Origin of the sequence: Streptomyces sp. NPDC057702 (genome assembly GCF_042799315.1) — a bacterium.
Classification (GTDB): Bacteria; Actinomycetota; Actinomycetes; order Streptomycetales; family Streptomycetaceae; genus Streptomyces.
Genome location: NZ_JBHVJC010000005.1, coordinates 55,826 through 113,496, shown reverse-complemented (window position 1 = coordinate 113,496; position 57,671 = coordinate 55,826). Strand labels below are relative to the sequence as shown.

The window sequence follows — 57,671 nt, the reverse complement described above, 5'->3', positions numbered from 1 at the left end:
TACCTCAACGACGACCTCAAGGTGGACGAGATGATGATCTCGCCCGCCTACGCCTACGAGAAGGCGCCGGACCAGGAGCACTTCCTGGGCGTCGGCCAGACCAGGGAGCTGTTCCGCAAGGCGTTCGCCGGCGGCAACCGCCGTCGCTGGCGGCTCAACCACAGCCCGCTCTTCCTGGACTTCCTGGAGGGCAAGACCGACTTCCCCTGCACGGCCTGGGGCATCCCCAACTACTCGCTCTTCGGCTGGCAGCGCCCGTGCTACCTGATGAGCGACGGGTACGTCACCACCTACCAGAAGCTCATCGAGGAAACCGACTGGGACAAGTACGGCCGGGGCAAGGACCCGCGCTGCGACAACTGCATGGCGCACTGCGGGTACGAGCCCACGGCCGTGCTCGCCACCATGGGTTCCCTCAAGGAGTCGCTGCGCGCGGCCAGGGAAACGGTGTCAGCCGACAAGTGAGGCCACCGGCGCGGGCGCCGACGTCCCCCGCGAGGGATGTCGGCGCCCCGCCCCGGGCCCGTGCCGCCGGCCCGCACCGTGGGCGGCGGGGCAGCACAGACGACGCACACACAAAGGGGCAGGGGCATGACGGTGGCAGGGGAACCGACCGATTTCGACCTCGGCAGACTCCTCGCCGAGCGCGGGGCCGAGCGCTACGAGCTGCACGCCCGGTACCTCAACCACCAACTGCCGCGCATGCTGCACACCATCGGCTTCGACAAGGTCTACGAGCGGGCCGAGGGCGCGTACTTCTGGGACGCGGAGGGCCGGGACTACCTCGACATGCTCGCCGGCTTCGGCGTGATGGGACTGGGCCGGCACCACCCCGTGGTCCGCAAGGCCCTGCACGACGTGCTGGACGCCGGCCTGGCCGACCTCACCCGCTTCGACTGCCAACCGCTTCCCGGGCTGCTGGCCGAGCGGCTGCTGGCGTACGCGCCGCACCTGGACCGGGTCTTCTTCGGCAACAGCGGCACCGAGGCGGTCGAGACGGCGCTCAAGTTCGCCCGCTACGCCACCCGCAGGCCCAGGGTGCTCTACTGCGACCACGCCTTCCACGGGCTGACCACCGGTTCGCTCTCGGTCAACGGCGAGGACGGCTTCCGCGCCGGGTTCGCGCCGCTGCTGCCCGACACGGCGGTGCCGCTGGGTGACCTGGCGGCCCTGGAGCGCGAGCTGCGCCGGGGCGACGTGGCCGCCCTGGTCGTCGAGCCGATCCAGGGCAAGGGCGTCCACGCGCCGCCGCCGGGCTACCTGCGGGCCGCGCAGGAGCTGCTGCGCCGGCACAAGGCGCTCCTGATCGCCGACGAGGTGCAGACCGGTATCGGCCGCACCGGTGACTTCTTCGCCTACCAGCACGAGGAGGGCGTCGAGCCCGACCTGGTGTGCGTGGCCAAGGCGCTGTCCGGTGGGTACGTGCCGGTGGGCGCGACCCTGGGCCGGGACTGGATCTTCAAGCGGGTCTACTCGTCGATGGACCGGGTGCTGGTGCACTCCGCGAGCTTCGGCTCCAACGCGCAGGCCATGGCGGCCGGCCTGGCCACCCTCGCGGTCATGGAGCGGGAGGACGTCGTGGCGCGGGCCCGGCGCACCGGGGACCTGCTGCGCGAACGCCTGGCCGCGCTCGTGCCGCGCTACGAGCTGCTGCACGAGGTCCGTGGTCGAGGGCTGATGATCGGTATCGAGTTCGGCCGGCCCACCTCGCTGAAGCTGCGCGGCCGGTGGACGATGCTTCAGGCGGCGCGCAAGGGGCTGTTCGCGCAGCTGGTGGTGGCGCCGCTGCTGCACCGGCACCGCATCCTGACCCAGGTGTCCGGCGACCACCTGGAAGTGATCAAACTGATCCCGCCGCTGATCATCGGTGAGCCCGAGGTGGAGCGCTTCGTGAGCGCCTTCACGGCCGTCATGGACGACGCGCACGACGGCGGCGGCCTGCTGTGGGAGTTCGGCAAGACCCTCGTCAAGCAGGCCGTCGCCACCCGGTGAGCGTGCTCGGGCGCGCCGGACGCGTACCAGGGCGCGGAGGCGACGTCGGCCGGCCGCCGCCCCGGGCCGGCACGTCCCGGCCGGCCCGGGGCACCGGGCGACGCGCGCCCCGCCCGTGCCCCGGGTCAGTCGGTCAGCAGCCGCTCACGCAGCCGCTCGCGCCGCTCGACGGTGAGGCCGAGGCCCTGGGCCAGATAGCGTTCCGCGTCGCCCCAGGTGTCCTCGATGGCCTCGAAGGCCGCCGCCAGATAGCTGGTGCGCGCGTCGAAGAGCGGGCCGATCAGCTCCAGCACCTCCGGCGACATGGCCTGCGCGGAGTCGCTGTGCCGGCGGACCTTGTAGCGGCGGTGGGCCGCGGCCGACTCCAGGTAGTCCGCCTCGATCGCCTCCGGCGTGACGCCGAGGGCCAGCAGCGTGATCGCGATCGACAGGCCCGCGCGGTCCTTGCCGGCCGCGCAGTGCATGAGCGCCGGGACGCTGTCCTCGGCCAGCGCCGCCAGCACCCGGGAGTGGTCGGCGGTGCGGGTGGTGATCATCGTGCGGTACGAGGCGATCATGCGGCCGGCGGCCCGGCCGTCGGAGAGTTCGGCGCGCAGTTGCTCGATGTCGCCGTGGAAGACCATGGCCCAGAACTCGGCGCCGTCAGCCGGGTCGGTGAGCGGGATGTTGAGGTTGCGCACCCCGGGGAGAGCGACGTCGGGGCCTTCGAGCTTGATGTCGGCGGAGTTACGGAAGTCGAAGATGGTGTGCAGGCCCAACGTGCTCAGGAACGCCGCGTCGGCTTCCGTCGCGTGGGCCAGGTGACCGCTGCGGAACAGGACGCCGGGTCGCACGCGCCGACCGTCGTGTGTCGGCAGGCCGCCCACGTCCCGGAAGTTCCGCACCCCGGACAACCGTGGCTCCGTGGCGTCCGGGGTGCTGGGGGAAGCGTGCGGGATCTGCTGGGTCACGGCTGCTCCTCGGTGCTGGGTGTGGCTGATGTGGCGGCTGAGCGGCGGTGGGCCGACCCTACGGGTACGGCCGCACCAGGCCATCATTTCGGCCGCGCCCGGCCCGTGTCATCGGTGGCGCAGATGCTTATTCCGGCTTTATCCAGGAGAACCAGTGGGATAGATCACCCCAGGTCAACCCCTGGTTACGGTGGCGTAGGTCACTTCAATCGGAGGAGGATGGGCAGACGTGGCAGCCGATTCGAAGACCAAAAACAGTGACGCGTTCGAGTCGTACGCAGCCGTCGGAGACAGCTTCACCGAAGGCGTCGGCGACCCCGGACCCGACGGGTCCTTCATAGGTTGGGCCGACCGTCTCGCCGTCCTGCTGTCGGACCAACGCGCCGAGCACGACTTCCGCTACGCCAACCTCGCCGTCCGTGGCCGACTCCTCGACCAGGTGGTCGCGGAGCAGGTGCCGCGCGTGCTGGAACTGAGCCCCGAGCTCGTGACGTTCTGCGCGGGCGGCAACGACATCCTGCGTCCGGGCAGCGATCCGGACGACGTCGCCCAGCGCTACGAGGCGGCGGTGGCCGACCTCACCCGGTCGGTGGGCACCGTGTTGGTGTGCACCGGCTTCGACACCCGTGACATCCCCGTACTGCGTCATCTGCGCGGCAAGATCGCGACGTACACCGCGCACGTGCGCTCCATCGCCGACCGCTACGACTGCCCGGTGCTCGACCTGTGGTCGCTGCGCTCCGTCCAGGACCGGCGAGCCTGGAGCGACGACCGCCTCCACCTGTCGCCCGACGGGCACACCCGGGTCGCCCTGCGCGCCGCGCAGGTCCTCGGCCTCGGGGTGTGCGCCGACCCCGACCAGCCCTGGCCGCCACTGGCCCAGCGCCCGGCGGCGGCCGTGCGGCGGGACAACATCCACTGGGCGCGCGAGCACCTGGTGCCCTGGATCGGCCGCCGACTGCGTGGCGAGTCCTCCGGCGACCACGTCGAGCCCAAGCGGCCCGACCTGCTGCCGCTGCCCTAGCCCACACCGGCGAGGCGGCCGGCCGCGCGCCCGTCCACACCGGCGGCGTGGCCGACTTTGGCCGTGCGCCCGGTCCTCGGGGGCAGTCGCGCGGGGCGTGTCACCGCGCCGGGCGGGGCGTACCGGCGTGTGCGCACGGGTGAGCAGGCGGCGCCGCGCGAGATGGGCGGATGCGCGTGCGCGTGTGCGCGGGGTGGGAGCGCGTCCTCGGCCGCTCGGCGCCGCTCCGGTCGGCGCCGGCCGGGCCGGGCGCCTACTCGGCGCGCCCGCCCGCGTCGTGGTCGTGGCCTGTCAGGCCCACATCGGTGAGCTGCCGGCGGCCCGCCCCGGTATCGCCGTGGACTGCGGAGGCAACACGGCCGCCGGCAGATACGCCCAGACCGCGCGACCCTGGCCGCCCTCGCGTGGACGCACGCCCCAGGAGTCGGAGAGCGCCTCCACGAGCATCAGCCCGCGACCACCCTCCTGCTCCCAGCCGCTGTCGCAGGGCCGCAACGTCGCCTGCTCGCGCCCCTGGTCCGCCACCTCGACCCGCAGCCGGTCGGCGAAGACGCGCAGTTCGCAACGGACCCGGTCGCTGTTGGTGTGCCGTACCGCGTTGGTGAACAACTCCGATACGACGAGTTGGGCGTCGTCCCGCAGCTCGTCGTGGGCACCCCACTCGGCCAGCCGGGCCAGAACCCGCTTGCGTGCCTCAGCGACGGAGGTGCTGAGCGCCGGCAGATGGAACGCGTCCTGAAGGCGTTGGGCGACGGCGCCGCCCGAGCGTCCTAACCAGAGACCGTCATATGAAGTGGCCACGCCGCAACTATGCGGCCCGTCAGTGACGGATGGCAAGCTTCAATCTGTAAATTGCAGAATCGTAAGAGCAGTCTGTTCGGTGAGCTGAGCGCATGACAGACTGCGGTCCTGTGACGGCGTTTGGAAGGGGAACGGCAGTGGCGGACGCACGGTCGGGCGGTGCTCCGACCGTCTTGCGGGTGGTGCTCGGCAGACGCCTGCAGGACCTGCGGGAGAAGGCCGGCCTCAGCTACGAGCAGGCCGGACGCGCGCTCGACGTTACCCACGCCACGGTCCGCAGGATGGAGAAGGCCGAGGTCGGCCTGAAGATCCCCTACGTCGAGAAGCTGCTCACCACCTACGGCGTGAGCGACCCCGAAGAGGTCGAAGGCTTCCTCGCACTGGCCCGCGAGGCGAACCAACCCGGCTGGTGGCACCGCTTCCGCGACGTGCTGCCCGACTGGTTCAGCGCGTTCGTCAGCCTGGAGGTCGAGGCCAACCTCATCCGCGCCTACGAGCCGCACTACATCCCCGGCCTGCTCCAGACCGAGGACTACACGCGTGCCGTGCTGCGCGCCGGCATGCCCCACGCGTCCGAGGCGGACATCGACCGCGGCGTCGCGCTGCGCAAGCAACGCCAGGCGCTGCTCACCCGCGAGAACCCGCCCCTGCTGTGGGCCGTGCTCGACGAGACGGTCCTGCGCCGGCCCATCGGCGGCCCCGGGGTGATGCGCGACCAGCTCACGCGCCTCATCGAGGCCACCGCCATGCCCAACGTCCGGCTCCAGGTCATGCCGTTCGACGCCGGGCCACATCCGGCGATGTACGGCCCCTTCCACATCTTCCGGTTCCCGATCCCGGAACTGCCCGACATCGCGTACTCGGAGAGCCTCGTCGGCGCCGTCTACTTCGACCAGCGCGATGACGTGTCGATGTTCCTGGAGGCCCTGGACCGGATGTGCGCGCAAGCCGCGCCAGCACAGAACACCGAGTCGATCCTCGGTGGCATTCGCAAGGAGATCTGAACCATGGATCGCATCTACAACGGCATGCCCGCCACTGACCTCGGTACCGAGGGCTGGCACAAGCCCTGGAGTGGTGGCAACGGGGGAAGCTGCGTCGAGGCCATGCGCCTGGGCGACGGCCGGATCGCGCTGCGCCAGTCCACCGACCCGGACGGGCCCGCCCTGATCTACACCCACCACGAGATAGCGCGGTTCATCCAGGGCGCGAAGGCCGGTGACGCCGACTTCCTCCTCGCCTGACACCCACGCCTCGCCGGCCGCGACCGGCGAGGCGGGGCAGGGGCGAGCGGGCACGGAGGCGACACAGGCACGGGCAGCGAGCGGAGCACGGCATGGTTGAGCAGGGCCCCTCGATCCAGGGGATCGACACCAGCAGGCCACACCCGGCCCGCATGTACGACTACTACCTCGGCGGCAAGGACAACTACGAGATCGACCGGGAGGCGGCCGAACGCGTCATCGCTATGGCCCCCGAGGCCCGGCCGAGCGCCCGCGCCAACCGACAGTTCCTGCGCCGCGCCCTCCAGCACGTGGTGGCGCGGGGCGTGCGCCAGGTCATCGACATCGGCACCGGCATCCCCACCTCGCCCAACACCCACGAGGTGGCGCGCGCGGTGGCTCCCGACGTGCGCGTGGTCTACGTCGACAACGACCCGATCGTGGCCACGCACGCCGAGGCCAAACTGACCAACACCCCCGGTACCGGCTTCCTGTTGGCCGACGCCCGGGCGCCGCGACACATCCTGGGCCACCCCACCGTCCGGGAACTGATCGACTTCGACCAGCCGGTGGCCGTGCTGCTGCTGGCCGTCCTGCACTTCGTACGGGACGAGGAGGACCCGGCCGCGCTCGTCGCCACGCTACGCGACGCGCTGCCCGCCGGCAGCTTCCTCGTCCTCAGCCACGGCACGAGCGACTTCCACCGCGCGGGCAACGACGCCAACGAGGTCTACCGGGCCGCCACCGCCTCCCTCCACCTGCGCTCCCGGCCCGCCGTCGAGGCCCTGTTCGCGGGGCTCGACCTGCTGGAGCCGGGCGTCGTCCAGGCGTCGCGCTGGCGCCCCGACCCGGCCGGCGACGGCGACGCGGCCGACGACCGCGTCGCCTTCTACGGGGGTGTGGGCCTCAAACGGTGAGCCTGGTCGGGCCGAGCCGCACCGGCACCGTGCCCGGGGCGCCGGCCGCCGGTATCCGCTCCAGCACGCCGCCGGCGAACACGTCGTACAGCGGCAGCGTCTCCAGGTGGACGTAGCCGATGTGACAGTCGCACACGGCCTGGGGGCACGGGCGCGGCCCCAGCGCCGCCCGGTAGGACCCGTCGTAGAGGTTGCCCAGCTCCTCCCGGACGAAGTGGCAGCGGCGCACCGTGCCCGCGCCGTCCACCGACAGTACCGAGGTGCCCGTACGACAGGGCATGCCGGCGCTGCGGTGCGGGTGGCGGCTGTAGCCGAACAGCGGGTCGATCTCGGCCCACAGCTCGGCCTCCGCGTCGGTGTACTCGCGCCCCTCGGCCGCGTTCACCCACAGGTAGACGTGCGCGGGCAGCGCGGACCGCAGCCGGTGCGCCGCCGCCAGGTGCTCGGGCAACCCCACGATGCCGACGCTGAACCGCACGCCCCGCTCGGCCAGTTCGCCGCACTTGGCCACGAACCGCTCGTACGGCGTCTGGCCCGGGTGGTACGTGCACCACAATGCCAGCGTGTCCAGGTCTGCCGCGCCGAGCCAGTCGGTGCGACAGCTCAGGTTGGTCTGGATCGCCACCCGTTCCACGTGCGGCAGGTGGCTCAGCTCGGTCAGCGCATGCCGGTACCAGGAGCGGACCAGCCCCTCGCCCCAGGGCGTGAACAGCAGCGACAACCGGCCCCCGGTGTGCCCGCCGGCCCAGCCGGTGAAGCGCTCCAACGCCGCCCGGTCGGCGCGCAACTGCTCGCGGGAGTCGCGGCGCTTGGCGAACGGGCAGTACGGACAGTCGTAGTCGCAGGAGGCCAGCGGCCCCCGGTACAGCAGGGTCAGGTCCGACGGCTCCTTCCGGCCGCCGTCGGCCGTGACCGGGCCTGGCTCCCGGCCGTGGGGTGCTTCCCGCACGTCGGCCCCCCTCACTTGGGCTCGTAGGCGGCCATGGCGGCGCGCACGGCGGGCGAGAACAGCAGCGGCCCGAGCGCGTCGGAGTGCGCCAGCCCCTCGGACGACAGCCGCAGCACCTCGGGCCCGGCCGACTCGTCCAGCCAGCCCAGCGCGGCGCACCGCTCCAGCTCGTCCGCGAAGTGCGCGCCGGGCTCGGCGCCGAACCGCTGCCGGTAGTCGGCCACCGGCATCCCCTCGGCCTGGAGCACCGACTGGAGCAGGTGGCGGCGCCGGCGCTCGTCCGTGTCCATCCACCGGCCGTAGTCGGCCCGCGCGAACGCCCCGGCGGGCCGCTCCACGTAGTCGTCGATGATGCCGCGGATGTTGCGCATGTCCACGGCGTAGTCGAAGGAGTAGTGCAGCCGCGAGGTGTACGAACGGGCGCCGCACCCCAGGCCCACCATGCCGTCGCGCTGGCAGGCGTACTCGTCGTCGCCGACGACCGGCGCGCCGCGCCGCCGGAACATGCGCATCGACGTCTGCTCGTACCCGCTGGCCAGCAGCGTGTCACGGCCGTGCCGGTAGAGCCGCAGGCGCTGGGCGTCCCAGGCCGGGTCGGGCCCGGTGCCGCCCCTGCCCAGGCCGGTGAGCGGTCGGACATAGAGCGGGTAGAGGTACAGCTCCTCGGGCCGCCAGGCGAGCGCGGCCTCCAGGGAGTGCTGCCAGGACCGCTCGGTCTGGCCCGTGATGCCGTAGATCAGGTCGATGTTGAGGACGGGAACGCCGGCCTCGCGGACCCGGCCCAGCGCCGCCTCCACGTCCGCGCGGCGCTGCGGCCGAACGGCCGCCCGCGCCTCGGCCTCCACGAACGTCTGCACCCCCAGGCTGAGCCGGGTCGTGCCGCGCTCGGCGAGCACCGCCAGCCGGTCCGCCGTCACCGTGGCCGGCGACGCCTCGACCGACAGCGGAACGGCCCGCAGGTCGGCCCCCAGTTCCCGCTCGACGATGTCGCACAGCCGGGTCAGCTCGGCGGCGGTCAGGAACGTCGGGGTGCCCCCGCCGAAGGCGGCGTTCGCGAAACGCGGCGGCTCCCCGCCCGCCAGCGCCTCGCGCACCGTACGCGCCTGCCGCTCCAGCGCGTCGAGGTAGGCGCCGGTGAGCCCGTCGGGCGCGCCGATGCGGGTGAACAAGTTGCAGAAGCCGCAGCGGACCTCGCAGAAGGGTATGTGCGCGTACAGCGACAGCGCCCCGCGCTCCTCGCCCGCCCACAGCTCGCGCAGCGCGGGGCGGGGCTCCAGCTTCTCGTACGCGGTCTTGTGCGGGTAGCCGTAGACGTAGCTCTGGTACGGCGAGCCGGCCGGCCCCGGGGTGGTGACGGGTGTGGCGGGTGCGGTGGTGACGGTCATGGGCCCTCAAGGAAGAAGTGGGTGTACGGCACGGTCCACACGACGTCGTGGGCGAGCCGGTGGCCGGTGTAGCCGCCGTCGCCGTAGGCCGTGCCGTGGTCGGAGCAGACGATGGCGAAGCAGCGCCGGCGGCTGCTCGCGGCGGTCAGCAGGCGGTCGATGTGCCGGTCCACGTACTCCAGCGCGGCGGCGTGGCTCTCCCACGTGTCGCCCGCCTCGCGCGTGGCGCCCGGCACGTGGAACCAGTTGGGCTGGTGCAGCGCGGAGACGTTGAGGAACAGGAACAGCGGCTGCTCGGCGGGGGTGCGGGCGACGATCTCCGTGGCCCGGTGCACCTGCGCCTCGAACGAGGTCGGCGAGGCCACGGAGAACTCCGGCTCCCAGTGGCTCTCCCGGAACAGCCCCGGGAGCACCGAGCCCAGCGCGCCGCCCTTGTTGAAGAAGCCCACGCCGCCGACGCAAGCCGTGTGGTAGCCCGCCGAGGCCAGGCCGGAGACCAGGTCGGGGGAGTCGAAGACGTACGTCCCGTCCGCGGTGGTCTCACTGCCCGCGAACCGCGCCGCGAACAGCCGCCGGTGCGGGCCCGGCGCGGCGGGAGTGGGCAGGAAGCCCGCGAAGATCGCCTGGTGCGAGGCGTAGGTGAAGCTGCCGGGGGCGTGCCGGCGCTCCCAGCGACCCCCCGGCAGGTACCGCGCGAGGTGCGGCAGCCGGCCACGGGCCAGCAGGTCGGCGGCGACGTCGTAGCGCAACGTGTCCAGCGTGACCAGCAGCAGATCGTGGCTGCCCACGACGGCGTTCATGTCCGGCTCGACGAGGTGCGGCGTCTCCTCGTACCGCCCGGGCTCGGACCAGCTCGGCCCGGGACAGCCGGGACTCGGCCGCTCCGGCGCCTCGGGACCGGCGAGCGGCCCGAGACCGGCGAGCGGGCCCGGGTCGGCGGGATCAGCGGGTGGCATGGCGGTGGTCCTCCTTGTTCAGCACGGCGGCGATCTGCGCCCCGTAGGTGTCCAGCCCCTCGAAGCCGCTGCCGGGCAGGCCCGTCAGCCGGGGCAACAGGTCGCCGAAGGCGTTGACCTCACCGACGGCGAAGCGCCGCCAGCCCGTGCCGGGCAGCACGTCCACGCCCACGCACAGGGTGCGCGGGAAGCAGCGGGCGGCGCGCTCGGCCAGGCCGAGCACCTCGGCCCAGGACGCGCCGTTGGCCTCGGTCGCGGCGCGGGCGGCGGCCAGGTCACCGCGCACGCCGCCCAGGTGCAGATTGGTCATCGGCGACCGGCTGGTGCGCACGACGGCGTGCGTGGCCCGCCCGTTGACGACCACGATCCGCAGGTCGGCGGCCCGACCGCGCTGCGCCGCCTTCGGCAGCCAGCGCTCGACGTGCAGCCCGTCCGGCGCCAGCGCGTCCACCAGCGCGGCCACCTCGGCCTCGGTGGCGTAACGCCGCACGCGCAGCGAGTTGAACAGCCGGCCGTCGGGGGCGCGCTCCACCGAGGTCCGGGCCGAGACCCGGCCGGGGCCCGCCAGCTCGACGGCCAGCACACCGGAGGCCGACGAGCCGTGTGCGAGCTTGACGAAGGCACGCCGCAGTCCGCCGGGGCCGGCCAGCAGCGCGCGCACGTCCTCCCAGCCCCGCACGGGCGCCCCACCCACCACGAGGCGGGCCGGGGGAGACGGGGCGGGCCCGCTCGCCGTGGTCCGGGGCGCCGGTACACCGGGCGGAGGCGGCGCGTCGGCCGGGTCGGGCCACACGCGGGGCAGCGCCGCCGGCGAGATGGACGTCGGCGACGGCGGCACCGGCACACCGGCCGCGTGGAGCAGCCCGTGGCAGCGCCGTTTGTCGAAGAGGACGGCCAACTCGTGCGGATCGTCCAACAGATCGGCGCCGGCCGCCCGCGCCGCGCCGGCCACCTCCGTCACAGCCGAGGTGAACCGCGCGTACCAGCGGGCCGTGCCCTCGACCCGGGTCGGGTCGTCGACGCCGCGCAACGCGCGCTCCGTGGCCGCGTCCTCTCCCGGCGAGTCCACGCGCACGGTCTCGCCCGGCTCGAACGCGGCCCCCGCGCGCAGCACGTCGGCCCAGTCCAGCACGCGTGGCGGAGCGAGCCCCGCGGCACCGGCCGCGTCCGCGAACAGCGCCGCCCGGCGGCTGTCGCGCACCCCGACGACCGCGAAGCGCACCTCACGTCCGTACGACGCGTACGACGCGGCGATGGCGGCTCACCTCCCTGCTCTCCGTCGCGTACCCGGGCGCCGTCCGCCCGGCTTCCCCCGCGCGCCGCCGGCCGGCGCCGGGTCCCGGGCGCCCGCCGCCCACCGGCCCACGCGGGGCCCGCCCGCGCCGATGGCCCGCCGGGCCGTGTCCGGTGGGAGCGGGCCCGCGCCCGTCGGGGGTCATCCGCCCGGCCGACCGACGCCGGAACGTCGGGACGCGCGCGTCACTCGGCGACCGCCGTGTAGCGGCGGATCTCGTCGCCGTCCTCCCACGAGTCGCCCGTCTCGGACAGGTCGACCTCGACCCCGGCCGCCTCCCACGTGGTGCGCAGCCGCTCGGCCACCTCCTCGGTGATGAAGTTGTGGTGCAGGTCGATCCACTTGAGGTGGGTGAGCGGCTGCCCGTCGAGCAGCGCGAGGGCGCCCGCGTCCGTGAGCACCCCGAGCGACAGGTCGAGCGAGGTGAGCTGGGCGACCACGGGCGCGGCGGCGACGGCCGTGGCGATCTCGTCCTGGATCTCGCTGTTCCGCAGCCCCAGGTGGCGCAGATGCGGGAAGCGGCCACCGGCGAGCAGCGGGGCCAGGTCGGCGACGGTGGCGTCGCCGCCGTACTCCTCCACGCCCAACCACATCTCCAGGTACTCCAGCGCGGGCAGCTCGCTCGCCACCACGCCGCGCACCACCTCACCGGGCAGCCCGCCCGCCTCGAAGCTCAGGGTGCGCAGCGACGCGTGGCGCACCGCCGGGAACCGCAGGTCCGTGCCGCCGCGCACGCCCAGCTCACGCAGCTTCGGGTACGCGTCCAGCACCGGCGTGATGTCGTCCTGCTCGATCCAGGAGATCTCCGCCTCCTCGGCCTCCAGGTCGCCGATGAACAGCGCCTCCAGGGAGGTCAGCCGGTCCTTCGCGGCCACCAGCAGCTCCACCACGGTGCCGGAGCTGTCCTCGTACGCCTCGCCCCACTGCCCGATGACCAGCGCCCGCACCCCGGCGGTGTCCACCTGCGTCAGGAACCGCTCGAAGGCCGCCGCGAAATCCTCCGAGTCGTCGTCGTAGGGCGAGACCCGGACCACCCAGGCGACGGTCTCCGCGGCGGGCAGCTCCGTCGACTCGTCCTTGGCCGGAAACTCGAACGTCGGGAGGCCGTGCAGCTCTTGCAGGTGCTCAACGTTGGACATGGGGTGGATCTCCTGGGGTTGGTACGACTCACACGACGTGCGAGGAACGTTGCGAGAGTTCTACCAAGCGGCACTGACAGCCGAGCCGGCGGGCGGCGACCAGCCCGCGCGCCCCGCCCCGCGAGGCCGCGAGCGACGGGCGGGGGCGGCGGTCAAAGGCCGGCGACGGCCGGTCGGGGACGTGGTGCACGGGGGCGGCGAGCGTGGTCGGGCCGATTGTCAGACCCCCCACCTAACGTCGTGACCGTCGCCGGAACACCCCGCGACCCACAGCCCGACGGAGGATGCGCATGTACCGACAGGGAGACGTCCTGATCGTGCCGACGGCCCGCGAGGCCCTGCCCCCGAGCGTCGACGCCCTGCCCCCGCAGTCGCGCGACGGGCGCGGCCGGCTGGTCCTGGCGCTCGGCGAGGTCACCGGGCACGCCCACGCGGTCGTCGGCCCCGGCACCCTGGTCCGCGAACCGGGGCTGGGCGGCGCCGGGTTCCTGCACCTCCCGGAAGGCGGCCGGGTCGTCCACGAGGAGCACGCGCCGATACCGCTGCCGAAGGGCTGGTACCGCGTGGTGCGCCAGCGGGAGTACGCGCCGGGCGCGGTCCGCGTCGTGGCCGACTGAGACCGGGCCGGCGCGACGCCACACCGCCGGCCCGCCACCGCGACACACACCAAACGATCGAGGGGGAGCGAGAGATGACGAAGACCGCCAAGGAGCGACAGGAACCGACCACGCCGAGCCGGGAGCCGGAGACGGACTGGCGTTCGGTCGCGGCGACCACCGGGGCGGCCGACCGCGCGGGTGCCGAAGCCGGCCTGCGCCTGGCCTACGCACAGGCGGGGCTGACCGCGCCCGACCGGGTGGTGTGGGCCGCGTCGCCGCTGGCGGCCACCGCCGTCGTGTTGCTCCTGACGGGGCGCGGCGCGACGCTGCCCCGCGCCGTCGCGGAGCGCGCCGCGCGAACACTGCGCGCGGCGGGCGTCGAGCCGGACACCGCGCGGGCGGGTCGCTCGGTCCGCGAGGCGGTGCGGACCGCGCCGTGGGAGGCCGAGCGGCGCCGCGCGCACGACGCGCTCGGCCCCGGCGGCTGGGCCTCCCGGTGGGCGCTGACCTCGGCGCCCCTGTGGGACCTGACGCGCGGTCTGACCGAGCGCGTGCGCGCGGGCATCACGACGAGCCTGACCGGGCCCGGTGAGGGGCGCGAGGCGGGCGTGGTGACCGGCGCGGACGACACGGTCGAGCCGGCGCGGCAGCCCGGGGGCGCCGCGGCTGAGCCGGCGGGCGAGAGCGCGGCGCGGCCGGCCGAGGCGGAGCGTCCCGCCCGGGAGACGGCGGTGCGTCTGGCCCTCGCGGAGGCCGTGCTCGGCCAGCACGACGCGGCCTGGCTGGCCGCCTTCGACGGAGCCGAGGCACTGGCCGGGGTGAGCGCGGTGGCCCGCGCGGCCGGCTGGTGGTGGCCCTACGAGAACGTCGCGGTGCTCAGCGAGCGCCCCACGCGGCTGCACCGGGACGAGGCGGGCCGCCTCGACCACGGCGACGGCCCCGCCCTCGCCTACCCCGACGGCTTCGCCCTGTACGCCTGGCGCGGCATGCCGGTGCCGGCGGACTTCCTGGAAGGGCTCGGCTCGCTGGACGTCCACCGCATCCGCACCGAGGAGAACGCGGAGCTGCGCCGCGTGATGCTGGAGCACTTCGGGTACGACCGCTACCTCGACGAGTCCGGGGCCCAGCCGGTGCACCGGGACGAGACGGGAGTGCTGTGGCGCGTCGAGCTGGAGGGCGACGAGCCGGTGGTGATGGTCGAGGTGGTCAACTCGACGCCGGAGCCCGACGGTTCCTCCCGTACGTACTGGCTGCGGGTGCCGCCGCGCACCAAGACCGCCCGGGAGGGCGTCGCCTGGACGTTCGGCCTCAGCGCCGAGGAGTACGTGCCGCAGCGGCAGACCTGAGTCGCCTCACACCGCCCCGACCGGCGCCGGGGCCGGGCGCGGGCCCGTCGCGCGGGGTCGCATAGGTTGGGAGGCGGCCTCGCCCGGCCCCACCGTCTCTTCCTAGGAGGTGCCTTGACCGGCCCCCACGACCGACGCAAGCCCATCACCGCGCTCCGACCGGCGGCCTTCGGGGCCGACCCGACGGGCGAGCGGCTGGCGCGCATGCGACGGTCACCGCAGTACGTCGACGGGCAGTTCCGCAACCCGCTGCCGACCCGCACCATGCTCCCGGGTTCCGCGAGTCGGCTGCTGCTCACCCAGCTCAGCAAGGTCGACCGGGCCCGTAGGGCACCTCGGGGCCACGTGCCGGTGCACCACCCGGTCGCGGCCGACTGGGCGAGGCCACCGGCCTCGGGACTGCGGCTCACCTGGATGGGGCACTCCAGCGTGCTGGCCGAGATCGACGGCCAACGGGTGCTCTTCGACCCGGTGTGGGGCCAGCGGGTCTCCCCCTTCCCGTTCGCCGGGCCGCGCCGCCTGCACCCGGTGCCACTGCCGCTGGTCGAACTGCCGCCGGTGGACGTCGTCGTCATCTCCCACGACCACTACGACCACCTCGACATGGAGACGGTCCGCACCCTGGCACGTACCGACACGGCCTTCGTGGTGCCCCTGGGCGTGGGCGCGGACCTGGAGCACTGGGGCGTGCCCGCCGCCCGGGTCACCGAACTGGACTGGCACGAGTCCGCGAAGGTCGCCGACCTGACGCTGACCGCGACCCCGGCCCGGCACTTCTGCGGGCGCGGCCTGCGCGGTGGGCAGCACACCCTGTGGGCCTCGTGGGTCGTGGCGGGCCCGCGCCACCGGGTCTTCCACAGCGGGGACACCGGGTACTTCGCCGGCTTCGCGGACATCGGCCGGCAGTACGGCCCGTTCGACGCGACGATGATCCAGGTGGGCGCCTACAGCGAGTTCTGGCCCGAGATCCATATGACCCCCGCCGAGGGGGTGCGTACCCATCGCGATCTCCAGGGCGGCACCGGTGGTGCGCTGTTGCCCATCCACTGGGGCACCTTCAACCTGGCTCCGCACCCGTGGGCCGAGCCGGCGGAGTGGATCAGGGACGTGGCCGAGGAGGAGGGCGTTTCCGTCGCGTTCCCCCGGCCCGGCGAGTCCTTCGAGCCGAGTGGGAAGTTGCCGGACACCCCCTGGTGGCGCGTGGCGTCCCGACCCGTCGAGCGCACGTGGCGACAGCCCAACGCCGGAGGAGATCTCCACCCAGGGGGTGAGTGACGGCCCCCGGCACCCCACTCGAAACAGGTAGCTCGCGTGTGGGACGGCCGGACGTGGAGGAGCGCGGGCGGGTGGTACGCGCTGGGGGCGGGCCTGCTCGGCCGGAGCCGCGTCGAGAGCTCCGTCCGCCGTCCATGACGGGCGAGGCGGCGTGGTTGACCGTTGGGGTGCGCACCGCTCGCCGATCCGACGGAGCCAACCCCGCCGCCGGTTCGGGGCGGGGGCGGGTGGGTGAGGGGATGGCGTGGGAGGAGGGCTCCGGGAGCTGGGCGAGCGGGCGGTTGATGAGTTCGCGGCGCCCTGATGACGACGGCCGTGGTGGTGGCCTCGGGAGATGCGGTCAGCAGGGCCGTGGGCGCGTCGCCCGTCGTGCGGGGGCGGGCCCCTGGGAGGGTTTACCCGGGGCCCGCCGTCCCCTTGTCAGGTCAGAGGTAGTTCCGCCAGGGCGTCCGTCAGCTGTTCGGCGGTGTCTCCGGCGGCCCACACGTGTCCGTCCGGGCGCATCAGCACGGCGGTTGTGGACCAGGGCAACTCGGTCTCGTACAGCCGGAGGTCCGCGTTCGCGGCCAGGTCCTTGAGCGCCGGGCTGGCTTCCTGGGCGAGCAGCACCGGGCGACCCTCGCGCAACAGGTGCAGTTGTTCGCGGGTGGCCGGCAGGCGCTGGCCTGCCAGGGGGTGGGTGCCCGGATAGCGTACGTCCAGCGCGGTCAGCGTGTTGGCCAGCGCGGTCGCCACGTCGGGGTGGGTGCGCAGCAGGTCCGCCATGAGGCGACGCAGGGACTGGCCCTCCTCGGTGGTGGCGGTGATCAGGGCGGTCTGGGCCTTGGTGTGTTCGCCCAGGGCCACACCGACGGGGTGGCGTTCCGCGTGGTAGGTGTCCAGCAGGGCCGCGTCCGCCTCACCTCGTCGCACCGCCGCCAGCTTCCACCCCAGGTTCATCGCGTCCTGGAGTCCCACGTTCAGTCCGACGCCGCCCGCCGGGAAGTGCATGTGCGCGGCGTCGCCCGCCAGAAACACCCGGCCCTTCCGGTACTCCGCAGCGAGCCGGGTGGCGTTGCCGAAGCGGGACAACCACACCGGGGAGTGCGGGCCGAAGTCCACCCCCGCGATGCGCCGCGCCGTCTCTCGCAGGGACTCCAGGGTGGTGGGAGCCGACGGCGCGTACCCGGTGACGCGGTAGCGCCCGCCGGGGATCGGGGCCACGATCAGCGCGCCGTGTTCGTTGTGCCAGAAGCTCGGCCGCTCTGGCGGGTCGGTCAGCTCGACGTCGCCGAGGAAGCCGAAGACGGTGGAGTCGGTGCCGGGGAAGGCGATGCCCGCCTCCCGGCGCACGGTGCTGCCCGCGCCGTCCGTCCCGACCACGTGGTCGGCGGTGATCTCGTACTCCCCGTCCGGCGCGCTGACCTGGAGCGTCACGCCCCGTTCGTCCTGGCTCAGCCCGGACACCTGGTGCCCGCGTCGGATCACCGCCCCGAGGGCCAGGGCGTGTTGTTCGAGCAGTTCCTCGGTGCGCAGCTGCGGGTGTGCGAGCACGAACGGGAAGGGTGTGGCCAGCCCGCGAAAGTCCAGGCGAGCGGGGAGCATGCCGAAGTGTCCGTCGGGCATGGTCAACCCACCGTCGAGGAAGGCCTGTTCCCGCCCGCGCATCGCCAGTACCTCGATCGTGCGCGGGTGTATCGCCAGCGCCTTCGAGTGCGGGCTGCGCCGCTCGGCCCGCTCCAGGACCAGCGGTCGCCCGCCGCCCAGGGCCAACTCCGCCGCGATCCACAGGCCGACCGGGCCCGCGCCGACCACGATGGTGTGATGCGCGTTCATGGTGATCACTCTCCGTTGAATCGAGGTGTGTGTGAGGTGTGTGGTGTGGGGTGACGCCGGCCGAGGCCGGGCGCGGGTGAGGCGGCCGGGGCGCGGTGGACGACTGCGCTGTCCCGCCGTTCGAGCAGGGGTGAGTGAACCGGTCGGAGAACCGGGGCCGCGCCGAGCGCGGAGGAGCCGCCGCCTGGCAGGTGCGACACGGGTGAGGTGGTCCGCCCCGTGGGCGTTACATACTGGTGGTGCGGTCGCACCCGGCTGAGAGGTAATCGAGATGGCGTCAGCGCGACAGATCAGCGGTCCGTGCCAGACATGGCCCAAGGACAGCGCCTTCATCCGGGAGGTGCTCGACCGTATCGGCGACAAGTGGACGATGTTGACCGTCAGCACCCTGAGCGGCGGCCCGCTGCGCTACTCCGACCTGCAGGCGAGCGTCCCGGGTATCTCCCAGCGGATGCTGACCCAGACGCTCAAGCACCTGGAGCGCGACGGCCTGCTCACCCGGACCGCGTACGCCGAGGTCCCGCCGCGAGTGGAGTACGAGCTGACGGACCTGGGTCGGTCACTGCTCAACGCGGTGACGGCGATGGCCAGTTGGGCCGTCGCCCATCACGGCGAGGTCGCCAGCAACCGGGCCGCCAGCGAGCTGACCGGAGTCGGCCGGGCCAGGGCCACGGTCAGCGCGCCAGCGGCCTGAGGTGTCGGGGGCGCCCATCGGTCCCTGGCGCGGGGTGCGTCGGGCACGGCAACCGCACGGTGAGCGTGGACCGATCCGTGTTCGGGCGCTGTGAAATCCCGCCCCCGACTCCGCCCCCGAACCCGAACGTAACCCGGAGCCCGGCCCCGACCCGGCGCCGTTCCGCCGTGGCGCCCGGGTCGGGTCGCCATCCCGGGGCGGCCCGCGCCGGGGTGGCGACCCGCGCCCCCGTGCACCGTGCCGTCCGCTCCACCATCTTCCTCACCTCACTAGTAGTGCGTAACGCCATCATGAGTGAGGCGGGGAGGGCTTACAAAAGGCACTTTCAGGTGCGTGGGCACCGCCCGACAGGCACGACAACGTCGCCCGCCACGAGGCTGTTTCCCCGGTTGAGGCCGTGGGGGTACGGGCACACGCGTGCGGCACCCGTGGGCGCGAGCCAGCAGGGGCGTGGCCGGTGGTGCCCGGCGACCGGAGGGGCCGGACAACCGGTGGGTGCCGGGCAGTCGGTGGGTGCCGGGCAGCCGGTGGGTGCCGGGCCGTCACCCCGTCAGGCGTCCGGCAGGGGCCAGGAGTACCCGCTGGGCGAGTCCAGCCACAGGGTGTGGTCGCCGGCCGGGCTCACGGTCAGGCCGTAGTGGCCGGGGGCCGGCCGGCCGTGGCTCACCCACCGGTTGATCAGTGGTTCGCGTTCGGCCCACAGGTCGCGGGGGCCGCCGTGATCGAGCCGGGCCGCGCGGACGTCGAGCAGGGTGATGCGGGCCCAGGACTCCGTCGCCGGGTCGTGGAGACAGTGCACCTGATGGCCGTCGGGATCGGTGAACGAGAAGCTCACCACGTCCGGTTGGACCAGGGAGCCCAGGAACCGCGGTCCCTCGCTGGCGAGGTTCGCCGTGACCTGGACGCTGCGGCGGTGGCCCCTGGCGGTGGCGAGCCGGCGCGTGAGCTGTCGCGCGGTGGCGGCGACGGCGTCGGGGGCGGCACGTGCCGCCGTGAACGCGCCGAGGTAGGGCCGGAAGCGGCCCGAGACGCTTCGGTCCTCGCCGACCACCAGCCGCGCGATACCCAGCCCGATGTTGACGACGATGACCCCGCCGGGGCGTAGTTGGGCACGCCACGCGGCGGTGACGCGCGCGATGCCGCAGGTGGCGAGGAGCCGGTCGTAGGGGGCGTGCGCGGGCAGTCCCTGCCGGCCGTCGCCGACCGCGACCGTCGGCGCGTAGCCCAGGTCGCGCAGTCGCCCGGCGGCGACCGTGACCAGGTCGGGGTCGATGTCGATGGAGAAGACGTTGACGTGGCCCAGTCGGTGGGTGAGCAGGGCGCAGTTGTAGCCGGTGCCGAGCCCGACCTCCAGGACTCTGTGGCCGGGCTCGACGTCCAGGTCCTCCAGCATGTGGGCCATGAGCCAGGGCTGCGTCGAGGAGCTGGTGGCGGTGCCCGAGGCGTCGAACTGGGTCAGGAGCGCGGCGTCCGAGTAGACCACCGGCAGCCAGGCCGGGTCGTTGGGCGTGTAGGAGTGCTTGTGACCGCCCGCGCCGACCGTGAACTGGTGGGGTACGAACCCCTCGCGCGGGACGTCGGCGAAGGCCGAACGCCACGCGTCGGAGCGCAGCGCGCCCTGCGAGGCGAGCCGCTCGGTCATCTGGTGCCGCAGCTCTGCGGACGAGGTCAGTTCGGTCTTCACGGGAGGCGTCCCTTCGAGGGTGAGCGGATGCCGGGGCGCTGACGCGCGGCGGGCACGGAGCGCGGCCGGGTGACCGGCGCGTGGGCGCGGGCCGGTGACCAACGCCCGCGCCCGTGCTAACGAGGCAGCCCGGCGCGGCGTGGCGCGGTTCGGCGCCGTTCCGCCGCCCGCGCGCCACCGCGCGCCTCCCCAGGCTCCGCCCGCCCCCGACGAGCGGCCCCACGCGAACCCGGGCCCCCGTGCTCGCGGCCTCGCCCCCGACTCCTCGCCCTCGCCCCCTCGCGAACCCGGGACCCGTCCCGCCCCGCGCTCGCGGGCCCACCTCGCCCGCGCGCCCGCGCGCTCACGGGCCCCGCGCCCAGGGCCGTGTCGGGAGTCCGTGCGGGGCCGGGTGCGAGCCCGTACGCGCGAGCTCCGGGCGCGACGGCGGCGGGCCCCGGTGGTCGGGGTGCCTACCGCCAGGCAGGTGGCAGGTGGGGCGGGTGGGTGTCGGAGGCGGTCAGGGGCGGGAAGGGCAGAAAGTGCCCGACGTGAAGGAGCCCGTAGCCGAACTCACCCGACGCAGCCGCCACCCCACCGTCGTGCAGGCGATGCGGTCCACCGCGGCGGCGACCATCGCCTACGTCGTCGCGCTCCAGATCAGCACCGAACCGGTGCCGCTCACCGCCCCGCTGACCGCTCTGCTCGTCGTGCAGGTCACCCTGTACGCCACGTTGACCACGGGCGTGCGGAGGGTCAACGCGGTGGTCTGCGGCGTGCTCATCGCCATCGCGTTCAGTTCCCTGGTGGGGCTGTCCTGGTGGAGCCTCGGCCTGATCATCCTGGCCTCGCTGGCCGCGGGACACCTCGTCAAGGTGCGGGAGTTCACCGTCGAGGTGGCGATCAGCGCCATGCTCGTCCTCGGTGTGACCCGGGTGGCCAACACGGCCTGGGACCGGGTGTTGGAGACGCTCATCGGGGCGTTGGTCGGGTTGCTGTTCAACTTCCTCTTCGCGCCGCCCGTCTGGGTGCAGACCGCGAGCGAGCACATCGAGGGCCTGGCCGGGCGGCTGCGGGAGCTGCTGCTGCACATGAGCGCCGGGCTGGGCGACCACACCCCCGTCGACCGCGCCGTCGCCCGTCTGTACGAGGCCCGCCGCCTGGACAACGACGTCGCCCGGGTGGACGCGGCCCTGCGGCAGGCCGAGGACAGCCTGCGCCTCAACCCACGGGTCAAGGAGGGGCTGTTGCACCGGGTGGTGCTGCGCACGGGCCTGGACACGTTGGAGATCTGCACCGTGGTCGTGCGGGTGCTGACCCGCACGCTCACCGACCTGGCCAGGCACCGGCGGAGCGAGCCGCTGTTCGCGCCGGAGGTGGCCGACGCGCTGGCGGACCTCCTGGGCCACGTCGCCCGCGCCGTCGAGAGCTTCGCGGTTCTGGTCACCACGCAGGTCAGCGCCGACGCACAGCAGGCCGAGGCGCGGCTGACGGAGGTGCTTGAGGTGGCGGCGGCCAGCCGGGACCGTGTCGCGCGGCTGCTGCTGGAGTCGGTGCGGGCCGACTCCCGGCAGTGGCACCTGCGCGGCGCGGTGCTCTCCGAGGTGGACCGGATGCTGGACGAGATGGACATGGAGCACCGCACCACCCGGCTCATGGAGGAGCTCGACCGCAACGCCCGCGAGGCCCACCGGCGCTTCCCGCGCCTGCGACGCCTCGTCCGGCTGTGAGCCCCGAGCGGTACGTCACACCCTCGCGCGACGCCGTCCGCCCTCACCCGCCGCCGACCCTGGCCGGTTCGCCCGCGCGACGGCGTACGCCACGTCACCAGGCCGCCCGCCTGACAGAGGCGGTCACACCCGCGCCACCCACCTCGGACCCGCCGCCACCGGCTCCACCAGCGCCCCGCCCACCTACCCCGCCGCCCCGCCGACCCCGCCGCCCAGGCCGGCACATCGCCCCGTCGGCCGAGGCGTACCGCTAGGCGATCCAGTGCGCCCGGCGACCCGCCGGTGTGGTGGGGAGGCCGTCGGCGAGGGTGGTGGCCATGCGCTGTACCGCCTCGCGCAGGGTGTCGGCCGGCATTGTGAAGGGGATGCGGAGCCGCTGTTCGAAGATGCCGGGGTCGGCCGCGAAGGCGGCGCCGCTCTCGACGCGTACGCCGTTCGCCAGCGCCCGCTCGGCCAGCGCCGAGGCGACCGGCTCGCCCAGGTCGACCCAGAGTGACAGGCCGCCGGGCGGCAGCCGCCAGGTCCACTGGGGCAGGCGCGTGGCCAGGGCGTCGGCCAGCGCCGCGCGCTGGTCGCGCATCCGCTCCAGCCGAGGCGGCAACAGCCGCTCGCCACGGGCCAACAGGGCGACGGCCAGGAGCTGGTCGAGCACCGAGCCGCCCATGTCGGTGGCCACGCGCTGCCCGGCCAGCTCGGTGACCAACCGAGCGGGCGCGCGGAGCCAGCCGATGCGCAGCCCGCCCCAGTGGGTCTTGCTCATCGAGCCGATGGTGACGACCTGACCGGTGCCGCCCGGCGCGGCGTGGGAGGCGAACGGCGCCGGCGTCGGCACGTCGAGGGCCAGCTCGGTCAGGGTCTCGTCGACGACCAGCCAGGTGCCGGCCCGCGCGGCGGCGCGCAGCACCCGGCCACGGTCGTCGTCGGGCATCAGATGGCCGGTCGGGTTGTGGAAGTCGGGGATGAGGTAGGCCAGTTGGGGCACCACCTGGCGCAGGGTCGACTCGATGATCTCGACGTCCCAGCCGCTGTCGGTCACCGGGACCGACACGGTGCGCAGCCGCGCGCGCCGCATGGCCTCCAGGGCGTTGGGATACGAGGGGTTCTCCACCGCGATCCGGTCGCCCGGCCCGCCCAGCAGGCCGAGGACGAGGCTGAGCGCGTGCTGGGCCCCGGAGGTGACCAGGATCTGCTCGGGCACGGTCGGCAGGCCCCGCGCGGTGAACCGGTCGGCGACGGCGGCGCGCAGTTCGGGCAGGCCGTACGGGTGGTAGCCGGGGGTGTGGGCGTGTTCCACCAGGTGGGGGGTGATCTCGGCGAGGGCGTCGGTCAGAGCCTGCTCGGGCAGTCCGCTGGCCGCCCTGGCCAGGTCGATCGCGGTGTCCTCGCCGCCCAGCAGCCGGCCCACCCCGCTGGTGGCCCGCCCGTCCGGCAGCGCGGTCCAGGTGCCGGAGCCCTGGCGACTGTGGGCGTACCCGCCCTCGCGCAGCAGGTCGTACACGGCGGTGATGGTGGTGCGGCTGGTGCGCAGCGCGGCGGCCAGCTCCCGTTCGGCGGGCAGTCTCACGTGCAGCGCGACGCGGCCGTCCAGGATCAGGGCGCTGATGGCGCGGGCCAGGTGCCGGTAGGCGGGGCGGGCCTGCGCGGGGTCGGGCAACATCGCGGCGAGTTGGCGACTTCCCACGGTCCGCTCCGTGCGGCCCGCCCCGCCGGAGGGAAACGCCTGCGCGCCAGCCATACCACTCTCCTCACATTGGCCATGTTTCCTGGGCCAATCACTCTACAGAGTTGCCGCCAATGGCCTTGAACGTACGAGACGCCGGAGGCAACCAGGCATGCGGCACGACACGACCGCCCCCTTCGCCCGCGCATCCGCCCACGAGCCGGACCCCCGCGCGCGGCCGGACCCCTGCGCGCGGGCGGACCCACTCCGCAGGGCCCCCGCGCCGGGCGCCGCTCCCACCCCGGCGCGCGCCTCCGTGGAAACGCCGGCGCCCGCGCGCCGGGCGGTCGGCCCGCCGCTGACCTACGTCCGCCTCGGCGAGCGCCCGCTGCGGCGGCTGTCGCAACTGTTCGCCGGGCTGGCCCTGTACGGCTTCAGCCTGGCGCTGATGGTTCGGGCGGCGCTAGGCGTCAACCCGTGGAGCGTGCTGTACGAGGGGTTGGCCCGGCACACCGCGCTGAGCTTCGGCGCCATCAGCGCGGCCCTGGGCGTGCTCGTACTGCTGCTGTGGATTCCGCTCCGGCAGCGCCCGACGTTCGGCACGGCGGCCAACGTCGTCGTCCTGGCCTGCTCGGCCGACCTCGGCCTGTGGCTGCTGCCCGCGCGTCTCGACCCACCCGGCCGGATCGCGTTCCTCGTCGCCGGCATCCTCCTCAACGGGCTGGCCGTCGCGGTCTACGTCGGCGCGCGCTGCGGGCCGGGGCCCCGGGACGGGCTGATGACCGGCGCCGCCGCCCTGACCGGGCGCTCCCTCCGGCTCGTCCGCACCCTGATCGAGATCGTCGTGCTGGCGGTGGGCTGGTCGCTGGGCGGCACCGTGGGGATCGGCACCATGGTCTACGCGCTCGGGGTCGGCACCGTCACCCAGTTCGCCCTGCCCCGGTGTGCCTACCGTGCCCACGCCGAACGCGCGGCGGCCCCGCACCGCTGACGAGGTGGTGGGCGGGGCGCGCCGTCACGTCCGGGGCCTCACCTGGACTCGATCCGCCCCAGGGGCGCGGCGTCGTGGGCCAGGGCCTCTCGCGTGGTGGCCCAGTCGGCGCTCTCGACGCCGAGCGCGTGGCGGAGGTAGGCCAGGGTGACGCGCTGGAGCAGGGCGAGGCGGTCGGGGTTCTCGTCCGTCGTCTCCCGTGCCTCGTAGCCGGCGATCCCCCCGAGCGAGTGCTCCGCCCCGAACAGGGTGAGCAGGCTCTTGGGGCCCGGGCTCAGGTGGTACGGATCGGTGAACCACTCCGGCCCCCGGGTGCTCAGGGGGGAGTCGTCCCGGTCGCCGGCGACCACGAGGGCCGGCGCGCGCAGGTGGGTGAAGTCCGGGTTCATGAAGGGGAAGTGCTCGGCGGCGTACGGGCTCAGGTCGGCTCCGCCCCGGCCGGCCGTGGCGAGCAGGACGCCCGCCGTGATCCGCGCGTCGGACAGGTCCTCGCCCTCGCCGCCCGCCGGGTCCAGGACGCGCTGGCCCAGCAGGACCCCCGCCGTCTGGCCGCCGAAGGAGTGGCCGGCCACGGCGACGCGAGCGCGGTCCAGACGGCCGGCGAGACCGGGCACGGCGGCTTCCAGCAGGTCGAGTTGGTCCAGCGCGCGGGTCAGGTCCTGGACGCGCAGCCGCCACAGGTGCGGGGTCCGGGGGTCGTCCTGGGCCAGTCCCACGGTGCGGGAGTCCAGGTGGGTGGGCTGTACCACCACGAAGCCGTGCGCGGCCCAGTGGTCGGCCAGGGGGCCGTAGCCCTCCAGCGACGAGCCGTGGCCGTGTGAGAGGAGCACGATCGGCAGTCTGTCCCCGGTCGCCGGCGCGGAGATCCGCACCTGGAGATCCGTGCCGCGACCAGGCGCCTCCAGCGTCACCGGTTTGACGGAGACCACGGGGGCGGCAGTGGCGTGGGTGGTGTCGGGGGTGACCTGTTCTGATACGGACATGCGGAACTCTTCCTCTCGACGTCGTGCTGGTCGATCGCGGCGTGGGCGTGGCGGGGCAGGCCCGACGCCGGGCCGTCCGGTCGGCGGGGTGCCGTGGCGGTCGGCGCGGGACGGGGCGCGTGCCGGGTCGGTGGCCGCGGCGCCGGCGAGCCCCGTGCGGGGGCTTGGCCGAGGGCCGGGGCGGGTGCCGACGCCTCTCGCGTGCGGGTGGATGGCCGTGCGCGCACGACGTACCGGTTCCGCCATCTGTCATGATGAGGAAACGGGACGTCGTCCCGAAACGAATATACGGGACGCTGTCCCGTTTCGTAAGCGGGGGCGTGCCCCGACGACGAAGGAGACGGTGCGGTGAGTGGCGGCGACGTGCGGACGAACGGTGCGCCCCGCGTGAAGCGGGCGGACGCTCGACGCAACGCGGAGGTCCTGCTGCGGGCGGCTGCCGAGGCGTTCGTCGCCTCGGGTGTGGAGGTGCCGATCCGTGACATCGCGGCCAGGGCCGGCGTCGGCACGGCCACCATCTACCGGCACTTCCCCACCCGGGCGGACCTGATCGTCGCCGTCTACCGGCACCAGGTCGACGCGCTCGCCGAGGTCGGCCCCACCCTGCTGGAGACCACCGGGACGCCGTACGCCGCGCTGGCGCGCTGGATCGACCAGTTCGTCGACTTCGTGGCCACCAAGCAGGGCCTGGCCACCGTGCTCCAGTCCGACGACCCCTGCTTCGACCCGCTGCACGCCTACTTCCTGGAACGGCTCGTCCCCGCCTGCGCGGACCTGCTGGCCGCCGCGACCGAGGCCGGCGAGGTCCGCACCGACCTGGACGCCTACGCGCTCATGCGGGGCGTGGGCGGCCTGTGCGCGGGCGCCGGCACCAACCCCCGCTACGACGCCCGCCAACTGGTCCACGTCCTGGTCGCGGGGTTGCGGAAGTAGCGCGGCGGTCACGCGCCGCCGTCGACGGGAAGCGCCCCGGGCTCAGTCGAGTCTCTTGCGCATCTTCAGCGAGGTCGTCTCGTAACCGAGCGACTCGTACAGGCCACGCGCGCCCGTGTTGAACCCGAAGACGTTGAGACCCAGGGTGTGCGCACCCTGGGACCGCGCGTACTCCTCGCCGAGAACCATGGCCGCCCGCCCGAGGCCGCGACCGCGCTGGTCGGCGTCGATCGCGATGTCCCACACCCACCAGGCGCCGTCGTCATCGCCGGTGTGCGGCCCGATCCAGAGGTAACCGACGACCGCCCCGGCGTCGTCGAGCACGTCGAAGACCCGGTGCCCCGGGGTGGGCTTCCCGGCTGGGAAGGAGTGGGCCATCGCCTCCTCCGCCTGGCGGCGGGCGTCCGTGGGTGACTGTCCCAGCGTGACCAGATCCCCGGCGTACTCGGCGCGACAGCGGTCGAGCCAGGCGGCGAAGTGCTGGGCGCCCAGGGGGCGGAGGGTCGCGGGCATCACCCCACCCTGCCACACGAGACACACCCCCGGCGCGGCTCCCCTCCCGGCGCGCGCGGAATGAACGCCGCCCGGCGCGGCGGGGGCCGCGCGGTGGACGGACCGGGCCCCGAGTGGGTCGGGGTCCGGTGGCTAGCGCAGGATGCCCACGAACGCGTCGCCGCCCGCGGCGCAGGCGGCGGTGGCCGAACAGCACCGCTCCCAGCCGGTGGGGGTGGCCTGCAGGGTGAGTCGGGACCAGCGGGTGGCTGGTGCGGGGTGGCTGTGGAGCCACAGTCCCAGGGAGTCCACGCTGAGCTCGGTGGGTGTGTGGCGGGTGGCGGCGGGGAGTACGGACAGGGTGTCGTGGGTGGGGTGGGCGAACAGGTCGACGCCGTCCCACACCACCGGGGTGGTGCTCGGGGTGGGACCTTGGGGAGCGAGATCGAGGTCGACGCGGGTGAGCTGGTCCGTGCGACCGGGGCCACCTCCCGCGACGGTCAGTACCACCTCGCCGTAGGTGGCGACGGTGTTCCAGGCGGGGTCGTGGAGCAGCCGGGAGAGCCACGCGTCGTGGGCGTGCCGGAGTTCCCGGTACTCGGCGCGGGTCAGCGTCATGCACTGCCGGTTGTGGTGGACGCGGGGCGCCCCGGACAGCACCGACCGGGCCTCCTCGGCCGACATGCCGAACCGGAGGGTGCCCGCCCCGTCCGGCAGGGCCACCCCGGTCCCCGGGAGCAACTCCAACATCGCCCCATTGTGGCCCGCCCACCCGTCGCCCCGGCTCGCGGGTGGGCGCTGGCCGGGGCGCGGGCGCGGGTCGCCCGCCGGGGCCCGCCGCTACGTGGGCGGGGACGTGGGGCCGCCGGCCGCGAAGGTGAGGGAGAACGTCGCCGGGCCGGCGTCGAGTCGGTGCGCGGGGAGCACGCCGGGGCCGCAAGACTGGGTGCCGATGCCGTGCTGGCGGTGGTCCAGGTTCAGCCAGATCCGGTCGCCGGGCACCAGGTCGGGGGTGTGCGTCGCCGCGTCCAACTCCTCGCTGGTCCAGCGGCGCGCGGTGAACCAGAACGGTGGCTCCCCAGCCACTCGCAGCCACCCGCCGTCCGCCCCGCGCAGCCGGGCCCAGCGCACGTCGGCCCGCGCCCCGTTCTCCTGGGGCCGCACGTACGGCGTCTGCAGGGCGTCCACCGACCGGGCGTACCGGCCCAGCCGCGAGGCGGCCCCGGTGTCCGGGTACGCCTCGCCCGGCCCGCCGCCGTACCACTCAACCTCACCCAGGCCCGCGCTCACCCCGAGGCGTACGCCCAGGCGCGGCAGCGGGAAGTCCCAGTCGCCCTCGGGGATCACACTGACGCTCAGCCGCAGCCGGGCCCCGGTGGCGGTCCAGTGGTAGACGACGGACAGCGCCCGGTCGGTGGCGGCGGGCGCCACCCGCGACTCGACCGTCAGCGCCCCCTCCTCGGCCCGGACCCGGTCGGTGCGGTGCCGCATCCGGTGCAGCCCGGCCCGCCGCCACACCGTTCCGTAGCGGGTGTCGGGCTGCCAGGGGGCGCCCTCGTCGTTGTCGGTCGGCGCCCGCCAGACATCCAGCCGCGGGCCCACCACCGGCTGGCCACCCAGGACGCGCAGCGCGCCGGTCGCCGCGTCGAAGACTCCGGGCCCCAGGACGAGGGTGCGCCCGTCGTCGCCGGGCCGGGGCGAGGCGACGGCACCCGGCCGTGCGGCCTTGGCGGGTGGCACCGCCGCGCCGGCCGCGTCCGCCAACCACTGCCCCCAGGCCACCTCGTGGCCGGCCGCGGCCCAGGGGGTGTCGGCGGCCAACTCGGCGCGCACCGTCCACACCGCCTCCCCGGTCGGCTCCGCCGGGCGCTCCACCAGTGGCAACTTCACGTCGGCCGACTCGCCGGGAGCCAACGGCGGCACGGCGAGTTCGCCCCGCGCCACGGCTTCGCCCGCCACCTCGTACGACCAGCGGAAGACCAGGTGGGCCAGGTCCACGACGTCGTGCAGGTTGCTGATCCGGACGCCGGAGGCCGGCCCCGCCGCCGCGTCGCCCGCGTACGGGCCGTCCACGGGCTCGATCCGGACGGGCTCGATCACCTTCTTGTACTCGACCAGCCCGGGCGAGGGGGTGCGGTCGGGGAAGAGCAGGCCGTCGCAGACGAAGTTGCCGTCGTGCAACTCCTCGCCGAAGTCACCGCCGTACGCGAAGTAGGGGGTGCCGTCGGGGGCGCGGCGGGCGATGCCGTGGTCGATCCACTCCCAGACGAAGCCGCCCTGGCAGCGCTCGTACCGCTCGAACAGCCGCTGGTACTCGCTGAGCCCGCCCGGCCCGTTGCCCATCGCGTGCGCGTACTCGCACAGGATGAACGGCAGCGACCGGCGACGCGCGTCCAGCGCGGGGTCCGCGAGGGCCGGTTCGGCGCGCCGCCCGATCGCCTCGACCTCCGCGTGCGGGGCGTACATCCGGGAGTAGACGTCGGTGTCCGCGCAGGTCGGGTCGCCCTCGTAGTGCAGTGGGCGGTCCGGGTCGCGCTCGCGGACGGCGGCGGCCATCGCGGACAGGCCGGCGCCCGTGCCGCACTCGTTGCCCAGCGACCACATGATGACCGCCGGATGGTTCTTGTCCCGCTCCACCGTGCGCGCCGCGCGGTCAAGGAGCGCGGGCGTCCAGCGCTCGTCGTCCACGGGGTTGCGGCGCCAGCCCACGGCGTGGAAGCCGTGTGTCTCCAGGTCGCACTCGTCCACCACCCACAGGCCCAGCTCGTCGCACAGGTCGAGGAAGGCGGGGTGGGGCGGGTAGTGACTGGTCCGCACGGCGTTGATGTTGTGGCGCTTCATCAGGAGCACGTCGCGCCGCATCGTCTCCCGGTCGAGCGTGCGGCCGGTCTCCGGGTGGAACTCGTGCCGGTTCACGCCACGGAACAGCACCCGCTGCCCGTTGACCTTCAACAGCCCGTCCTCGACCGCGACGGTGCGAAAGCCGATCCGCAGCGGCACCCGCTCCCCGTCGGTGACCAGCTCGCCCGCGTACAACCGGGGCGCCTCCGCCGACCACGGCTCGACGGGGACGCTCGCACTCTGCCCGGTGGCCAGGTCCAGGCCCAGCTCGGGCACGGTGACCCGGCCGGCGGGCGTGCTGTCCACGCGCAGCGTGCCCCGCCCCTGGCGGTGGTCGTAGGCGGCGTGCACGAAGTGGTCGCCGACGCTGGCCGGCGGCCGGTGCTCCAGCGTCACCTCGCGGAAGATGCCCGGCAGCCACCACTGGTCCTGGTCCTCCAGATAGCTGCCCGCCGACCACTGGTGGACCCGCACGGCCAGCACGTTGCCCCGGTCCCGCAACCCCGGACCGGCCTCGGCCCGCTCGGCGGCGTCGGCCCCGCCCGTGGTGGTCGGCGCGCCCACGGCGAACTCGTGCGGCAGCCGGCTGCCCTGGAAGGTGCCCAGCTCCCGGCCGTTGAGCCAGACGCGGGCGAAGGACTCCACGCCCTCGAAACGCAGCACGGCCCCGCCCGCCCGGGGCCAGTCGGCCGGCAGGTCGAAGACCAGGCGGTGGTCGCCGGTGGGGTTGTCCTCGGCGGGCACCCGGGGCGGGTCCACCGGGAAGGGGTAGCCGGTGTTGGTGTAGACGGGGGGCGTGCTGGGCCCCGCCTGACGGCCCGTGTGCAGCCCCCAGTGCGAGGGCACGGGCAGCTCCTGCCAGCCGGAGGCGTCGTAGTCCGGTCGGGCGAACTCCGTGCCCCGGGTCGTCGCCCCGGGAGAGAGGCGGAAGCGCCAGGTCCCGCCGAGATCCAGGCGCCTGGCGTCGGAGGCGGGGGAGTGGGCCCGGGGTGGCAGGACGCCGTGGCCGGGCGAGACGTCCTCGTAGTAGGGGCGCGGAGTCGCTTCGGAGTGGCTCATCCTTCTCCTCACGGGGCTGCCGGACTCAATCATGGCTCCTTACCACGCCCCGGTGGCGACAAGGTGGCGGATCGGTGGACCGCCGGTGCGTGCGGGGGCGGCGCACGGAGCCGCGCCACCCCCGCGCGGGACCCACCCGCTTCGGCCAGGCGCACCCCGTACGCCGAGGTCAAAGGCCCGGTCGCCCGGTTCGCCCGGCCCGCCGCGCGGGTCCCCGACCACGGCGCGGCGGGCGGGCCGCGCCGGCGGCCGGGGACACGCGCGGGTCACCCGATCAGCCCTCGCCGCCCTCGCAGCAGGAGTCCCGACGCAACCACTGCCCGACCTCCAGCCAGCTGCCGTGGGCGGCGTCGGCTCCGGCGTGCGCCCCGGCCCCGGCCGCGTGCCGGTGGCCTGGCGCCGTGGCGGGGCGCGAGGGCAGCGCGTCGCCCGAGGGGAACGCCTCGACCAGGTCGCGCGTGGTGTACCGGGTGCCGCCCCGTAGCACCGACACCACTCGGACCAGCGAGTCGAAGTCCGTGAACGGGTCGCCGTCCACCACCGCCAGATCCGCGAGCTTGCCCGGCTCCAGCGTGCCCAGATCGCGCTCGGCGCCGAAGACCCGGGCGGCCAGCGACGTCGCGGTACGCAGCGCCTGAGCCGGTGTCAACCCGCCCTGGTGCAGCGCGCGCAGCCCCATGTGCAGCCCGAGCCCCACCGGCACCAGCGGCGCGTCGGTGCCCAGGGCCACGAGCCCGCCCTCGGCGAGCACCCGCCGGTACACGTCGATCTCCGTACGCAACGCCGTGAGCTGCGCCTGCGTCGGCGGCTTCGCCGCCAGCTCACGCACCGCGGCGGTGTCCCACGGCGGCATCAGCCGCGTCACCCGCTCGTCCTCGGCCAGCGCCGGATCGGCGCCCACCAGCGGCGAGGAGGTGAACGGCGTGGCCACCAGGTGGAAGTCGCCGCTGGCGGTGTAGATCTCCCGCAGGTCCTGGTAGGCGTGCCCGGTGGCCGACGTGGCGTGCCCGAACTCCAGCCGCTGGGTGGCCTGGAGATGCGTCGTCAGGTCCTGTCCGAGCTGCACGCCGGGCGTGCACAGGTGGCCGCCCGAGCGCACCCCGAGCCGCTCGTGCGCGAAGCGGGCCGCCTCGGCCATGATCCAGCCCGGCGCGCGGACGTACGTCTTGACGAAGTCCCAGTCCAGCGCCTCGGCCCGGGCCAGCGAACGGCGCAGCCCGGCGGGGGTGCGGTGCGCGCGGCCCATGCTGTACGCCACGCGCGCGCCGTCCAGCAGCTCGCCGGTGGCCAACAGGCGCGGCCCGGCGAGCACCCCGGCCGCGACCGCCTCGCGGACGCGCAGCTGCTCGTAGGCGAAGCCGCCGAAGGAGACGGCGGTGGTGATGCCGTACGCGAGTTGCGAGGCGGGCTGCCGGCCGCCGTAGGTCACGTGCCAGGGGTGGGTGTGCGCGTCCCACAGGCCCGGGATGACGGTGTGCGCGGAGGCGTCCACCCGCCGGGCGGCGGCCCGGCCGGCGCGGTGCGGCTCGATGCCGGTGATCCGCCCGCCGCGTACCAGCAGGTCCACGTCCTCGCGCGGTCGCTCGCCGGTGCCGTCCCACACCTGACCCGCGTGCACCACCAGGTCCTCGGGCCGGCGGCGCCGGTAGTCCAGTGGCAGGCGCACGGTGCGTGGCGTACCGCCCTTGGCGGAGATCAGTCGCAGTTTGCCCGACGAGAGGTAGAGCAGCGTGCGCGAGTCCCCGGACCAGGAGGGGTGGTCCGCGTTCTCCTCGGTGAGCTGGCGCGGGTCGCCGTCGGGCGTGCCGTCCGGCCGGACCGGCAGCGACCACAGCGCGGACTCGGTGACCACGGCCATCGACCGGCCGTCGGGGGACCAGACCGGGCCCGAGTCGTACCGGTCGGCGATGGACACATGGGGCGCGATGGCGTGCAGCCGCACCCGGCCGCTGTCGGTGTCGACCACGCGGACGAGGTTGTAGCCCTCGCGGAAGCGCTGGTTGAGCCGGTTGCGGTCGCACCAGGCGAGGTAGCGGCCGTCGGGCGACCAGCTCGGCCGGCCGGGCAGGCCGCCCGCGCCCAGCGGCGCCGCCACCACCCGGTCCGTGCCCGCCGCCAGGTCCCGTACCACCAGGTTCCCCGACATGTCGATACTGGCCAGCCGCTTGCCGTCGGGCGACAGCGCCGGCTGCACCCGGCCACCGGAGGCCAACACCGTCTCCCGGCCGGAGCCCAGCTCGCGCCGGCGCACCGCGAACAACCCGTCCCGGTCGTCGGCGTAGACCAGGGCGCTCCCGTCCCGCGTCCAGGTCGGGGCCAGCAGATAGCGGGTGGGGTCGGTGCGGACGACGCGGCGCGGGGGTCGGCCGCCCTCGATGTCGGCCACCCACAGCGAGTCCAGCGCGGCGAAGGCCACCCGCCGCCCGTCCGGTGAGAGCGCGGGCAGATGCACGCCGCGCACCGGGCGTACGCCGGCGCCGTCGAAGTCGTAGCGCTTGACCCGGTAGCGGGGCCGCTGGACGGGCAGCGTGGCCGTGAACGCGATGACCTCCGCCGCCCCCGCCCGACCCCCGGCGCCGTCGCTGTCGGCGTCGTCGGCGGCGACCCGCGCCGGGCGTACGAGCTGGAACTGGCCGTCCACCGTGAGCAGCAGCTCCTCGCGGGAGACCCAGCGCGGCGGCACCGGCAGCACGTCGCCGCCCAGGTCCACCGGGTGGCCGTCCACGACGAGCACGCAGGAGGCGGCGGGCGCGGGGGTGGTCCGCAGATAGGCGAGGGTGCCCTGGGGTGCGAGCGTCGGCGTCATCACCTGCGCTGTGCTGGTGTCGGTGTGCTCGACGGTGACCGGGCCGGTGCCGTCGGCGGGTACCGAGGCGATGGTGCGGGCGTCGAGCGCGGCGCCCGCGAGTCTGGCGCGGACGAAGAACACCCGCGTGCCGTCGGGCGACCACACCGGGTCGAAGTCCTCCCACGCGCCGTCCTGGTGGGGCCCGTCCTGGCCCGGCAGGCCGGTGAGTCGGGTCAGTTGGCGTGTCCGCACGTCGAGCACCCACACGCGATACGGGCTGCCCTGGACGGGGTCGCCGTCGCGCTCGGAGGCGAACGCGATCCGGGTGCCGTCCGGGGACCACGCCGGGCCACGGTCGTCCCACGGCCCGTCGGTGAGCTGGCGCAGGCCGGTGCCGTCGGGGCGCAGCGTCCACAGGTGGAACCCACCGCCCCGGTAGGCACAGACGGCCAGCGTCTTCCCGTCGGGTGAGAACACCGGGCGGGTGGGTTCGAGGTCGGGCGTGGTCAGCGCGGTGGCCTTGCCGCCCGCGCGGGGGATGGACCACAGGATGTTCTGCACCTCGGCCACGAGTCGGTCGCCGCCCGGGGCCAGGGTCGCGGACCCGTTCGTCGCGGCGGTGAGGGACAGCGTGGCGCCGCGCGGCGTGGCCGCCGCGGCCGGTTCGGGCACCAGGCCGACGGCCCCGCCCGCCACGGCGACGGTGCCCGCCGCGGCCTGCAGGAAGGTCCGCCGCGACAGCGGCGAGCGCGGGGCGGCCGGGTCGCCGGCGGCCGGCGCGGCCGGCTCCGGGAGGGTCGGCCCGGCCGGTTCGGCTGGGGGCGGTGCGGTCGGAGTGGTGAGGGCGGCGGCGTCCGATGGCGCGGCGTCCGTGGTGGGGGTGGCGCCGGGGGCGTCGGTGGGGCCGTGCGGGGTCGTGGTTGGGGCGGTGGTGTCCAACGATCCTCCTGAGACACGGGGGTGGCGCGGGGTGGGAGCGGAGACCGGGGGTGCTAGATCGTGACACGGGCGACGGTCGGGAGGTCAACACCCCGGCGCGGGTTCGTATTTCACTCCGCGACACCGTCATCGCAGGCCCGGGCCGTCACCCGCCCGCCGTACGGGGGCCGTTGGGCCCGCCGCACGGTGCCGTGCCACGCGTGATCCGTCATCAGCCCGTCACGCGCCCGTCACGCGCGAGTGTGCCCCCGCGCGCGCCCGGCGTGCCCCCACCCCGAACGGCCCCCCGGCCCCGCCCACCACTCACCGCCTGCCTGCCACGCGCTCGCTGCCTCGCCGGGGCACCCGTTCGCCGGCCCGCCGACACGCCGGGCAGCCCCCGCCGCCCCCGACACCGCGCCCCCCGACACCGCCCCCCCCGCGCGCCATTCGCCTCGCCACGCCGCCCGTCCCACCGCGTCGGCGGGCTCACCTGGCACCGCGTCCGGTGGCGCTCACGTCGTGAGGAAGCCGGTGATACGGGCGCGCAGGCTGCCCGGGTCCAGGCCCTGGCCCGCCAGGTGCTCCTCGACGGTCCCGTACCGGCGCAGCTCACGGCGGCCCACGCCGAGCCCGAGGACCCGGTGCGGAACGTCGATCAGGGCCCGGCCCGCCGTGGCCGACGACGTACCCGCCAGGTAGGGCTCGACCAGGACCACGTCGGTCGTGTCGGTGGCGCCGACGGCCGCCCGCAGCGTGGCGGCCTCCAGGGGCCGCACCGTCGTCGCGTACAGCACCGTCACGTCCAGGCCCTCGACGGCGGCGAGCACGTTGTCCAGCATCGGACCGACGGCCACCACCACCCCGCGCCGTCCCCGGCGCACGGTGAACAGGCCGCTGCCGTCCACCGGACGCGGGGCCGTGTTGGCGTGCTCGGAGAGCCGCAGGTAGACCCGGTCGTCGCCGGCGGCCGCCGCGTGCCGCAGCAGGGTCTCGGCCTCGTCGGGGTGGCCCGGTACGTGGATGGTCCAGCCGTCCAGCGTGTCCAGCAGGGCGATGTCACCCGGTGCCATGTGGGTGAACCCGCCGGCCGGCCAGTCGTACGAGCCGGCGGCGCTGACCAGCACGCCGCCCGTCTCCTGATGCCCGAAGTCCAACTTGATCTGCTCGAAGGGGCGTTCCACCAGGAAGCTGGCGAAGCTGTGCATGATCGGGCGCATCCCGGTCAGAGCCAGCCCACCCCCGGTGCCGATCAGCAACTGCTCGCGGATGCCCACGTTGATCACCCGGTCGGGGTGGGCGCGGGCGGCGTCCGTGAACCGGTCCGCGCTGATCTCGGCCAGCACGACCGCCAGCCGGGGGTCCTCGTCGAGCAGGCGGGTGGTGACGGCGGTGAAGCGCTCACGCATGGTGTCCATGGGAGGGGTCCTTCCGATCAGGGGTGTGCGGTGCCGAGGGGGCCGCGCCCGGCGGCCGAGGCGGGCCGGGTGCGGGCTGTGGGGTGCGGCGCCGTCGCCGCTGGGGAGCGGCTACTTGGGTTCGACGCGGGCGACCACCGCGTGCGGGCGACCCGGGTGCGCGACGGTGTAGGCGGCGTGCAGCGCCTCGTGGTCACGCCCGTCCACGGTGGTGGCCGACCAGCCCGCGGCCTCGAAGCGGGAGGCGATGCCGCCCGGCCAGCCGTGCGTGGCCGAGGCGTTGTCGATGACCAGGGTGTGCAACCGGTCCAGGCCGGCCGCGCCCGCGTACGCGATGGCCTCGTGGTTGCTGCCCTCGTCCAGTTCGGCGTCCCCGATCAGGACCCAGACGCGGGAGTCGGTCAGCCCCTGGGCCCGCAGCCCGAGCGCCGCGCCCACGGCCATCGGCAGTCCGTGGCCGAGCGACCCGCTGGCGATCTCGACACCGGGGACGAGTGTCCGGTCCGGATGGTGGCCCAGCGGCGAGTCGTACGCGCCGAAGGTGGACAGCGACGGGACCGGGAGGAAGCCCTTGACGGCCAGCACCGCGTAGTACGCCATCGGCCCGTGCCCCTTGGAGAGCAGGAACCGGTCCCGGTCGGGCGCGTCGACCTGGCTCGGGGAGACCCGCAGGACGCGGTCGTAGAGCACCCACAGCGCGTCCAGCGTGGACGTGGCGGCGGCGCTGTGCTTCTCGTCCCCGGTCATCAGGCTCATCAGGCGGGGGATGTCGGTGTAGTCGAGGCTGGCGGGCGGGGTGTCGAGCGGCGTGGTGTTCATGGCAGCCAGCGTGCAACTTCAAGCGAGCTTGAAGTCAAGCCCGCCCCGGGCGGCCGGTGCCGTCGGTCACCACGGGGCCGCTGACGCCTCCGCCGTCCCCCAGCGCGTCGTCCGCGACCACCGCGCGCAGCGCCGCCGCCACGGCCGCCACGGCGGGGTGTCGGCCGGCGCCGCTACGGAAGGCGATCTTGGTGCGGCGGCTCATCGCCATCGGCGTCAGCGCCACCTGCGGGGGCGGGTTCACCAGCCCGAGCTGGGGCACCAGCGCCACCCCCTGCCCCGCCGCCACCAGGGCCAACACCGTCGCGAACTCGTCCACCTGGTGTCGCACCCGGGGCGCGAAGCCGGCCGCCTGGCAGGCCCGCATCGTCATGGTGTGGCACAGCGTGCCCGGCGTGGCCGTGATCCAGGTCGCGTCCCGCCAGTGCGCGAGCCCTGGCCCCACGGCGTCCCCGCCCACCGGCGCGACGGACCCCGGAAGCACGGCGAGGCCCGAGGGCGCGTGGATGTGCGAGGGCGTGCCGGGGCGCACGCCACTCGGCACGGAGCCCTGCCGCGCGCCGCCTCGTGGCGCTGACGTGGCCGGTGCGGTGGTCGGTGGGCGCGTCGCGGTGGTGGCCGACACGCCGGATGCGACGGGGGAGTCGACCGTGGTCGACACGGCGTCGCCGGCCCGCGCGGCCGGCACGGGGCCCGCGCCGCTCGCGGCGGTGGCCGGGGCGCCGCCCCGGGCCGGCGCCCCGTCCGTACCGCGTACGTCCGGCGTGCCGTCCGTGGTGATCCAGGCCAGGTACATCGCCTCGGCGCACAGCGGCTCGGTGGCCAGGCCCGGCTCCGTCAGGGAGGGTACGAAGTCGTAGTCGTGCACCAGCGCCACGTCCAGCTCCCCGGCCCGCAGCGCGTCCGCGACCGCCGCCGGATCGACCTCGGAGAGCATCGGCTCCAGCCGTGGATGCCGGGTGGCCAGCGCCACCAGCGCGGCCGGCAGGATGGCCCGGGCCGCCGTGGGGAAGGTGCCGATCCGCAGCGGGCCGGCCAGCCCCTGGCGGGCGTCGACCAGTTCGGCCGCCGCCAGCTCCAGGCGTTCGAGCACCGCCTCCGCGTGCGGCACCAGGCGCCGGCCGGCCGGGGTGAGGGTGACCCGGCGCCCGGTGCGCTCAAGGAGCGGAACCCCCGCCTCCCGCTCCAGGGCGCTCAGCTGCTGGGAGACGGCCGAGGGGGTGAACGCCAGGGCCTCGGCGACGGCGGCGATCGTCCCGCGCAGGGCCAGCTCGCGCAGCAGACGCAGACGGCGGACATCAAGCATCAGCTCAGCTTACGCTCGATGCCAGAAAACCGAACTAGACCTGCATCTTCGGCCTGCGGCAGGCTCGTCCGCATGACGACGCACCTGCCCCTGAACGGGCTCTACACGCCGCTGATCACGCCTTTCGCCGCCGACGGAAGCATCGCCGTCGACGCCCTGGAAGGGCTCGCCCACGCCGTCCTGGACGGCGGCGCGACGGGCATCGTCGCGCTCGGCACGACGGGGGAGCCCGCGACCCTGGACGTGGCGGAACGGCGAACCGTCATCGACACCTGCGCCCGCGTCTGTCGCCAGCACGCGGCCCCCCTGATCGTGGGCGCGGGGTCCAACGACACCCGGGGCAGCGTGACGGCGCTGGCCGAACTCGCCGCCTGGCCGCAGATCACCGCCGCCCTGGTCCCGGTGCCCTACTTCTCGCGGCCCTCGGACGCGGGCGTGCTGGCGCACTTCACGGAACTGGCCGCCAGCAGCCCCGTACCGCTGGTCATCTACCACATTCCCTACCGCACCGGGCAGGCGCTGACCTCCGCGACGCTGTGCGCGCTGCTGCGGCTGCCGGGCGTGGCCGGCATCAAGTACGCGACGGGCGGCGTGGACGCGGAGGCCGTCGCCCTGCTCGGCGACCTGCCGCCCGGGCGCGCGGTCCTGGCGGGCGACGACGTCTTCGCGGCCCCGCTGCTGGCCATCGGCGCCACGGGCGGCATCCTCGCCTCGGCCCAACTGGCCCCCGGGCACTTCGCCGAGCTCGTCGCCGCCTGGCGCGCCGGCCACGTCGAGCGTGCCCGGACGGTGGGGCACGCCCTGGCCGGGCTGTCGGCCGCCGTGTTCGTCGAGCCCAACCCCACGGTCGTCAAGGGGGTGTTGGCCGCCCAGGGACGCATCCCGACGCCGGACGTGCGCCTGCCCCTGTTGCCGGCCGGGCCCGGCCCCGTGCGGGCCGCCCAGCGTTGGCTGGCCGAGGTCACGGCGCTGGACGTACCGACTCCCGACCCGGCGCGGTCGGCTGGCCCCGCCCTCCCCGCCGCGTTCCCGACCACCGCGCCGGCCCCCACCACCTCCCTGACCCCGGCCGGCCCGCCGCGCCCGAACGGCGCGAGGCCGCTCCCGGCGCGCGGGTAGCCGCGTTCGGGCGACCGTGGGAGCGGCGGACGGGGCGGCGGGTGCGGTGTGCGCCCGTACCGCGTGCGGTCCCGCGCGGGGGCGTGCCGCGTGCGCTCGTACCGCGTGGGGGCGTGCCGCAGGTCGCGCGACGGGCGGCGGCCGGGCGGCGGTTCGGGGCGCGCGAAGGGTGGTGTGCGGGGTGGCGGCGTGCGAGGAGTCCCGGCCTGTGCGGGGGCACGGTTCGCCGGTGATCACCTGGGCCGCAAGGGCGCCGGTGGGTCGGCCGATGTGCCGCGCGGCCGGTGGGCGACGGCCCGAGTGCGTCGCGATCTGGGCCGTGACCAGGGGAGTTGGTGATCGGTTCCGCTATGCGGGGCGGGGGCGGGTGGGCGAACTCCAGCCAACAGGAAACTTTCCTAACGTTTCTATTGTCTGGACCATGACAGGCGGCTAGCGTGCGCCACGCCACATCCCCTCACGTGATTGGAGCGTGCCGTGCACCCCCACCTCGCACCGCGTCGCCGTCTCGCACTCGGGTTCGCCGTGGCGCTGACCGCCGCCGGAGTCATGACGGCCACCGCGCAGGCAACACCCCAGGAGTCGGCGCAGCACCAGCCCGCGAAGCCCGCGGGCAGCGCCGCCGTCAGCGGCCTCAACGGGCCCTACCTCTACCTCGGTTGGGGCAACCCGCCGAACGCGACGGACTTCCTCAAGGCCACCGGGAACACCCAGCTCACCATGGCCTTCATCCTCGCCAAGGGCGGCTGCGAGCCGGCCTGGGACGGGCAGCGACCGCTGGCCGGCGGGCGCGACGCCCAGACGATCAAGGCCGTCCAGGCGGCGGGCGGCTCCATCACGCCCTCCGTCGGCGGCTGGAGCGGCAACAAGCTGGGCGAGGCGTGTCGGACCGCCGCCGACCTCGCCGGCGCGTACCAGAAGGTGATCGACGCCTACAAGCTGGACTCGATCGACATCGACATCGAGTCGACCGAGGTCGAGAGCGAGCCGGTCCGGCAGCGGGTCGTCGACGCCCTGAAGATCCTCAAGGACAGGAACCGGGGCCTGAAGGTGTACGTCACCTTCGGCACCGCGCCCAGCGGGCCGATCGCGCCGGGCAAGGACCTGGTGCGCAAGGGCGCCAAGGCCGGCCTGGACGTGGACGGTTGGACGGTCATGCCGTTCGACTTCGGAGCCGGCGCCACGGACATGGTCGCCGCCACCAAGTCCGCCGTGGACGGCCTGAAGAACCTCGTGGCCACCGAGTACAAGCTCTCCAGCGAGGCCGCCTACCGCAAGGTCGGCTTCTCCTCGATGAACGGCAAGACCGACGTCCAGGGTGAGGTCGTCACCCCGGCGGGCTTCCAGGAGATGGTCAACTACGCCAAGCAGCACCACCTGGCCCGGGTCAGCTTCTGGGCCGTGAACCGGGACCGGGCGTGCGCCGGTGGCGGCGACGGCGGTTCGTGCAGCGGCATCAGCCAGAAGCAGTGGGAGTTCTCCAAGATCCTCGCTGGCTACCAGGGCTGAGCCCGTCCCGAGCCGCCGCGACCCCAAGGGCACGGCGGCTCGGGACGCGTCGGGCCTGGGCCGTACCAGGGGCGCGGCCCAGGCCCCCGCTCCACCGGCGCCTACGCGTGCGGCACGACCACGATCTGCACCGCGTCCTCGTAGAGCACGCGCCCGGGATCGGCCGAGCTGAGCCGCACCCAGTCGACGCCGTGCGCCGTCAGGATCTCCAGATAGCCGTCCACGCGCTCGATGAGGTGCCGGGCCGAGCCCTTGAACCACGCCACCGCCGTCGGATGCCGTTCGCGGTCGTAGACGGACGGATCGACGTGTGAGGGGTTGGTGTACGCGGCGTCGTACCAGTCGTTCGCCGCCCGCCGGAACCGCTCCTGCTCCACGGTCAGCCTGCCCTCCCGCGCCAGACCGTTGACCAGCACGAAGACACCGGGAAAGGCCCCGCGTTCGTTGCGCTTCGTGCCCTGGAACCGTAGGTAGGGAACGTGCTGCACCGCTGGCCTCCCTGTCGTCGATGGGGTCGCCCCGGATGATGCCACCCGCCCGCCGCGCGCCGGGACCCACCCGCCGTACGGACGAGCCCTGCGGGTGGGCGAACCCGCCTCGTCGACGGGGCGTCGTACGGGAAGCCGCGCGCCGGGACCCGCACCGCCCGCGCGGGCGCGCCCGGTCGTCGCCCACCGCGCCGGAGCGCCCGCCGCTGCCCGAAGGTGCAGTCAGCGCTGCCCGGCCCCGGCCGGGGGCGGTCCTGGACGGGGAGCGGGGCCGGCGCCCAGGGTTGGCGGGGACAGCACGTCGGGCGGGGGACGCCCCGAGGGAGCCACGGATGCGCGAACACGAGCACGACAGCGACCACGCACACGACCACCACGCCCCGGCCACCGGTGAGACGACGGCCGAGGCCCGCGAGCGAAGCCGCACCCCGCACGTGCTGCGGGCCGCCGTCGCCGGTCGCACCGACGTCGTCGGCCGCTCGGGCATGGCGACCCTGCAACGCGCCGTCGGCAACAGCGCCGTACGCGCCCTGGTCCAGCGCGACGCGCACGACGAACCACCGGAGTCGGCGGAGCGACCACGCTCGTCGGTGCACGACGTGGTGTCCTCCGGCGGTGGCCGGTCCCTGGATCCGGAGACGCGCACGGACATGGAGGCCCGGCTCGGCGCCGACTTCTCCGACGTCCGCGTGCACACCGACGGCGCGGCGCACGACTCGGCCACCGAGGTCGGCGCCCACGCGTACACCGTCGGCACCCACGTCGTCTTCCAGCGCGACGCCTACGACCCGTCCTCCCACCAGGGCCGCACCACGCTGGCCCACGAGCTCACGCACGTCCTCCAGCAGCGCTCCGGGCCCGTCGACGGCGCCGAGGCGCCCGGCGGCATCCGGGTCAGCGACCCGGGGGACCGCTTCGAGCGGGAGGCCGCCGCGAACGCCGAGCGCGTCATGGCCCAACCGCCCGCGACCCCGGCACCCACCACCGAGGCCGCCACGCCGCCGGCCCCGGCCCCGGCGCGGCCCACGCTGGCCCCGACGGTGCAGCGCGCCGAGGACGAGGGCGAGGACGAGGAACCCGCGGACGTACAGGGCGCGTTCGTGCAGCGCGCGGCGGCCAAGCCCGAGGAAGAGGAGGAGGAGACGCCGCCCGAGTAGCGCCCGCCCGGCGCCGCGCCGGGGAGTGGCCCCGCGCCCTCAGTGCCGCAGGCCCGCGTAGTCCAGGTACCCGCGGTCACCGCCCTGGTAGTACGTCGCGGTGTCGGCCTCGCGCAGCGGCGCGCCCAGCCGCAGGCGCTCCACCAGGTCCGGGTTGCCGATGAACGCGCGGCCGTAGCTGATCAGGTCCATGCCCTGGGCCAGCCAGTACTCGCCCCGCGCGCGGTCGGTCTGCGGGCCCACGATGCCCGGTGACGGGTTCATGACGTACGCGTTCGGCCACGCCTTGCGCAGCGTCGCCGCGAGCCCCTCGTCCCCCGCGTGCAGGGTGTGCACGTAGCTGACGCCGATCCGCGCGAGCTCCCGGTAGAGCGCCGTGTACAGCGCGGGGACCTCGCTCTCGACGATGTCCCAGATCGTGCCGGCGGGGTAGAGGCGGATACCGACCCGGTCCGCGCCGACGGCGTCCGCGACGGCCTCGGCGACCTCGACCGGGAAGCGGATGCGACCGGCGACGGAGCCGCCGTAGGCGTCCGTGCGTTGGTTGACGTTGGTGGACAGGAACTGCTGGATCAGGTAGCCGTTGGCGCCGTGCAGCTCGACGCCGTCGAAGCCGGCGGCCACCGCGCGCCGCGCCGCGTCCGCGAACGCCGCCACCTCGCCCGCCACCTCGCCGGTCGCCAGCGCGCGCGGGACGGGAGCGGGCAGCCTGCCGCGCGGCCCGGTGAACAGCTCGGCCTCCAGCCGCACCGCCGACGGCGCCACCGGGCGGAAGCCGGCGACCGCCTCGTGCCCGACCCGCCCGGCGTGCATGAGCTGGGCGAAGATCCGCCCACCGTTCGCGTGCACGGCGTCGGTCACCGGCCGCCAGGCGGCGACCTGTTCGTCGGTGTGCAGCCCCGGTGTGTACGGGTTCGACTGCCCCTGAAGGCTCGGCTGGACGCCCTCGCTGACGATGAGCCCGGCGCTGGCCCGCTGGGCGTAGTACGTCGCCGTCGACGCGGTCGGCAACCCCTCGACCGTGGCCCGCCCACGGGTCATCGGAGCCATCACCACCCGGTTGGGCAGCGCGCGCCCACCCAGCTGGTACCCCTCGAACAAGCTGGTCATCACTGGTCTCCCCTCGCTGTCACGGCCTCGCTGACCGGTCGTGGGCTACGCTAGAACCTGACGTTGACGTCAGAGTCAAGTGTTGTGAGCGAGACCACGAGGAGGCGCGGGAGCCCATGCGCATCGGTGAACTGGCGAACCGGACCGGCGTGAGCGTGCGCGCCCTGCGCTACTACGAGGAGCAGCGCCTGTTGCCCGCGGACCGGGGCTCCGGTGGGCAGCGACAGTACCCCGAAGCCGCGGTCGGCCGCGTCGAGATGATCCAACAGCTCTACGCGGCCGGCCTGTCCAGCACGACGATCCTGGAACTGCTGCCATGCGTGGTGACGGGCGAGGTGACCCCCCTGCTGCTCGACCGCCTCACGAGCGAGCGCGACCGCATCGACCAGCAGATCGCCAGCCTGGTGAGCACCCGCGACCGGCTGAACACCATCATCACCACCTCAAGCGACGTGATGAGCCGGGGCGAGCACTGCGCCACCCACGGCGCCATGCCCGGCGAGTTCGCCCACGAGGACGTGGCGTAGACGCCCTGACCAAGTCACCACCGCCACAGGCGATATGACGTCGCGTCAGATCTGCTGGACGTGGCGGCGGCGCGGCCTCCGGCACGCGTCAGTCGCCGGCGGGCGCGTCGGCGGTCAGGGTGCCACCCAGGAACAGGGACGCCGAGCACTGTGTCGGCCGGGGCGCCTTGACCGGCTTGCCCACCTCGCGACAGCTCACCGAGATGCTGACCCTGCTCCTGGCGGGCACCTGGATGGGGGTGACGTAGTGGTAGTCGGAGTCGCGGAAGTTCTCCAGCGCCAGGTTGAGGATCTGCCCGTCCTGGCTGGAGACGGTCAGGGTGCCGGCGTCACCCTGTGGGTTCTGCACCACGATGTCGGTCAGCGCGAAGGTCTTGCCGGTCGGCACCGTGTACGCGTCCCGCGTCGTGGAGGAACCGCCCACGGCGTCGCGGACCTGCACGCGGGCGCTCTTCGGCGCCGCCGGGCCGCCCGGCTCGCCGGGCCTGCCGCTCCCGTCGCCGGCCGTGCTCCCCTGGTTGGCGCCCCCGCTTCGGCCGCCGTTCTGGCGCTCCTCGCCACCGGTGCCGTCGTTCGCGGCGCCGTCGCCCGTCTGGTCGCCGCTGGCGCCGCCCCCGTTCGTACCGCTGCCGCCGGCCGTGTCGCCGCCCTGTCCCGGCTGTCGGTCCCCCGGGTCGCGCTCGCCCTTCCCGTCGTCCTCGGCGACGGCCGACTGGACCGCCTCCGGCGTGATGGCCTCCCGGGCCGCCGACCGCACGGTGGGCCGCAGCAGCGAGTACCACAGCCCGGCCAACACACCCACCAGCAGCGCCGCGACGATCAGCGCGCGAGGTAACCAGTGGGGCAGGATGGGTTGCTGTTCGTACGAGCCGTCCACCACCACCGGCTCGTGCGCCGGCGCCGAGTCCCCACCCTCCGCCCCCCGGGGCGTCACCACCACCTGGAACGGGTGGGTGACCGGGGCCCCGCGCCACAGCCGGTGCGCCGGCCGTACCGCGACCCGCGCGAACTTCGCCTGGCCCGGGGGGACCGTCAGCCCCGCCGGCTCGAAGGTGACCTTCGCCCGCCCGGTGCCCTCCTGGACACCCAGGTCCAGGGCCAGCCGCGTGTTGCCCAGGTTGTCCACGGCCAGCTTGTGTCGACCCCGCCAGGCGCTGTGCGAGGCCCGGGGCACCAACTCCGTGGCGATCTCGGAGAACGGCAGTACCGTGATGGTCCGTTCGGGCACCAGGGTGTGCTCGGTGTCGTTGGTCGGAATGACCCGCAGGCCGAGCGGCAGCGAGCCGGCCGTGATCCGTGGAGCGCGTGGCGGACGCAGTCGCAACGTCGCGGTCCCCGACGCGCCGGGGTAGAGAGACAGCGCCGCGGGTTCTACTGTGACCCAGGCGGCACAAGGCCCGACCACCTCGAACCGGAACTCCTCGACGGTGGTTCCCGCGTTGCGTACCTGTACGGGGAGATCGGCCTCGCCGCCGGGCTGAACGGAGACGGGCGTGTCGTCCAAGCTGGCCGAAACACTCATGCCCGGACGGTACGGCGTGCTTCACAGGACAGGAGTGGCCGAGCAGGAACACTTTCGGGCAGAACCGGGTTCGCTCTGAGCCATCGCTCCCTTCCCGTGTGAGGAACGGATCGCGCGAGGGAAGGAGCGGCACATCTGAGGGGTGGCACAGAAACAGACCTGAGTGATGGCGCAGGTTTCCGTTCGTGTCAGGTCCATGGCAGATATGGGGGCGGGAAGAGCGATATGCATCCGATGGCAGCGGAGCGCATCCTGGTGGACCTTCGAGCACAGGACCCCGTCTCGCAGGCGGGCGTGGCCAGCCAACTCCGCACCAGACCGGAGGTCCGCGTGGTCGACGCGGACGACGTCGAGGCCGCGCAGGTGGTCATCGTGGTCGTGGACCTCATCGACGACGAGGTACTGAGCCTGCTGCGACAGATCCAACGCACCGGCACGGCGCGCGGCGTGCTGGTCACCACCCACATCGACGAACAACAACTGGTCAGCGCCGCCGAATGCGGCTTCGTCGGCGTCATCCGGCGCACCGAGGCCACCCCCGAACGCCTGGTCCAGGTCATCGCGGCCGTGGCCAAGGGCGAGGGGCACGTACCTCCCGACCTGCTGGGTACCCTCCTCGCGCAGGTCGGCCGCCTCCAGGGCGAGGTGCTCGGCCCGCGCGGCCTCAACTTCACCGGACTCTCCGCGCGTGAGATCGAGGTGCTGCGGCTGGTCGCCGAGGGGTACGACACCGCCGACATCGCGCTCAAGCTCGCCTACTCCGAGCGCACCATCAAGAACGTGCTGCACGCGGTGATGACGCGGCTCAACCTCCGCAACCGCTCCCACGCGGTGGCGTACGCGCTCCGCCAGGGGCTCATCTGACCCGGCGCGCTACGCGCGGATACCGGCGGGGGGACAGGCCGACGGGACGGCCCCGCGGTGACAGCGCTTGAGGTCACGGCTGTGCTGGCGGCGACTTCGGTGATGACAGCCGGTTGTGACGGCCCCGGTTGTGGCGACCGTGACTGGGTGGCTCCGGTTGTGCTGGTTGTGTTGGCTGTGTCGACCGGCATGGCGTGGGCCGTGGGTGGGTGGCTGTGCCGGGTGTGGCCGTACGTCGGAGAAGGCTGTGAGGGTGGGGCGTGGGGGGCGGGGTTGGTCGTGGGTGTGACGGTGGTGGGTGGGTGGGGGCGCCGGTGATGGTTGTGCTGTGTGTGGCTGGCGTCGGCGGCGGGGTGGCCGTCTGTGGGTGTGACGGGTGTGGCTGACTCGGGTGGGCCGGTGACCTTGGGTGGCCCGCGCGCGGCCGGGCGGGGCGGGTGGCCGGGTAACGGGGTGACGGGCTGGGCGGGTGGCTCACGTCGGACGTCGGGGTGCGGGGTGTGCACCTTCGGGCAGGTTGCGTACCCGAAGGGCTGGCTCGCGCCCCGCTGTCGGCGGTGGTCGCGACGGCGAGGCTGGTGCGCGGCGCGTTGGCCGGTCCGGCCCCAGGCCGCCGCCCGGGCCGCAGGTCGGCGCCGGCCATCTGACAGGGCGCACCCGACGCCGGCCGAGTCCGGTCCTGGGCGCGGCGGGAGTTGAGGCCGGCGCGGGCCGTGCGGCCGTTGGCGCGTATGGGCCGGGAGCGGCACCCCGGCCGGGGCGTGCCGCGTACGACGTCCGCGTACGACGTGGGCCGGGCGTGCCGCGTAGGGCCCGCGACACGGGGTGGGGCGCCGGGCGGCGCGGGCCGGGCGATGCGGATGCGGCAGGGGTGTCATCGACCGAGTGGGGTGTTCTGTGCGGGGGCGTGAGCGCTTTCCAACACGGGCCGGAACCGACACCGAGGGCCGGGCCCGCTGGTGGCCGGCCCGGTGGCGGCCGGGCGGACGGCGGGCCGGCGGGCGCGTCGAAGCCCGCGACGGTGGCCACGCGCCCGGCACGAGCCCGGCGCGCGCCGGCGCCGAAGCGGCCGGGCGACGCCACGCGTGGCACGGCGAACGGCCCGAACGCACCCATGTGTTCCGCGTCGCCGCGCTGACCCTGGCGCTGCTGCTCGCGGTCAGCGTCGTACCGGGCGCGGCCGTCGACCGTGGCTCACCCGGCCCGGACGAGGGCGTCACCCCGGCCGTGGTGGAGCGCGCCCTCGATCCGGGGGAGTCGGTCGAGGTGGTCAAGGAGGTACGCACGCCCGTGGTGCCGCCGCGACCGGACGTGGTGTTGCTCGCGGACCTCACGCTGAGCATGGACGCGACGCTCACCGCGTTGAAGCGCGGGTTCAAGGACATCGCCCAGGAGGTGCGCGCGGCGCAGCCCGATTCCCAGTTCGCCGTGGCCAGCTTCGGGGACCGGACGGACCGGGCCCGGGCCTTCGAGGTGCCCCAGGGACTCACCCGCGACGTGGCGGCGGTGAACCGGGCCGTGGACGGCCTGGCGGCCGAGCTGGGCGCGGACAGCCCGGGGCCGGCCGAGGACTGGATCAACGCCCTGTGGCAGATCGCGAATGGCGCCGACGGCAGGACGAGGTTCCGCGAGGACGCGAGCCCGGTCGTGGTGCTGGTCGGGGACGCCTCCAGCCACGACCCCAGCCTGGGGCACACGCTCGGCGACGCCACCAACGCCCTGCGGGACGCGGGTGCGCGCGTCATCGCCGTCGACGTGACCACCTACCTCGGTGACGGCCTCAACGGCAACGGCGACAACGGCAACGGACCCGACCAGAACGGGGAGCCGACACACGAGCCGAACCAGGCCACCCAGATCGTCGAGGCCACGAACGGCAAGTTCTTCGAGGGCATCGACGCCGACCAGGTCGTCGAGAGGATCGTGGAGGGCCTGACCAACCTGCCCACCACCGTCACCCACCAGCCCGCCACCTGCCACCCGTCCCTACGCGTGCGGCTGGAACCGGAGTCCCAGGAGGTGACGAGCGGCGAGGTGGCCAGCTTCCGGGAGACCGTCGAGCTCGCCGCCGACGCGCCTCAGGGGGCGAGGGTGGCGTGCGGCGTCCAGTTCCTGCTGGACGGCAGGGTCCCCGACCCGGACTCGACCGTGCACGCGAACCTCTTCGACGACCCGGCGCGGGAGCCCGCCGAGGGCGATGACGGGGGCGTGGCCGACGGCCGCGACGAGCGTGACGCCGTCGCGGGGCTGATCGGTGGCGCCGGCGTAACCGACGAGTGCGCCGAGGCGGTGGCCGACGGCCGAAGCGGCGCCTGCGGCGGGCACACCCACGACGGCACCCCCATCGGCCAACCCCACGCCGGTACACGGGGCGGCACGAGCGACATCACGCACGGTGGTACGAACGGCTCCACCGGGGGCGATCCGGCGGTCGGCGGCGTGATCGGCGGCGTGATCGCCGGTACCCACGGCGGCCAGCACGGTACGTGGACGGGCGGTGTGCTGGGAGGTACGACCGCGACCGGCGGTCACCACGGGGGCCAGCACGGCGGGCCCGGGGGTGACCCCGGAGGTCCGGGCGGTGACCCGGGTGGGCCTGGTGGTCCGGGTGGTGATCCGGGTGGGCCCGGCGGCGACCCGGGCGGCGATCCGGGTGGTCCCGGTGGTGACCCCGGTGGGCCTGGGGGTGACCCCGGGGGTCCGGGTGGCGATCCTGGTGGGCCGGGCGGCGACCCCGGTGGGCCGGGTGGCGATCCGGGTGGTCCCGGTGGTGACCCCGGTGGGCCTGGGGGTGACCCCGGTGGGCCTGGGGGTGGGCCGGGTGGCGATCCGGGTGGTCCCGGTGGTGACCCAGGCGGGCCAGGCGGCGACCCTGGCGGACCGGGTGGCGATCCGGGTGGCCCCGGCGGTGAACCCGGTGGTCCGGGTGACGGCCCGGGCGGTGACCCGGGTGGCCCCGGTGGTGACGGTGACGACCCCGGTCCCGCGCCCAACTACCGGCAGCGCGTCACCATCGACGTCAACGACGTGACCGCACCGGTGGTCGTCGTCGACGACCGTACGGCTGACGCGCGCGACGACAGCGGCGTGCGGATCACCTTCCCGGCCACCGCCGTGGACCAGGTGGACGGTTCGCTGCCCGTCACCTGCGACCCGCCGTCCGGGTCGCTCTTCCCCGTCGGCAGGACGGCGGTCACCTGCACCGCGACCGACTCGGCGGGCAACGAGGGCACGGGCTCGGCGACCTTCACCGTGTTGCCCGCCCCGGAGCCACCCGACCCACCCAACCCCCCGGACCCCTCCGATCCGCCCAGTCCACCCGACCCCTCCGACCCACCCAACCCACCCGACCCGCCCCGGCCGCCCCGTGCCGACGTGGCGGTCCGCGCCAGCGTCGTACCCGCCCGTGGCTACCCGGGCCAGCGGATCACGGCCGGATTCGTCCTCACCAACGCCGGCCCCGACATCGCGCGCGACGTCGTCCTCGACACCGCCTGGCCGCGCCCCGGGGACGCGCGCGAGCTCACCCTCACCTCCCCGACAGCCTGCACCCGCCGCGACCCCTGCTCCCTCGCACCAGGCGGACGGCTCGTCGTGGCCCAGACGGCGACGTACCGGACAGCGATCAACGGCGACGTCCAGGCATCCGTTCGCGGCTCCCTCGCCGACTCCGACCCACGCGACAACCGCGCCACGGCCCGCGTCCGTGTCCTCCAACCCAAGCTGGCCATCACCCCCGGGGTCGGCAGGCCCGGCCAGGTGGCGATCGTGCGGGGCACCGACTTCCCGCCCGGGGCAGTGGTCTCGCTGTCCTGGAAGCCGGGCATCACGGCCGCGCGCTCGTCGGTGCGGGTCGGCGGGGACGGCATGTTCACCGCGCAGATGCTCGTCCTCCGCAAGGACCAGCTCGGCCCGCGCGAACTACGCGCCCACGTACGCGGCCTGGACCGGCTGACGAAGCCGTTCCTGGTGGTGCAACGCAACCTGCGGCCACCGGACTTCGCCGGCCGAAGCTGACCCGGCGCGCCCGCCACCGCGCGGGCGAACCCACGGCCGTGACAGGCCAGCACGTACCGACGTACGAGAGAGGCGGGGCCGTGATCCACGAGGTGGACGAGGTGCTGCGCGCGCTGTTTCGCACGGACGTCCTGGCGGGCGCCCAGATCGCTGTCGTCTTCGACGCGCCCACCCGCGAGTGGGCGGCCAAGGTCAACGCCCCCACGGTCAACCTGTACCTGTACGACATCCGGGAGGACATGCGGCTGCGCGAACGCGGCCTGCACAACGAGTACGACGCGCGCGGTGTGGTCGTGGCCCGCCGCCGCCCGCCGCGTTTCTTCAAGCTCTCGTACCTGATCACCGCCTGGACCAAGCGCCCCGAGGACGAACACCGCCTGCTGTCGTCGCTGTTGACGTGCCTGCTCCGGCACGAGTCGCTGCCCGCCGAACGCCTCACCGGCACGCTCGCCGAGATCGGCGTAGCCGTCCCGATGACGGTGGCCCTGCCGCCGCCCGAGGACCGTTCCTTCGCCGACGTGTGGAGCGCGCTCGGCGGCGAGCTGAAACCCTCGCTCGACCTGGTCGTCAGCGTTCCCGTCACCGAGTCCCCGATCTACCCGGCGGGCCCGCCCGTCACCGACGAGGGCCTACGCCTCGGCTTCGCCGACCACGACCCGCAGGCGTCGACAGGCGAGGGACGCCCACGCGAACGCACGCCCAGCGGCGCCGAGTTGCCCCTCTACGGCCGCCAGCCAGGGCGCCCCGACCTGGTCATGCCGGACCCCGCCACCGGCAAGCCCGACACCGAACCGGGCGCCGCTCGGCGACGTCGGGCGGGCATCCGGCGCCGTATCGCGGAAGAACGGCGCGGATGAGCGGGGAGTCCACCGACCCCGCCGCCGAGTTGAGCCTGCGTCACCTGCTGGCCCGAGCCGCCCTCATCGAGCAGCGCGTACGCCGAGCGGTGGACGCCCGCCAGACCACCGACCCCCACCCGGACGACGCGTTCCGCGGCCTCTACCTGGACGACCAGACCGTACGCCGCCTCCTGGACGAGGGCCGCACGACCACGGGCCCCGACGAGGCGGACGCGGACCGCCTGGCGGCGGCCGAGGCATGGGCGGACCAGGCGGACGCGCTGCGGGCCGGCTCGGGGGTGGCTGGCTCCCGGATGGCTGACTCGGGGGCGGCCGCGACGTGGGCTGGCTCGGGGACGGTGGGGTCGCTTCGTAGGGTTGCTGGCACGGAGGTTGGGCCCGAGGCCGGCGCGACTGGGGTTGGTGTCGGCGTACGGGTTGGCGCCGGCGCTGGCGACGAGGCTGGCGCGGACGCGGGTGTCGAGGGTGTGGCTGAGACCGGGACCGGGCCTCCGGCGCACGCGTCGGGACCGGGCGGTCGGCCCACCCGTCTCCGCGCCCTCACCCGCGAGTTCGGCCTGACCGCGCTGGATGTGGAGATCCTGCTGATCGCGCTGGTCCCGGACCTGGACGACCGCTTCGAGCAGTTCTACGCGTACCTGAACGACGACGTCACCCGGCAACGCCCCACGGCCGGCCTCGCGCTCGGCCTGTGTGGCGTGTCGGCGGCCGACGCGCGAGCGCGGGGCCGGCTGGACCCGGCGGCGCCGCTACGCGCCGGCGGGTTGCTGTTGGTCGAGGAGCCCGACCGCCCGTTCCTGGCCCGTGCGTTACGCGTCCCCGACCGGGTGACCGCACACCTGTTGGGCCATGACACCCCCGACACCCGGGTGGCCGACCTCCTCGCGTCGTGGCACGGCGACCCGGGTACGGGTTGGCGGCGGACTCCGGGCGCGGGCGACCCGGCACCGCTGGCGAGGGCCATCACCAGCGGCGTCGGGCTGACCTACCTCCGCGAGGAACAAGGCGGCGCGGGCACGGCACTCGCCACGGCGGCACTCGCCCGCGCGGGCCGCGCCGTCATCGGCGTGGACCTGGAACGCCTGGCCGCTGACCCGCATCCGACGGACGCCGTACGCGCCCTGGTCCGTGAGGCCCGCCTCACCGGCGCCGGCCTGGTCGGCGCCCCCATCGACCCGTTGACCAGGGAGAAACCGGAGGTGATCCGCCTCGTCGCGGAGGCCGATCTGCCCGTGATCCTCGTCGGCCGCGCCCCCTGGGACGCGACCTGGTCGGCCCGCCCGCCCCTCCTGCTGCCCGCCCCCAGGGTGGGGCCGGCGGCGCGGGCCGCGCTGTGGGAGCAGGCTCACCCGGCGCCGCTGGCCGCGGGCCTGGACCTCACCCGCGTCCTGTCACCCTTCCTCCTCACCCCGGCGCAGGTGGCTCAGGCGGCCCGCAGCGCCGCGCAGGTCGCCACCCTCAACGGCGGCGAGGTCCAGGCCGATGACGTACGCGCCGGCGCCCGCGCCCAGAACGCCGCCGGCCTCGACCGCCTCGCCCGCCGCATCGAACCCGCCGTCACCTGGAACGATCTGGTCCTCCCCACCGACCCGCTGGCCCAACTCCGCGAACTCGCCGCCCGCGCCCGCCACCGCGACCGCGTCCTGGGCGAATGGGGCATGCGCCCCGGCGGCGGCCGTGGCCGCGGCGTGGCAGCCCTGTTCGCGGGCGACTCCGGCACGGGCAAGACGATGTCCGCCGAGGTCATCGCGGCCGACCTGGGCCTTGACCTCTACACGGTCGACCTGGCCACGGTCATCGACAAGTACGTCGGCGAGACGGAGAAGAACCTGGAGAGGATCTTCTCCGAAGCGGCCGGCATCAACGGCGTCCTCCTCTTCGACGAGGCCGACGCGATCTTCGGCAAGCGCTCGGAGGTCAAGGACGCCCACGACCGCTACGCCAACGTCGAAAGCGCCTACCTCCTCCAACGCATGGAGTCCTTCGACGGCCTGGCCATCCTCTCCACCAACCTCCGGGCCAACCTGGACGACGCGTTCACGCGCCGCCTGGACCTGGTGGTGGACTTTCCGATGCCGGACGCGGAGCAGCGGCGGGTGTTGTGGGAGCGGTGCCTGGGCCCGCTGTTGCCCCGAGCCGAGGGCCTGGACCTGGACTTCTGCGCGGAGTCCTTCGAACTGGCGGGCGGCAACATCCGCTCGGTCGCGGTGACTGCGGCGTATTTGGCGGCGGAGTCCGGCGGGCCGGTGCGCATGGAGGACCTGATCCATGCGGTGCAGCGCGAGTACCAGAAGCTGGGTCGGCTGACGTTGGCTTCGGAGTTCGGGGAGTATGTGGGGTTGTTGGTGTGAGCTTGCTCTGATGGTGCTGTGGGTGGGTTAGACCTTGGTGATGGTGGCGGCCTTGCCGCACAGCATGCGCAGGTCCTCGGTGTCCGAGGTGAGTACGGTGACGGGGCCGGGCTGGCGGAGGGCGGTGGCCGCGACCATCGCGTCGATGGCGTACTTGTGGCCGGCGAGTTGGCCGGCGTCCTGGAGGAGCGTGACCGCGTGGGCGGCTATCTCCTTCGTCACGGGCTCAACCACGAGCCGCGAGAGCGCCCACGCCATGCGGGCCTTGTGCACGCCGCCGGGGTCGGCCTCCACGATGGTGACCGCACTGACGAGGACCCGAACATCTCGCTTGGCGGCTACCGCGAGGAGGGCGGTCATTTCCTTGTCGGCGCGCAGGTAGAGGGACAGGGCCTCACTGTCGAGCACCCAGGTACTGCTCAAGCTGCCGCCTCCGTGCTACCGCCGAACATCTTCTCTTCGGCGGCCCGGATCTCCTCGTCGGTCAGCGGTCCGTGAATCTCCTCGTTGGCCGCGATCAACTCGGCCAGGCCGTCGCGTTCGATCTGACGCTGTATGGCGGCCTCGACGTACCCGGACACTCCGCGCTTGCCGACCCGGGCGCGCACCGCCTCGATCGTGCCCTCGTGGACGGACACCGAGACGGACATGGTGGGCCCCTCACCGGGGGCGTAGGGGGAAGTGGGCATGCTTCACTCTAACAAAACTTCTACGATAAGGGTGCTGGATATCGGGCCTCGGCCCTGCCCCATGTGACGGGTGAGTCCGACGACGCTGCTGTCCGCGAAGATCGACCCAAGCTAGCAGGCGCGCAATACGGTGCCGTCTTGTGTCTTCAGTTCGATGACCCGGGCAAGCATGCTTGAGTAGGACTCAAAAGCAGCCTGAATGCTTGCGTCAGCGGGTTCACCAGCTATGTGAGCAGAGAAAACATCTTCTCCGGTGAACTCGAATATCCGTTCGTCATCCGGGTTGGCTAGGTCGACTGCCAGATAGGAGCGATCCGAGCCATACCACGATCCGACCGTATAGCTGTGAGCCGGGCCGGTGAACATCTCCATCTCCTCGTCCCCCGTATTCCCCAGCTCGATGCGGTACCAAATAGGGGTGGTGAGGTCTGACTTACTACAGTCATAGTCATAGCCGTCAAAGCGTGCCAGCATTGGCGGGCGGGTGAAGGCTAGGATCTTTCTGCTTTCTCGCAAATGTGCTGGTATCTTTACTGAGTCTCTAGCTTCTACGCTGTTTAGTGATTTGACGGTGTCCCTCGTGAAGCATGTGCTGGGGAACCGCTCGATAAACTTTGTGTAATTATCCTTGTGTTTCTTGGGTAGTCGTGAGCGTTGTATCCGATTCAAAGCTTCGGTTGCGCTTCGTGTCGCTTTCCTGTTCCGAGATTCTCCCATTTTTCAGCTCCACTTATCGAAGTCCTTCACTACTTCGCTGAAGTTGCGCTGCTGATCATTGGCTGTAATGGCTTGTTTGTCCTTGTCCTTGCATCCCGGGTGGATGTCGTACGGGTACGAATCATTTCCGTTCCAAATCCACTCCTCCATGCGTGTTCGCAACTCGGAGACGGCTTCCTTAATGGTGCTACTGTTTTTGAAAGCGCTCCCTAGTGACGAGTGAAACGCGTACCGGCCTCTCGTCATCGGATGGTCTGTGAAGGACTCCCTGCCAATTCTGCCGGTGAAATAGACTGCGCCCACGTGGCCTTGGGGAATGCTGTATTTCTTCGTAGCCTTCGATGCTGTGCGCGGTTGGGCCTTGGGGTTAAAATAGACTAAATATTGCGTGTGGCTGCGTAGCCCGTGGTGTACCTTTAGCCATTCAGCCCCGTCAGTGTAATTTGTGACGTCTCGTGCGCGCTCTACGACGGCGAGAATCCACTCAGTTGGAATCCACTCGTGATGCCCATCGACTGCACTGCGGAATTTGTCTCCCACATCCGCTCTGACCTTCGCGTCGGCCCAGGTTTCCGTGAAAAATGTCAGATCGACTTTGTAGTCCTTGCCGGAAACTCGCACGGTAATGGTCTCTCCCGCAGTCATCTTCTGCAAAAATCTTATGATGGGGCTTTCGTTTGAATCTTTCGCTGCCTTGATGGCTGCACGAATTATTTCTTTTTTCTCTGCGGTGCTGAGAGACGCGACACCGACCGTGCTTGCTGGGCTGGCTTTTGCTGTGATGACGTAGCGATCGCTGGTGCCAGCCTGCGTGGCTTTAAGTGATCGAAGCCCTTGGGGTCGCAATGCACTGAATACATTGGCGACAATCGTTTCCAGTTCCTGTTTGCTTCCTAGTGGTTTAGCTGTGGGAGCCGATAGCATTTCCCGAGCGAGGCGCTTCACGTCTTCACTCTTCTTGCTTTCTCTGGAGTCGGAGGCTTCGCTTTGCCTTCTGCTGCTATCCCTATTTCGTGCCCTCTCGGGGGAGCCGTCCGGTTGTTGTTGTTTCCGCTTCTGCGACCCTCCCTTGCTGTCGGTTTCTTTTCGTGCTCTTCCTTTTGGGTCACGCTTGGGGTCGGTCTTTCTCCTCGCGTCCCCTTGCTTCTCTTTCTTTTTTCCTGCACTATTCCGCAACCGCCCCCATATCGCCTTCCCCTTCCGCGCAATCACCCCCACCAGCTTGTCAATCGCCCGCTTCACCGGCCGCCCCGCAGCCCGCAGCACGCTCTTCACCTTGTTGGCCAGCCCGCCGACCCCCACGAGCGCGGCCAGGAACCCGATCAGCAACGGAATGCTCGCCGCTAGTGCAGCCTCGACCATCTTCGGGACCCCGGCGCTACCTCCACCCGCAATAGCGATCACCGCATCAAGGACCGCGTTGACGAACTCCACGATCTGCGCACCCTGATTAACGATGAAAGTAATAATGTCGATGATGCCCTTGACGGCCCGCACGAAAGCCGAGGCCGGCGTCAGCAGCGAAACGATCCACGAAATGCCCGCGATGATGACCGTCGGCACCAGATAAGCCTTCAGGTCATCCAGGATCTTGGTCTTCAGGTCACCCGTATCGGCCTGGATCTCATCCATCGCCCCGGCCGGGCCCTCCCGCGACAGCGCGCCCGCCACCGGCACGGACTGTTCGACCTTCTCCATCGCCGGCTCAGGCACCCCCTTGGCGACGATGCGGGCGCGGAGGTTGTCCCAGGTGAGGCCGAGCATGGAGCCGACGAGTTGGATGATGCCCTTCATGTCGAACTTGGCCGGGATCTCGATGCCCTCCTTGGTGGCGGTGCCAAGGAGCCAGGCGACCAGGCCCTTTTTCAGGTGGTCGAGGATGTTGGAGGTGAAGAGGTTGAGGCCGGCGCTGACGGCCTTGACTAGGTTGCCCAGGAAGCCGATCGGGTCCTTGATGATCTTGCCGATGGCGGAGGCGGCCTTGGCGAGGATGCCCATCAGGAGGTTCTTCAGCTCCATGATGGTCTTGATGGCCCCGACGATCGCGTCCCTGGCCTTGGCGATCAGGCCCTTGTTCGCGTCCTGGAGCTTCTTGATCTCCTCGTCGACCTTGTTCAGGGCCTCCGTGTACTTCTGGGCCAGGGTCTGGACCAGCTCGTCCGACTTCTCGTTGACCTTGGTTTCCAGGTCCTCGAACTTGCCCTCGAAGTCCTTCGCCGCCTCCTGGCCGTACTTCTTCAGGTCCTCCGGAAGCTTGTCGACCTCGGCCTTCAACTCCGAACGACCCTGCTTGATGCGGGCCTTGGCCTTGCCGAGTTCCGTGCCGATCGTGTCGGCGATAGAGGAGATGACGCCCCGCATCTTCGAGACGTAGAGCTTGCGCGACTCCTTGAAGATGTTCAGGCCCTCTTCCGGGAGGCCCTTGAACTTGTCCTTGACCCAGCGGAGCTTGCCGCGGAAGCCCGAGTAGCGCTTGTCCTTGTACTTCTTCATGCGGCGCTTGTGGTCGTCGGTGAAAGCGTCCTTCGCCGCCTTCTCGCCCTTGGTGAACTGGTCGTCCACCTTCTTGTCCAAGCCCTCAAGCGTGGACTCGACGTCTTTCCTCGTCGCGTCGAAGACCTTCTGCAGCTTGGCGGTGACCTCTTCGCGCTTCTTCTCGTCCTTCGACTTGGTCTCGCCCTTGCCGCCGTCGACCTTCTGGCCCGCCTCGCCGCGCGTCGCGGTCAGAGAGGCCATCGCGCTCGCGCCGGCCGCCGCGGCGCCCGCCTTCGCGTCCGCCAA

At 73.4% G+C, this 57,671-nt stretch carries 46 protein-coding genes (2 of these 46 running past the window's edge); 21 read left to right on the top strand and 25 right to left on the bottom strand.

Annotated features, from left to right (window positions below; translation table 11 throughout):
• Positions 1-465 carry the 3' portion of an adenosyl-hopene transferase HpnH gene (gene hpnH, locus ACFVFR_RS05125; protein WP_383698247.1) on the top strand. The gene continues 558 nt to the left of window position 1, outside the view, so the window shows 465 of its 1,023 coding nt (coding positions 559-1,023); its start codon lies beyond the left edge, outside the window; it ends in the stop codon at positions 463-465.
• A gap of 126 nt (positions 466-591) precedes the next feature.
• On the top strand, positions 592-1,992 hold the full coding sequence (locus ACFVFR_RS05120; RefSeq protein WP_383698245.1) for an aspartate aminotransferase family protein: 1,401 nt from the start codon (positions 592-594) through the stop codon (positions 1,990-1,992).
• Between the two features lie 125 nt (positions 1,993-2,117).
• Here the strand turns inward: ACFVFR_RS05120 and ACFVFR_RS05115 are convergent, their stop codons facing one another.
• Positions 2,118-2,942, bottom strand: coding sequence for a tyrosine-protein phosphatase (locus ACFVFR_RS05115; protein ID WP_383698243.1), 825 nt, complete (start codon positions 2,940-2,942; stop codon positions 2,118-2,120).
• 229 nt (positions 2,943-3,171) lie between these two features.
• Here ACFVFR_RS05115 and ACFVFR_RS05110 point away from each other — a divergent pair, with 229 nt between their 5' ends.
• On the top strand, positions 3,172-3,966 hold the full coding sequence (locus ACFVFR_RS05110; RefSeq protein WP_383698241.1) for an SGNH/GDSL hydrolase family protein: 795 nt from the start codon (positions 3,172-3,174) through the stop codon (positions 3,964-3,966).
• Positions 3,967-4,257: 291 nt separating this feature from the next.
• Here the strand turns inward: ACFVFR_RS05110 and ACFVFR_RS05105 are convergent, their stop codons facing one another.
• On the bottom strand, positions 4,258-4,767 hold the full coding sequence (locus tag ACFVFR_RS05105; RefSeq protein WP_383698239.1) for an ATP-binding protein: 510 nt from the start codon (positions 4,765-4,767) through the stop codon (positions 4,258-4,260).
• A 137-nt stretch (positions 4,768-4,904) separates the two neighbouring features.
• Between ACFVFR_RS05105 and ACFVFR_RS05100 the strand changes: the two genes are divergently transcribed.
• The 3 genes from ACFVFR_RS05100 to ACFVFR_RS05090 all read left to right on the top strand — a co-directional run bounded on the left by ACFVFR_RS05100 (position 4,905) and on the right by ACFVFR_RS05090 (position 6,907).
• Entirely contained in the window at positions 4,905-5,771 is an 867-nt protein-coding gene (locus tag ACFVFR_RS05100; RefSeq protein ID WP_383698237.1) for a helix-turn-helix domain-containing protein, read from the top strand.
• A gap of 3 nt (positions 5,772-5,774) precedes the next feature.
• A complete protein-coding gene (locus ACFVFR_RS05095) occupies positions 5,775-6,011 on the top strand; it encodes a DUF397 domain-containing protein (RefSeq protein WP_187064939.1) in 237 nt (78 codons plus the stop codon).
• 92 nt (positions 6,012-6,103) lie between these two features.
• Positions 6,104-6,907: an SAM-dependent methyltransferase gene (locus tag ACFVFR_RS05090; RefSeq protein WP_383698235.1), complete on the top strand. Its 804-nt coding sequence runs from the start codon at positions 6,104-6,106 to the stop codon at positions 6,905-6,907.
• Here the strand turns inward: ACFVFR_RS05090 and ACFVFR_RS05085 are convergent.
• The 5 genes from ACFVFR_RS05085 to ACFVFR_RS05065 form a co-directional block, all read right to left on the bottom strand.
• Positions 6,897-7,784, bottom strand: coding sequence for an STM4011 family radical SAM protein (locus ACFVFR_RS05085; RefSeq protein WP_383698406.1), 888 nt, complete (start codon positions 7,782-7,784; stop codon positions 6,897-6,899). The two genes, ACFVFR_RS05090 and ACFVFR_RS05085, sit on opposite strands and share 11 nt — an antisense overlap.
• An 83-nt stretch (positions 7,785-7,867) precedes the next feature.
• Positions 7,868-9,241, bottom strand: coding sequence for an STM4012 family radical SAM protein (locus tag ACFVFR_RS05080; RefSeq protein ID WP_383698233.1), 1,374 nt, complete (start codon positions 9,239-9,241; stop codon positions 7,868-7,870).
• Positions 9,238-10,041: an STM4013/SEN3800 family hydrolase gene (locus tag ACFVFR_RS05075; RefSeq protein WP_383698405.1), complete on the bottom strand. Its 804-nt coding sequence runs from the start codon at positions 10,039-10,041 to the stop codon at positions 9,238-9,240. Before ACFVFR_RS05075 ends, ACFVFR_RS05080 begins: the two co-directional genes overlap by 4 nt.
• A 142-nt stretch (positions 10,042-10,183) precedes the next feature.
• The gene (locus tag ACFVFR_RS05070; RefSeq protein ID WP_383698231.1) at positions 10,184-11,419 is read right to left on the bottom strand and encodes an STM4014 family protein; all 1,236 of its coding nucleotides are present in this window, start codon (positions 11,417-11,419) and stop codon (positions 10,184-10,186) included.
• Positions 11,420-11,676: 257 nt separating this feature from the next.
• Entirely contained in the window at positions 11,677-12,630 is a 954-nt protein-coding gene (locus tag ACFVFR_RS05065) for an STM4015 family protein (RefSeq protein WP_383698229.1), read from the bottom strand.
• 290 nt (positions 12,631-12,920) lie between these two features.
• Here ACFVFR_RS05065 and ACFVFR_RS05060 point away from each other — a divergent pair, with 290 nt between their 5' ends.
• The 3 genes from ACFVFR_RS05060 to ACFVFR_RS05050 all read left to right on the top strand — a co-directional run bounded on the left by ACFVFR_RS05060 (position 12,921) and on the right by ACFVFR_RS05050 (position 15,850).
• Positions 12,921-13,247, top strand: coding sequence for a hypothetical protein (locus tag ACFVFR_RS05060; protein WP_383698227.1), 327 nt, complete (start codon positions 12,921-12,923; stop codon positions 13,245-13,247).
• Positions 13,248-13,321: 74 nt separating this feature from the next.
• Positions 13,322-14,575 carry a DUF6745 domain-containing protein gene (locus ACFVFR_RS05055; RefSeq protein ID WP_383698225.1) on the top strand — a complete coding sequence of 418 codons (1,254 nt, stop codon included), beginning with the start codon at positions 13,322-13,324 and terminating at the stop codon, positions 14,573-14,575.
• Between the two features lie 114 nt (positions 14,576-14,689).
• Positions 14,690-15,850 carry an MBL fold metallo-hydrolase gene (locus tag ACFVFR_RS05050; protein WP_383698223.1) on the top strand — a complete coding sequence of 387 codons (1,161 nt, stop codon included), beginning with the start codon at positions 14,690-14,692 and terminating at the stop codon, positions 15,848-15,850.
• Positions 15,851-16,270: 420 nt separating this feature from the next.
• Here ACFVFR_RS05050 and ACFVFR_RS05045 read toward each other — a convergent pair whose 3' ends face one another.
• Positions 16,271-17,665 (bottom strand): FAD-dependent monooxygenase, encoded by a 1,395-nt coding sequence (locus ACFVFR_RS05045; protein WP_383698221.1) that lies wholly within the window; start codon positions 17,663-17,665, stop codon positions 16,271-16,273.
• A gap of 271 nt (positions 17,666-17,936) precedes the next feature.
• On the opposite strand from ACFVFR_RS05045, the gene ACFVFR_RS05040 reads away from it, so the two are divergent.
• Positions 17,937-18,359 (top strand): winged helix-turn-helix transcriptional regulator, encoded by a 423-nt coding sequence (locus ACFVFR_RS05040; RefSeq protein ID WP_383698219.1) that lies wholly within the window; start codon positions 17,937-17,939, stop codon positions 18,357-18,359.
• A gap of 550 nt (positions 18,360-18,909) precedes the next feature.
• Here ACFVFR_RS05040 and ACFVFR_RS05035 read toward each other — a convergent pair.
• Entirely contained in the window at positions 18,910-20,043 is a 1,134-nt protein-coding gene (locus ACFVFR_RS05035) for a methyltransferase domain-containing protein (protein WP_383698217.1), read from the bottom strand.
• Positions 20,044-20,564: 521 nt separating this feature from the next.
• On the opposite strand from ACFVFR_RS05035, the gene ACFVFR_RS05030 reads away from it, so the two are divergent.
• Entirely contained in the window at positions 20,565-21,752 is a 1,188-nt protein-coding gene (locus tag ACFVFR_RS05030; protein ID WP_383698215.1) for an aromatic acid exporter family protein, read from the top strand.
• Positions 21,753-22,002: 250 nt separating this feature from the next.
• Here the strand turns inward: ACFVFR_RS05030 and ACFVFR_RS05025 are convergent, their stop codons facing one another.
• A complete protein-coding gene (locus ACFVFR_RS05025) occupies positions 22,003-23,487 on the bottom strand; it encodes a PLP-dependent aminotransferase family protein (RefSeq protein ID WP_383698213.1) in 1,485 nt (494 codons plus the stop codon).
• Positions 23,488-23,584: 97 nt separating this feature from the next.
• On the opposite strand from ACFVFR_RS05025, the gene ACFVFR_RS05020 reads away from it, so the two are divergent.
• The gene (locus tag ACFVFR_RS05020) at positions 23,585-24,403 is read left to right on the top strand and encodes a YitT family protein (RefSeq protein WP_383698211.1); all 819 of its coding nucleotides are present in this window, start codon (positions 23,585-23,587) and stop codon (positions 24,401-24,403) included.
• Positions 24,404-24,441: 38 nt separating this feature from the next.
• Here the strand turns inward: ACFVFR_RS05020 and ACFVFR_RS05015 are convergent, their stop codons facing one another.
• A complete protein-coding gene (locus ACFVFR_RS05015) occupies positions 24,442-25,386 on the bottom strand; it encodes an alpha/beta hydrolase family protein (RefSeq protein ID WP_383698209.1) in 945 nt (314 codons plus the stop codon).
• Positions 25,387-25,734: 348 nt separating this feature from the next.
• On the opposite strand from ACFVFR_RS05015, the gene ACFVFR_RS05010 reads away from it, so the two are divergent.
• The gene (locus ACFVFR_RS05010) at positions 25,735-26,319 is read left to right on the top strand and encodes a TetR/AcrR family transcriptional regulator (protein ID WP_383698207.1); all 585 of its coding nucleotides are present in this window, start codon (positions 25,735-25,737) and stop codon (positions 26,317-26,319) included.
• A 42-nt stretch (positions 26,320-26,361) separates the two neighbouring features.
• On the opposite strand, the gene ACFVFR_RS05005 is transcribed toward ACFVFR_RS05010, so the two are convergent.
• The 7 genes from ACFVFR_RS05005 to ACFVFR_RS04975 all read right to left on the bottom strand — a co-directional run bounded on the left by ACFVFR_RS05005 (position 26,362) and on the right by ACFVFR_RS04975 (position 37,960).
• Complete coding sequence (locus tag ACFVFR_RS05005) at positions 26,362-26,832, bottom strand: GNAT family N-acetyltransferase (protein WP_383698205.1); 471 nt, start codon at positions 26,830-26,832, stop codon at positions 26,362-26,364.
• Between the two features lie 132 nt (positions 26,833-26,964).
• The gene (locus ACFVFR_RS05000; protein WP_383698203.1) at positions 26,965-27,561 is read right to left on the bottom strand and encodes a hypothetical protein; all 597 of its coding nucleotides are present in this window, start codon (positions 27,559-27,561) and stop codon (positions 26,965-26,967) included.
• A 90-nt stretch (positions 27,562-27,651) separates the two neighbouring features.
• On the bottom strand, positions 27,652-30,711 hold the full coding sequence (locus ACFVFR_RS04995; protein WP_383698201.1) for a glycoside hydrolase family 2 TIM barrel-domain containing protein: 3,060 nt from the start codon (positions 30,709-30,711) through the stop codon (positions 27,652-27,654).
• Between the two features lie 274 nt (positions 30,712-30,985).
• A complete protein-coding gene (locus tag ACFVFR_RS04990; protein WP_383698404.1) occupies positions 30,986-34,240 on the bottom strand; it encodes an amidohydrolase family protein in 3,255 nt (1,084 codons plus the stop codon).
• Between the two features lie 692 nt (positions 34,241-34,932).
• On the bottom strand, positions 34,933-35,835 hold the full coding sequence (locus ACFVFR_RS04985) for a transketolase (protein WP_383698199.1): 903 nt from the start codon (positions 35,833-35,835) through the stop codon (positions 34,933-34,935).
• 111 nt (positions 35,836-35,946) lie between these two features.
• Complete coding sequence (locus ACFVFR_RS04980) at positions 35,947-36,654, bottom strand: transketolase (RefSeq protein WP_383698197.1); 708 nt, start codon at positions 36,652-36,654, stop codon at positions 35,947-35,949.
• 34 nt (positions 36,655-36,688) lie between these two features.
• Complete coding sequence (locus ACFVFR_RS04975; RefSeq protein WP_383698195.1) at positions 36,689-37,960, bottom strand: LysR family transcriptional regulator; 1,272 nt, start codon at positions 37,958-37,960, stop codon at positions 36,689-36,691.
• A 72-nt stretch (positions 37,961-38,032) separates the two neighbouring features.
• Between ACFVFR_RS04975 and ACFVFR_RS04970 the strand changes: the two genes are divergently transcribed.
• On the top strand, positions 38,033-39,079 hold the full coding sequence (locus tag ACFVFR_RS04970) for a 4-hydroxy-tetrahydrodipicolinate synthase family protein (RefSeq protein ID WP_383698193.1): 1,047 nt from the start codon (positions 38,033-38,035) through the stop codon (positions 39,077-39,079).
• 477 nt (positions 39,080-39,556) lie between these two features.
• Positions 39,557-40,588, top strand: a complete 1,032-nt coding sequence (locus tag ACFVFR_RS04965; protein ID WP_383698192.1) for a chitinase — start codon at positions 39,557-39,559, stop codon at positions 40,586-40,588.
• Between the two features lie 101 nt (positions 40,589-40,689).
• On the opposite strand, the gene ACFVFR_RS04960 is transcribed toward ACFVFR_RS04965, so the two are convergent.
• A complete protein-coding gene (locus tag ACFVFR_RS04960) occupies positions 40,690-41,076 on the bottom strand; it encodes a hypothetical protein (RefSeq protein ID WP_383698190.1) in 387 nt (128 codons plus the stop codon).
• 332 nt (positions 41,077-41,408) lie between these two features.
• On the opposite strand from ACFVFR_RS04960, the gene ACFVFR_RS04955 reads away from it, so the two are divergent.
• Positions 41,409-42,233 carry a DUF4157 domain-containing protein gene (locus tag ACFVFR_RS04955; protein ID WP_383698188.1) on the top strand — a complete coding sequence of 275 codons (825 nt, stop codon included), beginning with the start codon at positions 41,409-41,411 and terminating at the stop codon, positions 42,231-42,233.
• Between the two features lie 39 nt (positions 42,234-42,272).
• On the opposite strand, the gene ACFVFR_RS04950 is transcribed toward ACFVFR_RS04955, so the two are convergent.
• Complete coding sequence (locus ACFVFR_RS04950; RefSeq protein WP_383698186.1) at positions 42,273-43,343, bottom strand: alkene reductase; 1,071 nt, start codon at positions 43,341-43,343, stop codon at positions 42,273-42,275.
• Positions 43,344-43,459: 116 nt separating this feature from the next.
• Here ACFVFR_RS04950 and ACFVFR_RS04945 point away from each other — a divergent pair, with 116 nt between their 5' ends.
• The gene (locus tag ACFVFR_RS04945) at positions 43,460-43,870 is read left to right on the top strand and encodes a MerR family transcriptional regulator (protein WP_383698184.1); all 411 of its coding nucleotides are present in this window, start codon (positions 43,460-43,462) and stop codon (positions 43,868-43,870) included.
• Positions 43,871-43,958: 88 nt separating this feature from the next.
• Here ACFVFR_RS04945 and ACFVFR_RS04940 read toward each other — a convergent pair whose 3' ends face one another.
• On the bottom strand, positions 43,959-45,392 hold the full coding sequence (locus ACFVFR_RS04940) for a hypothetical protein (protein ID WP_383698182.1): 1,434 nt from the start codon (positions 45,390-45,392) through the stop codon (positions 43,959-43,961).
• A 234-nt stretch (positions 45,393-45,626) separates the two neighbouring features.
• Between ACFVFR_RS04940 and ACFVFR_RS04935 the strand changes: the two genes are divergently transcribed.
• The 4 genes from ACFVFR_RS04935 to ACFVFR_RS04920 all read left to right on the top strand — a co-directional run bounded on the left by ACFVFR_RS04935 (position 45,627) and on the right by ACFVFR_RS04920 (position 53,484).
• On the top strand, positions 45,627-46,256 hold the full coding sequence (locus ACFVFR_RS04935; protein ID WP_383698403.1) for a LuxR C-terminal-related transcriptional regulator: 630 nt from the start codon (positions 45,627-45,629) through the stop codon (positions 46,254-46,256).
• Between the two features lie 1,116 nt (positions 46,257-47,372).
• Positions 47,373-50,273: an HYR domain-containing protein gene (locus ACFVFR_RS04930; protein ID WP_383698180.1), complete on the top strand. Its 2,901-nt coding sequence runs from the start codon at positions 47,373-47,375 to the stop codon at positions 50,271-50,273.
• An 80-nt stretch (positions 50,274-50,353) separates the two neighbouring features.
• On the top strand, positions 50,354-51,130 hold the full coding sequence (locus tag ACFVFR_RS04925) for a DUF4255 domain-containing protein (protein ID WP_383698178.1): 777 nt from the start codon (positions 50,354-50,356) through the stop codon (positions 51,128-51,130).
• On the top strand, positions 51,127-53,484 hold the full coding sequence (locus ACFVFR_RS04920; RefSeq protein WP_383698177.1) for an ATP-binding protein: 2,358 nt from the start codon (positions 51,127-51,129) through the stop codon (positions 53,482-53,484). Before ACFVFR_RS04925 ends, ACFVFR_RS04920 begins: the two co-directional genes overlap by 4 nt.
• A gap of 27 nt (positions 53,485-53,511) precedes the next feature.
• On the opposite strand, the gene ACFVFR_RS04915 is transcribed toward ACFVFR_RS04920, so the two are convergent.
• The 4 genes from ACFVFR_RS04915 to ACFVFR_RS04900 form a co-directional block, all read right to left on the bottom strand.
• Positions 53,512-53,907, bottom strand: a complete 396-nt coding sequence (locus ACFVFR_RS04915) for a type II toxin-antitoxin system VapC family toxin (RefSeq protein WP_383698176.1) — start codon at positions 53,905-53,907, stop codon at positions 53,512-53,514.
• Positions 53,904-54,173, bottom strand: coding sequence for a hypothetical protein (locus ACFVFR_RS04910; RefSeq protein ID WP_383698174.1), 270 nt, complete (start codon positions 54,171-54,173; stop codon positions 53,904-53,906). The genes ACFVFR_RS04915 and ACFVFR_RS04910 overlap by 4 nt, the downstream gene beginning before the upstream one ends.
• A 111-nt stretch (positions 54,174-54,284) precedes the next feature.
• The gene (locus ACFVFR_RS04905) at positions 54,285-54,689 is read right to left on the bottom strand and encodes a hypothetical protein (protein ID WP_383698172.1); all 405 of its coding nucleotides are present in this window, start codon (positions 54,687-54,689) and stop codon (positions 54,285-54,287) included.
• Between the two features lie 204 nt (positions 54,690-54,893).
• Positions 54,894-57,671, bottom strand: the 3' portion of a protein-coding gene (locus tag ACFVFR_RS04900) for an HPC2 multi-domain protein (RefSeq protein WP_383698170.1). It continues 954 nt past the right edge of the window; only the last 2,778 of its 3,732 coding nucleotides appear in the window; its start codon lies off the right edge, out of view; it ends in the stop codon at positions 54,894-54,896.

Bases quoted from the DNA above. Each gene is read 5' to 3' on its own strand.
- ACFVFR_RS05120 (WP_383698245.1), top strand. From the start codon at position 592: ATGACGGTGGCAGGGGAACCGACCGATTTCGACCTCGGCAGACTCCTC.
- ACFVFR_RS05095 (WP_187064939.1), top strand. From the start codon at position 5,775: ATGGATCGCATCTACAACGGCATGCCCGCCACTGACCTCGGTACCGAG.
- ACFVFR_RS05090 (WP_383698235.1), top strand. From the start codon at position 6,104: ATGGTTGAGCAGGGCCCCTCGATCCAGGGGATCGACACCAGCAGGCCA.
- ACFVFR_RS05080 (WP_383698233.1), bottom strand. From the start codon at position 9,241: ATGACCGTCACCACCGCACCCGCCACACCCGTCACCACCCCGGGGCCG.
- ACFVFR_RS05075 (WP_383698405.1), bottom strand. From the start codon at position 10,041: ATGAACGCCGTCGTGGGCAGCCACGATCTGCTGCTGGTCACGCTGGAC.
- ACFVFR_RS05065 (WP_383698229.1), bottom strand. From the start codon at position 12,630: ATGTCCAACGTTGAGCACCTGCAAGAGCTGCACGGCCTCCCGACGTTC.
- ACFVFR_RS05060 (WP_383698227.1), top strand. From the start codon at position 12,921: ATGTACCGACAGGGAGACGTCCTGATCGTGCCGACGGCCCGCGAGGCC.
- ACFVFR_RS05055 (WP_383698225.1), top strand. From the start codon at position 13,322: ATGACGAAGACCGCCAAGGAGCGACAGGAACCGACCACGCCGAGCCGG.
- ACFVFR_RS05045 (WP_383698221.1), bottom strand. From the start codon at position 17,665: ATGAACGCGCATCACACCATCGTGGTCGGCGCGGGCCCGGTCGGCCTG.
- ACFVFR_RS05040 (WP_383698219.1), top strand. From the start codon at position 17,937: ATGGCGTCAGCGCGACAGATCAGCGGTCCGTGCCAGACATGGCCCAAG.
- ACFVFR_RS05025 (WP_383698213.1), bottom strand. From the start codon at position 23,487: ATGGCTGGCGCGCAGGCGTTTCCCTCCGGCGGGGCGGGCCGCACGGAG.
- ACFVFR_RS05020 (WP_383698211.1), top strand. From the start codon at position 23,585: ATGCGGCACGACACGACCGCCCCCTTCGCCCGCGCATCCGCCCACGAG.
- ACFVFR_RS05015 (WP_383698209.1), bottom strand. From the start codon at position 25,386: ATGTCCGTATCAGAACAGGTCACCCCCGACACCACCCACGCCACTGCC.
- ACFVFR_RS05005 (WP_383698205.1), bottom strand. From the start codon at position 26,832: ATGCCCGCGACCCTCCGCCCCCTGGGCGCCCAGCACTTCGCCGCCTGG.
- ACFVFR_RS05000 (WP_383698203.1), bottom strand. From the start codon at position 27,561: ATGTTGGAGTTGCTCCCGGGGACCGGGGTGGCCCTGCCGGACGGGGCG.
- ACFVFR_RS04995 (WP_383698201.1), bottom strand. From the start codon at position 30,711: ATGAGCCACTCCGAAGCGACTCCGCGCCCCTACTACGAGGACGTCTCG.
- ACFVFR_RS04985 (WP_383698199.1), bottom strand. From the start codon at position 35,835: ATGGACACCATGCGTGAGCGCTTCACCGCCGTCACCACCCGCCTGCTC.
- ACFVFR_RS04980 (WP_383698197.1), bottom strand. From the start codon at position 36,654: ATGAACACCACGCCGCTCGACACCCCGCCCGCCAGCCTCGACTACACC.
- ACFVFR_RS04975 (WP_383698195.1), bottom strand. From the start codon at position 37,960: ATGCTTGATGTCCGCCGTCTGCGTCTGCTGCGCGAGCTGGCCCTGCGC.
- ACFVFR_RS04970 (WP_383698193.1), top strand. From the start codon at position 38,033: ATGACGACGCACCTGCCCCTGAACGGGCTCTACACGCCGCTGATCACG.
- ACFVFR_RS04955 (WP_383698188.1), top strand. From the start codon at position 41,409: ATGCGCGAACACGAGCACGACAGCGACCACGCACACGACCACCACGCC.
- ACFVFR_RS04950 (WP_383698186.1), bottom strand. From the start codon at position 43,343: ATGACCAGCTTGTTCGAGGGGTACCAGCTGGGTGGGCGCGCGCTGCCC.
- ACFVFR_RS04945 (WP_383698184.1), top strand. From the start codon at position 43,460: ATGCGCATCGGTGAACTGGCGAACCGGACCGGCGTGAGCGTGCGCGCC.
- ACFVFR_RS04940 (WP_383698182.1), bottom strand. From the start codon at position 45,392: ATGAGTGTTTCGGCCAGCTTGGACGACACGCCCGTCTCCGTTCAGCCC.
- ACFVFR_RS04935 (WP_383698403.1), top strand. From the start codon at position 45,627: ATGGCAGCGGAGCGCATCCTGGTGGACCTTCGAGCACAGGACCCCGTC.
- ACFVFR_RS04920 (WP_383698177.1), top strand. From the start codon at position 51,127: ATGAGCGGGGAGTCCACCGACCCCGCCGCCGAGTTGAGCCTGCGTCAC.
- ACFVFR_RS04910 (WP_383698174.1), bottom strand. From the start codon at position 54,173: ATGCCCACTTCCCCCTACGCCCCCGGTGAGGGGCCCACCATGTCCGTC.